A 56,805-nucleotide genomic window follows, 5' to 3' on the forward strand; every position below is an offset into this window, starting at 1 on the left:
GGCGAGACGCACGCCTATCCCGTGTTGCCGCTGCGCGATATCGTCGTCTTCCCGCACATGATCGTTCCGCTTTTCGTCGGTCGCGAGAAGTCGATCCGCGCGCTCGAAGAGGTGATGAAGAACGACGCGCTGATCATGCTGGCGACGCAGAAGAATGCGTCCGACGATGATCCGGCACCCGATGCCATTTACGAGACCGGTACGCTTGCCAGCGTGCTGCAGCTCCTGAAGCTTCCCGACGGCACCGTGAAGGTGCTGGTCGAGGGGCTCGAGCGCGCGCGCGTGGCGAAATACACCGATCGCGCCGACTACTATGAAGCAACCGCAATTGCGCTCGCCGACACCGATGCGAAGTCGGTCGAGGCTGAAGCACTTGCGCGCTCGGTCGTGTCCGACTTCGAGAGCTATGTGAAGCTCAACAAGAAGATCTCGGCCGAGGTCGTCGGCGTCGTGCAGGCAATCACCGATTTCGCCAAGCTCGCCGACACGGTTGCCTCGCATCTCGCCGTCAAGATCGCGGATCGGCAGGGAATCCTGGAGACGCTGTCCGTCACCACGCGCCTGGAGAAGGTGCTGGGTCTGATGGAGAGCGAGATCTCGGTGCTGCAGGTCGAGAAGCGCATCCGCTCGCGCGTCAAGCGCCAGATGGAGAAGACGCAGCGCGAGTATTATCTCAACGAGCAGATGAAGGCGATCCAGAAGGAACTCGGCGACGACGACGGTCGCGACGAGCTCGCCGATCTCGAAGAGAAGATCTCCAAGACCAAGCTCTCCAAGGAAGCGCGGGAGAAGGCGCAGCATGAATTGAAGAAGCTGCGCCAGATGTCGCCGATGTCCGCGGAAGCGACCGTCGTGCGCAACTACCTGGATTGGCTGCTGTCGATCCCGTGGAACAAGAAGTCCAAGGTGAAGAAGGATCTGGAAGCGGCCCAGGCCATTCTGGATTCCGATCACTACGGCCTTGAGAAGGTCAAGGAACGCATCGTCGAGTATCTTGCGGTGCAGTCGCGCGCCAACAAGCTGACGGGCCCGATCCTGTGCCTCGTCGGTCCTCCCGGCGTCGGCAAGACCTCGCTCGGCAAGTCGATCGCGAAGGCGACCGGCCGCGAGTTCGTGCGCGTGTCGCTCGGCGGCGTGCGCGACGAGGCCGAGATCCGCGGTCACCGCCGCACCTATATCGGCTCGATGCCCGGCAAGATCATCCAGTCGATGCGGAAGGCGAAGTCGTCCAATCCGCTGTTCCTGCTGGACGAGATCGACAAGATGGGCGCCGATTTCCGCGGCGATCCGTCCTCGGCCTTGCTCGAGGTTCTCGACCCCGAGCAGAACGGGACGTTTGCCGACCACTATCTGGAGGTCGACTACGATCTGTCGAACGTCATGTTCATCACGACCGCGAATACGCTCAATATTCCCGGGCCCCTGATGGACCGCATGGAGATCATCCGGATCGCCGGCTACACCGAGAACGAGAAGGTCGAGATCGCGCGCAAGCACCTGATCCCGAACGCGGTGTCCAAGCACGGCCTGGACTCCAAGGAGTTCTCGATCGACGACGACGCGCTGCTGCTTCTGATCCGCCGCTACACCCGCGAAGCGGGCGTGCGTAATCTGGAGCGTGAGCTCTCCACACTCGCCCGCAAGGCGGTGAAGGAGCTGATGATCTCCAAGAAGAAGTCGGTCAAGGTCACCGAGAAGACTCTGGAAGAGCTGCTCGGCGTGCCGAAGTACCGCTTCGGCGAGATCGAGAGCGAGCCGCAGGTCGGCATCGTCACGGGCCTCGCCTGGACCGATGTCGGCGGCGAGTTGCTGACGATCGAAGGCGTCATGATGCCTGGCAAGGGCAAGATGACGGTCACCGGAAACTTGCGCGACGTCATGAAGGAATCGATCTCGGCGGCGGCGTCCTATGTCCGCTCGCGGGCGATCAATTACGGCGTCGAGCCGCCGCTGTTCGACCGGCGCGACATCCACGTACACGTGCCGGAAGGCGCGACGCCGAAGGACGGTCCGTCGGCGGGCGTGGCAATGGCCACCGCGATCATCTCGGTCATGACCGGCATCCCGGTCCGCCACGATGTCGCGATGACCGGCGAGATCACGCTGCGCGGCCGCGTGCTGCCGATCGGCGGTCTGAAGGAGAAGCTGCTGGCCGCTGCCCGCGGCGGCATCAAGACGGTGCTGATCCCCGAGGACAACGCCAAGGATCTCACGGAGATTTCCGATGCGATCAAGGGCGGCATGGAGATCATCCCGGTCTCCCGCCTCGACGACGTCGTCGCCAAGGCGCTGGTGAAGAAGCCGGTGCCGATCGTCTGGGAAGAGGACACCAAGGTGACGGTGAAGCCCGACGGCGACGAAGCCGCCGGCGGCCTGACCGCTCACTGAGATCGCAATCCGAAAAGATGATAAAACGGCGCCTTCGGGCGCCGTTTTTGTTTTGGGGAAGGGGATGCAATGCAGGTCGACGGTCACTGCCATTGCGGAAAGATCACCTTCGAGGCCGAGATCGACCCCGAGGCGGTCTCGGTCTGCCACTGCACCGATTGCCAGGCCCTGACCGGCTCGCCGTTCCGTGTGACGGCCGTTTGTTCTGGGGCCGACGTCCGTCTCACCGGCGGCACGCCAAGGGTCTACGGCAAGCGTGGCGATAACGGCCGGATGCGCTTCCAGCATTTTTGCGCCGATTGCGGTTCCCCGCTGTTTACCAACGGCGAGGGCGATCAGGCCGACGATTGGGGCATCCGCTGGGGCGCGATCCGCCAGCGCGACGCCCTGCGTCCTGTCAGGCAGATCTGGTGCCAATCGGCCGCAGTCTGGATCGACGCCGTGCCGCTGCTGCCGGGGAGGCCGGGGGATTAGGTTGGCTTGCCTAGCCGAAGCTCGCGGCCCAAAGCCCGCCTTCGCCCGTTGGGCTTCGGCGAGGCAGCCTTCGCTTGCTTCGCATCAATGAGCACCTGGGCTGGCTTGCCAAGCCGTAGCCTGCGAAGCAGGCGAAGGCTGGTGGGCGGTCACGGATTCGAACCGCGGACCCTCTCGGTGTAAACGAGATGCTCTAACCAGCTGAGCTAACCGCCCCACGGCGCCTCTTTAGCCCTCCGGCGGGTGTTGGAGCAAGAGGCGGCCGCATGGCAAACCCCGCTCATTTGACCTCCGGATCGGTCTCCGACGTGGTATCACCCCGCCAAATTAGAAAATGACAGAGGCCCCCATGCAACCACTCAGCGGACACGAGCAAAACGCCGACCAGATCGCCTATTGGAACGGTCCGAGCGGCCAGCGCTGGGCCGATCGCCATGCGGCGCAGGAGAGCCTGCTCGGCCCCATCGCCGATGTGCTGATCGACCGCGGCAGGCCGAAGCCGGGTGAGCGCGTTCTCGATGTCGGCTGCGGATCGGGTGCGACGACCTTTGCATTTGCAAAGGCTGTGGCGCCCGATGGCTTGGCGCTCGGCCTCGACGTGTCCGAGCCGATGTTGTCGCAGGCGCGCGCATTTGCGCCGAAGGGGTTGCCGCTGGATTTCGTGCTGGCGGATGCGACGGTGCATCCGTTCGAGCCGGCGAGCTTCGATCTGCTGGCCTCGCGCTTCGGCGTGATGTTCTTCGCCGATCCCGTTGCGTCCTTCAGCAACCTCCGCCGGGCGCTCAAGCCCACCGGGAGGCTCGCTTTCGTCTGCTGGCGCGAGCCCAAGGAAAACCCGTGGATGATGGCGCCGCTGATGGCGGTCTACAAACACGTGCCGAAGATGCCGCCGGTCGGGCCGGAAGAGCCGGGCCCGTTCGCCTTCGCGTCCGAAGAGCGCGTGATGCGCATCCTGAAAGGCGCGGGCTTCGCGGACGTAGCGATGGAGCCGCATAATCTGCCGATGGACATCGCAATCGGCGGCGGGCTCGACGCCGCTGTCGACGGCTCGCTTCAGATCGGCCCTGCCAGCCGCGCGTTGCAGGGCCATCCGCCGGAGACGTATGCTGCGGCCAAGGCGTCGATCCGCGAGACGCTTGCGCCGTATCTCAAGGGGCAGAGCGTGGCGCTGCCGGGCGCGATCTGGATCGTGACGGCGAAGGCGTCGTAGGCGCAGCTCTCTCACACCACGTCATCCGGCGCCAGCGCGCAGCCATTGTCCGCATGCGTCTCGACCTGCAGCGTGGTGTGGCCGATGCGGAAGGTCGTTTTCAGCAACTGTGCGGTCTCCATCAGGAATGCGTCGGCCGTGCCGGCGGGCATGACGAGGTGGCAGGTCAGCGCCGTCTCGGTGGTCGAGATCGGCCAGACGTGGAGATCGTGAATCGCCGAGACGCCCGGGCGTGCCAGCAGGAACGCCTTGATCGCGGCGAGGTCCGTGCCCTTGGGGGCGGCGGCCATCGACATGTCGATGGAGCCGCGCAAAAGGCTGGTGGTGCTCCAGAGAATGGTGCCGCAAATGACGAGGCTCGTGACGGGGTCGAGCCAGAGCCAGCCGGTCCAGATGATCAGCGCCGCCGAGACCACGACGCCGAGCGAGACCGCGGCGTCGGCCGCCATGTGCAGATACGCGCCTTCGATATTGATGTCGTCCTTGCGGCCGCTCGCGAACAGCATGGCAGTAAAACCGTTGATGAGGATGCCGATGCCGGCGACCACCATCACCGTGACACCCGCGACCGGCTCCGGCTCGCGCAGGCGCAGGATCGCTTCCCAGCCGATCGCGCCGGTTGCGACCAGCAGGAACACGGCGTTGGCCAGCGCGGCCAGAATGGTGGAGGCGCGGAAGCCATAGGTGAAACGTCCACTCGGCGCGCGCCGCGCCGCGATCGAGGCGCCCCAGGCCACGACCAGGCCGAGCACGTCAGACAGATTATGGCCGGCGTCGGCGAGCAGGGCCGTGGAGTTGCCGATATAGCCGTAGATCCCCTCGGCCACGACCAGCGCGGTGTTGAGCGCGATGCCGATCGCGAACGCCTTGCCGAAATTGGCGGGCGCGTGGGCGTGTCCGGCACCATGAGCATGATCATGATGATGGCCGTGACCATGATCATGCCCGTGGTCGGCATGATCGTGGTGGTGACCGTGATGGTCGTGACTGCCCAAACCTAGCGCTCCCCGGACGTCGCCAAATCAGGCGCCATTGTAGGCGTTTCATTTGTCACGTCACGGCGGAACAGCACGTAGAGCGCCGGCAGCACCAGTAGCGTCAGGATGGTCGAGGAGATGATGCCGCCGATCACGACGGTCGCGAGTGGCCGTTGCACCTCGGCACCGGCACCGGTCGCAAGCGCCATCGGTACGAAGCCGAGCGAGGCGACGAGGGCCGTCATCAGCACCGGTCGGAGCCGCGTCAGCGCGCCCTCATACACGGCCTCGGCAACGGATCGCCCCTCGCTGCGCAGCCGCTCGATGAAGGCGATGATGACGAGGCCGTTGAGCACGGCCACTCCGGACAGCGCGATGAAGCCGACCCCGGCACTGATCGACAGCGGGATGCCGCGCAGCAGCAGCGCCGCGACGCCGCCGGTGAGGGCCAGTGGCACGCCGGAGAACACCAGCGCCGCGTCGGCCGCCGACCCCATGCCCATGAACAAAAGCAGGAACACCAGCAGCAGCGCCACCGGCACGACGATCGTCAGTCGCTTGGTGGCGGAGACCAGTTGCTCGAACTGGCCGCCCCAGCCGATCCAGTAGCCCGGCGGCAGCTTGACCTTCTCGGCCACCGCGTCCTGCGCCTCTGCCACGAAAGAACGCAGGTCGCGGCCCCTGACATTGGCCATCACCACCACGCGGCGCTTGCCGTTTTCGCGGCTGATCTGGTTGGGGCCGGGCGCGATCTCGATTGCGGCAACGGAGGACAGGGGCACATAGCGGAGCGCGGCGCCCGAAGTCCCGGACCAGGCGGTCTTGGTGACAGGCGTCGCATCCTCGGCCGGTGGCAAGGGGATCGGCAGCGACTTGATCGCGTCCGGATCGGCTCGCAGGCTCTCCGGCAGACGCACCACGATGTCGAAGCGGCGGTCGCCCTCGAACAGTTTTCCGGCCGGCTTGCCACCGATCGCGATCTCGACGAGGTTTTGCACCTCACTGAGGCTGAGGCCGTAGCGCGACAGCGCCTGGCGGTCGAGCTTGACGGTGAGGATCGGCAGGCCCGCGACCTGCTCGGTCTTGACGTCGGCTGCGCCCTCAATGCCGCGAACGACGCCGTTGACCTGCTGGGCGATGCCGGCGAGCACGTCGAGATCGTCGCCAAAGATCTTGACGCCGACGTCGCTGCGGATGCCGGCGATGAGCTCGTTGAAGCGCATCTGGATCGGCTGCGTCATGCCATAGGCGGTGCCGGGCAGGGTGTTGGCGGTGCGCTCGAGCTCGGCGACCACCTCGTCCTTCGGTTTGGCGGGATCCGGCCATTCGTTGCGCGGCTTGAGCGTGACATAGGTGTCGGCGACATTCGGCGGCATCGGATCGTTAGCGATCTCGGCGGTGCCGATCTTGGAGAAGATGGTCGCGACTTCGGGCACCTGCTTGACCGCCTGCTCCAGCCGAAGCTGCATGTCGACGCTCTGGGTGAGGCTGGTGCCGGGAATCCGGATGGTCTCGATGGTGATGTCGCCCTCATCCAGGCTCGGGATGAACTCGCCGCCCATGCGCGTTGCGGCAAGCAGGCTACCGGCGACGATCAGCACGGCACCGAGCGCAACGCTGCGGCGATAGCGGATGGCGCGGTCGAGCAGCGGCACGTAGAACCGCTTGGCCGCGCGCATGAAGATGTTCTCCTTCTCGGCAACTTTTCCGGTGACGAAGATCGCCACCGCGGCCGGGACGAAGGTGACCGACAGCAGCGCGGCGCCCGCAAGCGCCATCAGCACGGTCAGCGCCATCGGCGTGAACATCTTGCCCTCGGTCCCCGTCAGGGTGAGGACCGGCAGATAGACCACGGCGATGATGAGCGTGCCGAACAGGCTGGGCTTGATGACTTCACTGCTGCCCGCGCGGATGGTCTGGAGCCGCTCGTCCAGCGTCAGCAGCCGGCCACGCCGGTGCTGCTCGGCGGCGAGCAGCCGCAAGCAGTTCTCGACGATGATGACCGCACCGTCGACGATGATGCCGAAATCGATGGCCCCGAGACTCATCAGATTGGCGCTGACCTTGCTCTCGACCATGCCCGTGATCGTGAACAGCATGGACAGCGGAATGACGCAGGCCGTGATCAGGGCGGCCCGGATGTTGCCGAGAATCAGGAACAGCACAGCGATCACCAGCGCGGCGCCCTCGACGAGGTTTTTCTCGACGGTCTGGATGGTCGCTTCCACCAGATGCGTGCGGTCATAGACCGCACGCGCGATCACGCCGTCGGGCAGTGATTTCGCGATCTCGTTGAGCCTTGCCGCGACGCGTTGGGCCACGCTCCGGCTGTTCTCGCCGATCAGCAGCATGGCGGTGCCGAGCACCGTCTCGCTGCCGTTCGCTGTCGCAGCACCCGAGCGCAAATCCTGGCCCTCGCTGACTTCGGCGACATCGCGGATGCGGACCGGCACGCCGCCGCGGGAGCCGATCACGATGTCGCGGATGTCGGCGATATCTGCGACCTGGCCGGGGGCACGGACGAGATATTGCTCACCATTGCGTTCGATGTAGCCGGCGCCGACGTTGGCGTTGTTGGCGGCCAGCGCGGTCATGATGTCGCGGAAGCCGAGCTTGTAGGCCATCAGCCGGCCGGGGATCGGCAGCACATGGAATTGCCGCTCATAACCGCCGATCGAGTTGACCTCGACCACGCCGGGGATGGTGCGCAGCTGCGGCTTGATGATCCAGTCCTGGATGGTGCGCAGCTCCGTCGGCGTGAACTCGGTGCCATCAGGCGACTTCGCGCCGGCCTTGGCCTCGACGGAGTAGACATAGATCTCGCCGAGCCCGGTCGAGATCGGGCCCATCGCGACCTCGGTGCCGGCGGGCAGCTGATCCCTGGCCTGCTGGATGCGCTCGTTGACGAGCTGCCGGGCGAAATAGATGTCGGTGCCGTCCTCGAACACGACCGTGACCTGGCTCAGCCCATAGCGCGAGATGGAGCGCGTATAGTCGAGTTTTGGCAAACCGCCCATCGCGGTTTCGATCGGGAAGGTGATGCGCTGCTCGGCTTCGAGCGGCGACAGACCCGGCGCGCGCGTGTTGATCTGCACCTGCACGTTGGTGACGTCGGGCACGGCGTCGATCGGCAGGCGGGTGAAGTTCCAGACGCCGAAGGCGCCGGCCGCGAGTGCGAGCAGGACCACCAGCCAGCGCTGGCGGACCGAGAAGGAGAGGAGCGCGTCAATCATGATCGGCGTCTCCCTTGCCCATCTCCGCCTTCACGACGAAGCTGTTCTCGGCGACGTAGCGTTCGCCGGCGGAAAGACCGGCGCGGATCTCGACGAATTTCGGATCGGAATCGCCAAGCTCGACCGGGCGTGCCTCGATCTTGTCGTTGTCCTCGCGCACGAAGACGATCGTCTTGTTCTCCAGCGTCTGGATCGCGCTCCGGCGCACGGCGACCGCGACATTGCGGGCGGCGAGGACCAGCCGCGCCGTGACGAACAGGCCGGGACGCAGGCGTCCGTCGGGATTTGGCAGCACCACGCGGGCGAGCGCGGTCTGGGTCTCGCTCGACCCGATCGGGGCGACGTAGGAGATCGTACCCTTGATCTCGCCACGGCCGTCATCAGGATCGATCAGCACCTCGTCGCTGAGGCGGACGCGCTTGAGGTCCTGCCGGTAGATCGAGAGATCGACCCAGATGGTCGAAAGGTCCGCGACGACGAAGGCCGGCTTCTGCTCGGAGGCATATTCGCCGAGCGAGATCTGCCGCTCGATGACGGTGCCGGCGATCGGCGCCCTCAGCTCGTAGACCGTCAGGCTCTGGTTGCTCTCGATGGCGGCGAGCAGGTCGTCCTTGCCGACCTTGTCGCCGATGCGCTTCTGGATCGATTTGGCGAGGCCCGGGAAGCGCGGCGTCACCTGCACCACGGCTTCCTGATTGGCGCGCAGGATGCCGTTGAAGGAGAGCGTGTCGGTCAGCGTGACGCTCGCAGCTTCCGCCAGCGTCACGCCGGCGGCCGCGAGCTTGACGTCGGAGATGCGGATGCGGTCGGCGCCGTGCTCGTCCTGCTCGACATGGTCGTTGGGCTTCTCCGGCTTCTTCTCCGTGGCTTGTTCGCTGGGAGCGACCTTGGCGGGGGCAAGCTGGGAATAGCCGTAAGCGCCGAGTGCTGCGGCAACGATGGCGACAAGGATGGCGGAAGGGGTCTTCATCGTGCGCTCTCCCGGGCCAGTGCAAAGGGATTGCCGACGAGACCTTCGATGGTGGCAACGCCGGCGTGGAAGTTTTGCAGCGCTTCCTGCTCGCGCAGCCGCGCCTGGGTCACGCTCGCCTGGGCATCGAGCACTTCGAGCAGGGTGAAGCGGCCCTGGCCGTAGCCCTGCGAGATCGCATCGGCCGCCTCAGTTGCCTTGGGGATCGCGATCTCTCGCAGCACCGCAAGCTCGCGCAGCGAGCCCTGTAGCGAGTCGTAGGCGCGGCCGGCGACCACGATCAGCGTGTTGCGGTTGGCCTCGCGCTCGGCGCGGGTCTTGGCGAGGCTTTCCTGCGCCGAGAGGATGTTGCCCTGGTTCTGGTCGAACACCGGGATCGGCACCGACACGGTGAGGCGAACTGCGTCGTCATTGGTCTCGTTGAAATGGCGCCAGCCGGCGGCGATCCGCACGTCGGGATAAGGCTTGAGGCGTGCCATCAGCAGTTCGGCGTTCCGCTGCGCATACACCGCGGTCCAGCGCACCAGCTGCGGATTGGCATCGATGGCGGCGACCACCGACTGGAATGTCGGCGGCTTTCCCATGGTGTCGAGACGTCCGGAGACCTCGCCGAACCTTGCCACGGGATCGCCCATCAGCACGGCAAGCTCGCGCCGGGCGCTGGCCAGCGTCCCCTTGAAACGCTCGCGGTCGGCCTTCACCAGGGCGGAGGCGACCTCGGCGCGGCCGGTCTCGGCGGGTGAGGAGGCGCCGGCCTCGACGCGGCGGCGCAACAGCGGCGTCAGCTTGTCGATTGCGCTGATCTGCTCGTCGAGGATCTGGATGCGCCGCTGCGCACCGAGCACGCTGAGGAAGGCGATCGCGGTTTCCGACAGCACCTCCAGCCTGATCGCCTTGCGCTGGATCGAAGCGACTTCGATGCCGGCTGCCCCCGCCGCGATCCGCGCGTCGCGCTTGCCGAACAGCTCAAACGCTTGGCTGATCTGAAGCGTGGTCTCGGCCGATTTGGTGCCCCGATAGATGCCTGACCCGAGCGAATTGTCCTGTTCATAGGACAGTTCCGGATTGAGCAGGGCGCCCGCCTGGAGGCGCTGGCCGGTGGCGATGCCGACATCGCGTTCCGCGGCGGTCAGGCGTGGGCTCGCAGCCAGTGCGCGCGAGAGTGCAGCGCGCATCGTGAGCGTCTGGGCGTGAGTGTGCTGCGTCAGCCAGGGGCTGACCAAAATCGCCATCGCGCACGAGAAGCGCGCGGCCGTCCGTCTGCAAGACATGAAGGTGACCTGTGAACAATCGCATCGTGGGCGCACGCGGCGCCCGGCTGATCAGTTCAGGTCAATTGTTTGGGGGGCCGGGAGTCGGTATCGGGCGCAATGCCGATCAGTGCGGGCGCGCGCTGGGCGACCGGCGCGGCTACGATGGCAGCCGCGACGTCCGGCTGCGTCGACTGCGTGACGGCGATCGAGAAACAACCGTGGCAGTGATGGCCGCCGAGCGCCTTGTGATCGCCATGGCCGGAACCGTTGTCGAGGATCGAGGCGATCTCCGAGCCGCCTGAGGGGCTGGTGACATCAATGTCGTGCGCGCCGTGCAGGACGCCAGAGAGCAGGTACATGATTGCCACCAGCACAGCCACAAGCCCGCGCCAGTTGCGCGAGGACCAAAAGCTATGGAGGCGGCGGGTTGTAGTCACGAGGTCACTCAGTTCCCGATCCGCTTCGGTAGCATGGCGGCTGGAATGGTGTCGACCTGCAATAATGTTACGTGTGGGGAACTCGATGTCGCATAGTGGGCAAACACGAAAAGGCCCCAGCCCGGGGCTGACCGGCTGAGGCCTTTTGTGCTCACAATCTTCATCCGTTGGGACTTGCAGAGACAATTCGGGTCTCAGCAGTTCGTTCCCGCTGCCTGCCAAAATTAGGAACGTTCTCCGGTCCCCCTCATTAGCGCCCCGGAGCCTTTGAGGAGGATGGGACTATGGACGGACTGATTTATCTGATCGGCCTGATCGTCGTGATCATGGCCATCCTGTCGTTCTTCGGCCTGCGCTAGCGAGAACAGCGATGGCCATCGAAACTCTCATGCAGGACAACGTCATGGAAGGCGGCTTCATCGCCGCCGAAGAACGCCGGAGCATCCAGTGGAGCTCCGTCATCGCCGGCGCTTTTGCGTCCGGCGCAATGTCGTTCATTCTGGTCAGCTTTGGCGTGGCCATCGGCCTCGGTGTCAGCTCGGCCTCGCCGACCTGGCGCGATGCATCGGCGGCGCTCGCGCTGCTGTCGGGATTCTATCTGATCGTCCAGGCGATCATCAGCTTTGGAGTTGGCGGCTACATCGCCGGCCGGACGGCACGACCGGCGCCGGCGCTGGCGACGATCGAGGATGATGGCGAGCGGCGCGACGGGCTTCACGGACTGACGTCCTGGGCGTTGGCGGTGCTGATCGGCGCGACGCTGCTGGCGGTCATCGGCGCGGCGGCGATCGAACGCTCGCCGATGCGAAGCGCGAGTGGCAATGCGAGCTCCGCCGAGCCGCTGCTGAGCTATGAGCTCGACAAGCTGTTCCGTGCCCCGCGGCGGCCGCCCAACACGGATATGCGGGAAGCGCGTGCCGAAGCCGGCCGCATTCTGATGACTACATCGAGCCACAGCGGCATCAGCGTCGATGATCGCGCCTACCTCATTCAGCAGGTTGCTGCGCTGACGGGATTGGGTGCGCCCGACGCCGAGCGGCGTGTCGATGCCTCGATTGTCGACTCCCACGCCGCGATCAACCGCGCTAGGCGGAATTCGGTGATTGTCGCCTTCTCGGTTGCAGCGGCGGCCCTGATCGGCGCCGCCGTGGCTTGGGTTGCGGCCGTTGCCGGCGGGCGGCACCGCGATGGCGAGCCGATGCCGAACTGGATGGCGAGTTCGAACCGCTTCCATCGTGGTCGGCGCGCAATGCCGGTGCCGTAGGAGAAGGCTTACTTCAAGCCTTCTCCTCCCAGATCATCGCGAGATGCACGATGGTCTGCACCGCCTTCTCCATGTCCTGACGGCTGACCCATTCGAGCCGCGAGTGAAAAGCGTGCTCGCCGGCGAAGATGTTGGGGCAGGGCAGGCCCATGAACGAGAGCCGCGAGCCATCGGTGCCGCCGCGGATCGCGGTGCGCATCGGACGCAGTCCCGCGCGGCGGATCGCCTCGATGGCGTATTCAAGGATGTGCGGGTGACGGTCGATCACCTGCTTCATGTTGCGGTATTGCTCGCGGACCTCGACTTTGTAGGTCGAGCGCGGATACTCCTTCATCACGTCCTTGACGATCCCCTCGAGCAGGACCTCCTTCTCCTTCAGCCCTTCCTCGGTGAAGTCGCGCACGATGAAGGACAGGGTCGCCTGCTCCAGCGCGCCCTCGATGCCGACGGGGTGCAGGAAGCCCTGCTTGCCCGCGGTCGTCTCGGGCGAGCAGCCCTCCTTGGGCAGGCGCTCGACGATGGCCGCCGCGATCTTGATCGCGTGCTCCATCTTGCCCTTGGCATAGCCGGGATGGGCGCTGACGCCGGTGATGGTGATGGTGGCGCCGTCGGCCGAGAAGGTCTCGTCCTCGACCGAGCCCGCGGTCTCGCCGTCCATGGTGTAGCCGAAATCGGCCCCTAACTTCTTGATGTCGACATTGTCGACGCCGCGGCCGATCTCCTCGTCCGGCGTGAACAGGATCTTGATGGTGCCGTGCTTCACATCGGGATTGTTGATGAAGAAATGCGCGGCATCCATGATCTCGGCGACGCCGGCCTTGTTGTCGGCACCTAACAGTGTGGTGCCGTCAGTGGTGATGATGTCGTTGCCGATCTGGTGCTTCAGCGCGGGATGTTCAGCGAAGCGGATCACCTGGTTGGGATCGGCCGGCAGGGTGATGTCGCCGCCACGATAGTTCTTGACGACCTGCGGCTTGACGTCCTTGCCGGTGACGTCGGGCGAGGTGTCCATGTGCGAGCAGAAGCAGATGACCGGCACCTTCTTAGGTGTGTTGGCCGGGATCGTTCCATAGACATAACCGTAATCGTCGAGATGGGCATCCGCGACGCCCATGGCCTTCAGCTCGGTCACGAGGACGCGGCCGAGATCCTTCTGCTTCTCGGTCGATGGCGAGGCCGGGGAATTCGGATCGGACTGGGTGTCGATGGTGACGTAGCGCAGGAAGCGCTCGGTCACCGTATGCGCGAAGGTCAGGGACATTTCTGGTCAAACCGCCGGGTCTTTTGGGGGAAGATGGACAGTATATCAGAAAAGCAGGCCGGGTTGCGGCGCGACCGGCGCGGATTCAGGCTTAACGAAAGGTAGCGTCAGATCGCCTCTTTCAGTTCTTTGACCGGGCGGAAGGCGACCTTCTTGCTGGCCTTGATGTGGATTGCCTCGCCGGTGGCAGGATTGCGACCGGTGCGGGCGGCGCGCTTGCGGACCTGAAGAATGCCGAGCCCGACGATGCGGACGCGATCGCCTTTCTTGAGGTGCTTGGTGATCAGGTCGACCATGTCGGTCAGGACGGCCTCGGCGTGCTTCTTCGAAAGATCCTGGCTTTCCGCGATGTCGGCGGCGAGGTGCTTGAGCGTGATCGTGGCTGGAGCAGCAGCTTTCTTCGCCATGTCTGGCCTCCTCGGGTGTCGCGCGGAAGCCTGCCGGGGCTTCCCAAACTGCCAAGTTCCCGCAGGCCTAGACGATTCGGGATGGGACTGACTATGCCGGCCGTCCGGCGGCGGGATTTTCGCATGGTTTCTCAAGCAAATCCGGCCGTTTCCGCTGGCCCCACGCGAGCTCAGCCGTAATATCCGACGCAGGCGTCGTCGATCGGCCGGAGGATTCTACTGCTAAGTTTTTGAAGATATTGCCAAAAATGGCGCGAGAGACGGGGCTCGAACCCGCGACCTCCGGCGTGACAGGCCGGCGCTCTAACCAACTGAGCTACTCCCGCGTGACGCGTATGTGTCCGCGCGGAACGAGGGGGGACTTAAAGGGGGGACATGGTGAAGTCAAGGACGTTGCGCGCACGTGGCGCAAACGCCTGTTGGCGCAGGGCGGGACCGTATCGCTACGGCCCGGACGCCTGCCGCGGGGCGCCGAATCAATCAATGGTGTTACAAGCTCCACAGGCAATTTCCGGGGACAATTGGCTTGACCGTCGGCTCGCGCGCCTTCCAGAACGCAAGGCTCCAGAAGAAATTCAAGAAGGACGCAGATGCCGCGCTGGCGGTGGCCCATCAGGCCTTTGCCAATGGACGGCTCGCCGACGTCGAGACGCTGTGCCGGCGGATCCTCGAGGTGCTTCCCGACCATTTCGATACGCTGCATCTGCTCGGGGTCTGCCTCAGCAACGATCGGAAGCGGCTGGAGGAGGCCGAGCAGGTCCTGCGCGCCGCGATCGCGGTCAGCCCGCGTGCGGCCAACGTCTATTGCGACCTCGGCACGGTGCTGTTCGATCTCAAGCGCTATGAGGACGCGCGGGCCTGTCAGGAGAAGGGAATCGCGCTCAATCCGAACTTCCCGATGGCCCTCACCAATCTCGGCAATACGCTGATGCATCTGGCGCTGCCGCTGGAGGCGCTCGAACTGCATGAGCGTGCCATCCGCTTGAAGCCCGACTATGCCGACGCTTATTGCAATCGCGGCATGGTCGAGCTGCGGATCGGGAATTTCGAGCAGGCGGCGCAAAGCTTCGAGCGCGCGCTCGCGTTCCAGCCGAAGCACCAGGAGGCGATGGCCGGCCGCGGCATCGCGTTGTTGGAACTGAGGAACTACAGCGCTGCCGAAATGGCCTTGAACGCGGCCCTTGCGCTCAAGCCGGCCAATGCGAAGGTCCTCGCACATCGCGGGCGGCTTCATCTCCAGCTACGGCACCTCGATCAGGCCAATGCGGATGTTGACGCGGCGCTTGCGCTGATGCCGACGCTCGAACTGGCTTTGCGAACCAAGGCCGCCGTCAGCCTGATGCTGCACAACGCAACCCAGGCGATGGCGGCCAGCAAGAAGCTGCTCGAGCTCAATCCAAAGTCCATGATCGCCATCAACCTGATGGGGGCGTGTTTTGCGAGCCATGGCGACATCGAGACGGCCATCGAGCATTACGACCGGGCACTCGAGATCTATCCGGCTTACAGTGATGCGATCACCAACAAGATATTTGCCCTGGATTTCCTGCCGGGCGCGGACTTCGCAATGCTGCAGGATGCGCGCAAATCCTGGTGGGATGCGATCGGCTCGGTGCATGCGCGGCGAAGCCTCGCGCCACGGCAACGCGATCCGGAGAGGCGGCTGGTGGTGGGTTATGTCTCCGGCGACTTTCGGCGGCATTCGGCAGCCTTCATCTTCATGCCGGTGCTGCGCCACCGCGATCGCGCCGATTTCGAGATCGTCTGTTATTCCAACTCGCCGCTTCAGGATGAGATGACCGACGAGTTTCGCTCGTTCGCGGATCGCTGGGTGGACGCGGTGTCGTTGACGGACGACGAGTTGGCCGATCGCATCGAGGCCGATCGGGTCGATATTCTCGTCGACCTCTCCGGGCATTCGTCCGGCAATCGCCTGGGGGCTTTTGCACGCAAGCCCGCGCCGATCCAGGTGTCCGCCTGGGGCGCGCCGACCGGCACGGGTCTGAAGACCATGGACTATGTCTTTGCGGACCCGGTCGCGATTCCCGAGGCGGCGCGGCCCGAGTTCGCCGAAAAGATCCACGATTTGCCATGCATGCTGACGATGTCGGAGCCCGCGCCGGGCTTGTACCGGCCGGATTTGCCGATGCTGCGCAACGGCTATGTCACCTTCGGCAGCTTCAACCGGATCGACAAGATCTCCAAGGAGGTGCTGCCGGCGTGGTCGAGGCTGCTGCGTGAGCTGCCGGGATCGAAGCTCGTCATCAAGCACCGTGCGCTCGATGACACGGGCCTCCGCGACAGCCTGATCGCCCGCTTTGGCGAACATGGGGTCAGCCCGGAGAGCGTGGTCTGCCTGGGGGCGAGTGGGCGCGACGAGCACCTCGCCGAATATGCCCGGATCGACATCTCGCTCGATCCGTTCCCGCAGAACGGCGGCGCCGGCACCTGGGAATCCCTTCACATGGGCGTGCCCGTGATCGCCAAGCTCGGCCAGACGACTTCGGGGCGGGCTGCGGGCGGCATCCTCCGGGCGATCGGCCTCGACGACTGGGTGGCGGAGGATGACGAAACCTACATCGCCATCGCCAAGCGGTTTGCCGGGGACCCGGCTGCGCTGGCCACGCTGCGGCAGGAGCTGCCGGCCCGGATCGCGGCCTCCGCGGCGGGCAATGGTGCGACCTACACCCGCTACGTGGAGGCGGCCTACCGCCAGTTCTGGCGGGAGTATTGCGCGGCTCAAGCCCATTGATTCAATAGCTTGGCCTGAACTCTTGAGGCTCTACCAAATGCAAAAGGCCGCCCCGGGGCGGCCATTTCGTCTCAAACCGGATCGCTTTTCCGCAATTAGCGGATCTCAGAGGTGCCCGAGCTTGTGATCACCACCGGCTTGCCGGCCTTGATCACGTGGGTGGACTGGGCGGTCTGGCTGTAATCAGCGTTGGTGCGGGCTGCGATCCCGAAGGCGGCGACTGCGATGCCGGCCACCAGCGCCACCACCACGATCTTCAGGTGGGTACCCCGATCTGCAGAGTGAATTGAGTGGTTCATCGAAAGCCTCCCGACGGGCTTTGGCGCCGTCTGTAGGCTCGTGTCTTAAGGAGCATCTGTTTCCGGATCGTTTCGCGGGTTCCGCAAAATGGTTTCATCGGCCCATTTGACCGGTTTCGCGGCGAAAGTCGGGCACGGTCTTACCTGGCGCGTAATCGCGGGCGACCGATCCCGTCGTCATGATCGCTTCCATCGGCCGCGCACGATCCGGGGAGAAGCACCATGAACCGTCGAAAAATCCTCGAAGCCACGTTGCTGGGAACCGCCATGGCGGCGTCGTCGGGCGTGAGCGCGCCGGCGGCAGCGGCCGAGCCGGCTGCGCGAGCGCCCGATGTGACGGCCAGGGATGGCACAAAGCTGTTCGTGCAGGACTGGGGAAGCGGAAAGCCGGTGCTGCTGCTGTCGGCGTGGACCTTCGACGCCAGCACCTGGGGGAGCCAGATTGCGGCGCTTACCGCAAAAGGCTTCCGCTGTGTTGCGCCCGACAGGCGGGGGCACGGCCGGTCCGAAATGCCGTCGTCGGGCTATGATCTGGACACGCTGACCGATGACGTCGCCGCCGTGATCGAGGCGCGCGACCTGCGCGATGTGACGCTGGTCGGCTTCTCGATGGGGACGGTCGAGGCGGTGAACTATCTCGGCCGATACGGATCGGACCGGATCGCCAGGCTGGTGCTGGTCGCGCCGACGACACCGTTCCTGGTCAAGACCGAGGACAATCCGGATGCGGTGCCGAAGGCCATGATCGAGGCCGACAACGCAGCCGTCGCGCGCGACTTTGCGAAATGGATTGCGGCGAACGAGGCGCCGTTCTTTGCATCGGACACGCCCGAGATCACGCGGACCTGGATCCGCGAGATGATGCTGAGCGTGGCGCTGCCGGTGGCGCTGGCCTGCCGCAAGACCATCTCGTTCGCCGATCTGCGCGCCGCCGCCGCCAGGATTGATCGCCCGACGCTGATCCTTCACGGCGACAAGGATGCCAGCGCGCCGCTGCCATTGACGGGCGCCAAGACCGCAAAGCTGATCAAGGGCAGCAAGCTGATCGTCTACGAAGGCGCGCCGCATCCGCTGCCGCTGACCCACAGCGAACGGCTGATTGCGGACATGCTCGCCTTCATGAGCGCTTGAGCGGGCTCAGTTCGCCCGCTTGATGTCGGTGCGGATGGTCCTCGCCGCCCAGACGAACAGCAGGGCGCCGAGCGTGGTCGTGATCGCGGCCGAGAGCAGCGAATAGCGCACGGCGTCCGCGCCATAGCTGCCCTTCAGCGCGTCGTTGACCACGCCGACGGCGAGGGGGCCGACGCCCTGGCCGAAGCAGGTCGCGGTGAGCGCGATCAGGGCGGAGGCGAGTGCGCGCATGCTGGGCTTCGCCACCGTCTGCGCGATCGCGAAGATCGGCCCGAGGTGGAAGCCGACCAGGAACGAGGTCATAGCCAGCATCGCGACCATCATGGCAAAATCCTGCGTCAGCATGCACAGCGCGAAGACGGGGCCGGCCAGCCCCGATGTGATCGCCGGCGCCCAGAGCTTCCAGCGGTCATCGCGGCGGCTGATTTGCGCCACCACGAAACCGCCGAGCAGGGTGCCGGCCATGCCGGCGAGGCCCTTGAAGGTGCCGGCATAGGTGCCGATCTCGGCGCTCGACAGATGGTGCACGCGCGCGAGGAAGGGCGGGATCCAGGCTGCGGTGGCATAGTTGGTATAAGTGGTCAGGCAGAAGCCGATCAGCACGATGACAAAACTTTGCTGCGAGGCCAGGAAGCGCAGCGTCGGCCCGAGCGGCTCGGGTACGAAGTTTTCCTGCATCGCGCCGCGCTTCGGCTCGGAGATCGTCAGCCACAGGATCAGCGCGAGCAGGATGCCCGGCAGGCCCGCGACATAGAAGGCCATGCGCCAGCCATAGTGCTGGTTGACATAGCCGCCAACGAAATAGCCGAGAAAGACGCCGAGATAGGTGCCGATGGCATAGATGCCGAGCGCGCGCGGACGCTCGTTCTTGGCAAAGAGATCGGCGACGATCGACTGCGAGGCCGGAGAGCCCGCGGATTCGCCGATGCCGACGCCGATCCTGGCAAACGCCAGTGCGGTGACGCTCGCGGCCATGCCGCACAGTGCGGTCATCGCGCTCCAGAACGCGAACGCCAGGGCTACGATGTTGCGGCGGTTGAGCCTGTCGGCGACGCGCGCGATGGGAATGCCGAGCAGGGAGTAGAACAGCGCGAAGCCGAACCCCGCGAGCAGGCCCATCATGGTGTCGCTGAGCTGGAACTCCTTCTTGATCGGCTCGATCAGGACGTTGAAGATCGTGCGGTCGAGGAAGTTCAGCGCGTAGATGATGGTGAGCAGGCCCAGCACGTAATAGCGCCGCGCCGCGGGCTTTGCGGCAGCGGCCGCTTGCGCCGACATTTGTGACGTCACATCGACCATCGCTTCCCCCAAATTGTCTTTGTTATCGTTGTCGGTCCAGCCCGGAGCGAAGCCGGCAGCCCTAAAGCGTTTTCGAGCGAAGTGGATACCGGTTCGCGTAAGGAAAACGCGTTAAGACAAGGAGCTGGAGTCGCGTTCCGATTCTATCGGAATGGGGCTCTAGCCTTCGCGGATGTAATTCCCCGCTTCGAATGCGACCGGGGGCGCGCTTGTGTCGAACGAGACGCCGATCGGGTCGCGGCCGGCGGCGAGTGCCTCGAGCTGGTCGCTCAGCATGCGCCGGATCAACAGGATGCCGCGATCGCTCTGGCCGAAATGCTCCTCGGAGTGAACCGTCACCCCGCCCTGGCCGACCTGGGCCTCATAGTCGCCCGGAAATTTCTGGTGCTCCTCCTCGGTCATGTCCCACCAGAATTTGCCGTTGAACTTCGAGCGCATGCGGCTGATCTCGCCAGGCGTCTTGACGCGGCCGGCGACGTAGATGCGGAACGAGGTGTCGTCGATCGGAAGAACCCAGCCGAGCGACTCGACGCGCGCGAACTGGGCGACGCGCGGGTTCGGCACCACGCGCAGCGTCGGCAGCGCCGCCTCGCTGACGCGATAGAACACCTTGCCGTCGTCCTGCTTGCGCTCCGAACGCACGAGGACGCCGCGCGGCGACTTCTCGAACTTCACCTCCGGAATCGAGGCCATCATGTTGGTGAATTGCGGACCCGAGAACGAGCCGTGCAGCACCGGCACGTGGTAGGGATCGACCACGTTCTCGAAATGCTGGAGCCAGTTGCAGGGGATTATGGCGGGACCGCCGCCGCCGATCGAGGAATCGTCGGCTTCGACCAGCTCGCCGTCGTCCATATTTTCCAGGCATTCGTAGGCGGGCAGCACCGGGCGTTTCTCGGCCGGGCCCATATAGGCGAAGATCAGGCCGTAGCGTTCTTCGACGGGGTACCAGGGCTGGCGCACTTTGTCCTTGAACTGGCCGCCGTCGGGCTCGCAGGGCTGCTCCAGGCAATGGCCTTCAGCGTCGAATTTCCAGCCGTGATAGCAGCAGCGGATGCCGTCTTCCTCGACCTTGCCATAGTAGAGCGTGGTGCCGCGGTGACAGCAGCGGGCGTGCAACAGGCCGGCCCGGCCATGCTTGTCGCGGAACAGCACCAGATCCTCGCCCAGGGCGCGAACCTTCTTCGGTGTGTCGGTGGCGTCGCTGGTGAGCCCGACCGGATGCCAGTAGCGGCGGAGCAACTCGCCCATTGGCGTGCCGCGCGTCACCGAGGTCAGCTCGCTGCGGGTGTGCGCCGGCTTCATCGCATAGGCCGTGCCGAGATCGCGATCCCGCTGGGTGATGGTCATGCTGATCCTCCCGCTGTCGGCCGTGACGGCCGGGCTTTTGTTGTCTTGCCCTCAGTGAAAAATAATTCGATGACAATGTCAACGATCTTCTAAATGCCTCTTAGTCGCATTTGACCGGGACGGCGCAGCCGGGGCGCGGACTTGGCAGGCCCCGGCTTTCTTGGCAGAGGTGGATCATGAGCCAGACCGAGAGCAGGGGCGGGTCGACGTCGCCCGAAGCGGACGAGAGTGATCCGCCGGCGCCGATCACCGTGATGCTGTCGTCACGGCTGATGGTGCTGGCCAATTTGCTCAAGCGCGGTGCCATTCTGCGCTACAAGCGTCTCACCGGATTGTCCTCGGTCGAGTTCGGTCTCGTCGCATCGCTCGGCCGCCGGCCGCCGATGAGCGTGGCGCGGCTAGCCGAGGCGGTCGGTCAGGACAAGGGACAGATCAGCCGCGCGCTGGCCAATCTGTTGTCGCGCAAGCTGATCGCGAAATCGGCAAATCCGAAAGACAGCCGCGAGGTTCTGATCTCGCTGACCGCCGCGGGGCTGGCGGCGCATGATGCGATTGTCGAAGGCGCGCAGGAGCGCAATCAGCGCCTGCTTGCACATCTGAGCGAAGCCGAGTTCGAAATGTTGTTCCAGCATGTCGATCGCCTCACGGCGATCGCCGCCGAGATGCTCGAGATCGAGAAGAACACGCGCTGATCGCCCGGACATCTCCGAGCGCGCTGGAGCGCTTCTAAGAGTCTCTCTAAGAGTCCTTCTAAGAGCCTTTCAATTAGGGATATCGCGCGCGCTCCCCTAAGCGTCACCCCATCGCATGCCGTCCGGGGACAGGCGGCATGATGCATCGGATGCACATTGGGGTGGCGTGTTGAACAGTCTTGGAATGCTGCGGTCGGCCGTGTTGGCGACCGCGTCCGCTTGGGTCTTGATGCCGCAGGCATCGCTTGCACAATCGCCATCGCAAGGTGGCGCGCAGAGCCTGCCGCCGGTGAACGTGGCGGCACCTGAACCGCGCCGCCGCGCAGCCGCACCTGTGCGGCGCCGCGCGGAGAGCCAGCTACAGGCAGCGAACAGCCGCAAACCGCAGCCGCAACGCAATGTCGGCGTCGTCGAGAATCCGCGTGGTCCGGTGCGTGGCTATGTCGCTGGTCGCAGCTCGTCGGGCACCAAGATCAACACGCCGATCATGGAGACGCCGCAGGCGGTGTCGGTGATCGGCGCCGAGCAGATTCGCGATCAGAAGCCAGCCAAGTTTGACGAGATATTGCGTTATTCGGCTGGCGTCCGCGCTGGAACGTTTGGTGCAGATACGCGTAACGACTGGTTCCTGATCCGTGGCTTCAAATCGGACGATGTCGGCCTCTTCCTCGACGGCATGCAGCTGTTCTACACGTCCTACGCGAGCTGGAAGCTCCAGCCGTTCAATCTGGAGCGTGTGGACATCCTGCGCGGCCCGTCCGCGGTGTTGTACGGTGGGTCGAGCCAGGGCGGCATCGTCAATGCGATTTCAAAGATGCCGCCGTCCGAGCCGATCCGCTATGTCGAGACCGGCGTCAACAATTTCGGCAACGCCTACGTGGCGTTCGATTTCGGCGGGCCGGTGGCGACCTCGACCGAGCAGGGCAAGTTGCTCTACCGCATCGTCGGCCAGGTCCAGAACGGCGGCACCCAGGTCGACTTCACGCCCGACAACAACTACTTCATCGCGCCGTCCGTCACCTGGAAACCCGACGTGGACACGTCGTTCACGGTTCTCGCGTCGGCTTCCAAGCAGGATACACGCGGCATCGCCTTCTTGCCTTATGTCGGCACGGTGGTCGACGCGCCCTGGGGCAGGATACCGACCAGCCGTTTCATCGGCGATCCCAGCGTCGACAGCTTCAAGCGCCAGCAGGAGATGGTCGGCTATCAGTTCGAGCGCAATCTGTCCGACGACGTCACGTTCCGCCAGAACGCCCGCTTTGCGCATGTCGACGTGACCTATTCGACGCTGTTTGGGCTTGGCTATGCGACGACGGCGGCTGCCGCCACTCTCGCGCGCGGCAATTTCTTCACCAGCGGCGTCGCCAATCAGGCCAATCTCGATAATCAGCTCGAATATCGCTTTGCAACCGGTCCACTCCAGCACACCGCGTTGTTCGGCATCGACCTCAAGCACTACACGATCGACGACTACCAGGGATTTGGTGCCGCGACGTCGCTCAACCTGCTCAATCCCGTGTATGCGCCGACGGCGACCTTCAGCGGCGCGCCGTATCAGAATGCGACGCTGACGCAGAAACAGGCCGGGGTCTATGTGCAGGACCAGATCAAGCTCGATCGATTCACGCTCGTGTTGTCCGGCCGCAACGATTGGGTCAATACCTACAACGACAACCACATCGGCTCGAGCCTGGGTCGCGACGACAGCGCATTCTCCGGCCGTGCTGGCCTGATCTACAATTTCGACGTCGGCCTGGCGCCCTACGTTTCCTACGCGACAAGCTTCAATCCGATCATCGGAACCAATTTCACGCTGACCCCGCCCCAACTTTATCTGCCGGAAACCGCCAAGCAGGCGGAAGTGGGCGTGAAATATCAGCCGCTCGGCTTCGATGGTCACTTCGGAATCGCGCTGTTCGATCTGAAGCGGGAAAATGTGCTCACGACCAATCCAAGCAATGCGCTGCTGTCGGTGCAGACCGGCGAAGTGACTTCGCGCGGCATCGAGCTCGAGGCCGTGGCGAACGTCATGCCTGGTCTGAAGGTGATCGCGTCACATACCGTCTATGACATCTTCGTCAGCAAGGACCTGAATTCGGCACTGATTGGCAAGGTGCCGACCAATACGCCAAGCCAGCTCACATCGGGCTGGGCCGACTATACCATTCAGTCCGGCCCGTTGACCGGCCTCGGCTTTGGCGGTGGCATTCGCTATGTCGGCAAATCCTACGCCGATAACGTGAACACGTTGGTCGTGCCGTCTTATGTGTTGGGCGACGCGGCCATTCACTACGAGCGGCAGGGATGGCGATACGCGCTCAACGTCGCCAACATCACGGATAAGATCTACGTGGCAAGCTGTTCCTCTCCAACGGCCTGCTTCTACGGGGATCGCCGCCGGGTCACGGCCAGCGCGTCCTACAAGTGGTGATGGCGGGCAAGGGGAGGGGGCTGTGAGGGCGCGCACGGTCAGGCTCTGGTCCGTGGTCCACACCTGGACCAGCCTGGTCTCGACCTTGTTCCTGCTGTTGCTCTGCCTGACCGGCTTGCCGTTGATCTTCCATCACGAGATCGATGAGCTCCTGGGCTACGCCCCCCAGCCCGAAGCTCATGCGAGCGCGGCCCGCGCGACGCCCCAAGTCGTCGCCGACGCCGCGCTCGCCGCGGATCCCGGCAGGGTCCTGCAATATGTTTCCTGGGACAAGGACGAGCCCGGGATCGTGACAGCTTTCACCAACAGCGCCCCTGACGGTGCGGCCGACAACGCGACCGTCCGGGCCTTCGACGCCGTTTCCGCCAAGCTGCTCGGGCCGGTCGGCGTCGGGCCGATGCTGATCGTGCTCAAGCTGCACACCGACATGTTCGCGGGCCAGGCCGGAAAGCTGTTCCTCGGCGCGATGGGGTTGTTGTTTGCGACTGCCATCGTCTCCGGCGTGGTGCTGTACTGGCCGTTCACCCGCCGCCTGCGCTTTGCCACCATTCGTGACACCGCCTCGCGCCGCGTCCGCTGGCTCGACTGGCACAATCTGATCGGTGTGGTGACGGTGGCCTGGGCGCTGGTGGTGGGCTTGACCGGCGTCGTCAATACCTGGGCCGAGCTGATGCTGAACCAGTGGAAGGCGACCGAGCTCACCAGCATGGTCGCGCCCTATGCCGGCAAGCCGTCGCCTGTGCATCTCGCCTCGCTCGACGACGTGGTTGCTCGCGCCAGGCAGGCGGCTCCTGGCATGGACATCGCCTTCGTCGCGTTTCCGGGGACGCCGTTCACGTCCTCGCATCATTTTGCAGCTTTCATGCGCGGCGACACCGCGCTGACGGCGCGGCTGCTCAAACCGGTGCTGCTCGACGGCGCGACAGGGGAGGTTGCCGATACCAGGGCGCTGCCGCTCTATCTCCAGGCGCTCCTGATCTCGCAGCCGCTGCATTTCGGCGATTATGGCGGCATGCCGCTCAAGCTGATCTGGGCGGCGCTCGACGGGCTCACCATCGTCGTGATCGGCAGCGGCCTTTATCTCTGGCTGGCACGGCGGCGGAGGCGGGCGCCGGTCCGCACCGACGCATTCGCCAGACGAGCCCCGGTCCCGTCGTGATGCATGGCTCCTCCGACCGCGCGCGCCTGTGGATACGTGTCTTTGCTGCACCTATCCTGCTCGCGGCCGCGACGATGACCGGTCTGCTCGCCGCGTTGCTCTGGGGAACGGCCGGCCAGTATGTCGCCTGGGTGACAGTCGGGGCCCCGGTCGCGGTCGTAGCCCGGGCTTGGGTGCGGCGCCGCAGCCAAAAAATCGGGCCAATTTCGCCGACGATAAGCGGCAAATAGCGCCCGCGGCCTGGGCGCCGCAATCTCAGAGCTGCTGCCCCGTAAAACCGTGGCCACCCTTGTCGCGTCAGGCGATCTGCTTCATACCAGCCGCGGGGTGATTCCGGGATTTCCACCGGTCTGGAGGCAGCAAAGGGCCTGAAAAGAGCGTGTCTTGCGCCCATTGGTGCACTGCGCTAAGGCTCAGAATAATTCCAAATCGGACGAATCCGTGGCTGTCCCGAGGCTGCGGGAAAAAGGGCTCGTCAATGAGCGGCATTCTACAGAACTATCTTCCACTCGTCGTGTTCATAGGGGTAGCTGCGATCATCGGCCTGGTGCTGCTGATTGCGCCCTTCATCGTGGCGTTCCAGCAGCCCGATCCGGAAAAGCTGTCGGCGTATGAGTGCGGTTTCAACGCCTTCGACGACGCCCGCATGAAATTCGACGTCCGCTTCTACCTGGTCGCCATCCTCTTCATCATCTTCGACCTCGAGGTGGCGTTCCTGTTTCCCTGGGCGGTGGCGTTCGGCAAGCTCGGCGCGACCGGCTTCTGGTCCATGCTGGTGTTCCTTGCCGTGCTGACGGTGGGCTTCGCCTATGAATGGAAGAAAGGGGCACTCGAATGGGATTGAACCCTGCAACGTCCGCCGGTCCGGCCATCGCGCCGGCCCCCAAGGGCATCCTGGATCCGTCGACCGGCAAGCCGGTCGGGGCCAATGATCCGTTCTTCCTCGAGGTCAATCACGAACTGTCCGACAAGGGCTTCTTCGTGGCCGCGACCGACGACCTCATCACCTGGGCCCGTACCGGTTCCTTGATGTGGATGACGTTCGGTCTCGCCTGCTGCGCGGTCGAGATGATGCAAGTGTCGATGCCACGCTACGACGTCGAGCGCTTCGGCTTCGCGCCGCGCGCCTCGCCGCGCCAGTCCGACGTGATGATCGTCGCAGGCACGCTGACCAACAAGATGGCGCCCGCGCTGCGCAAGGTCTACGACCAGATGCCTGAGCCGCGCTACGTCATCTCCATGGGCTCCTGCGCCAATGGCGGCGGCTACTATCACTATTCCTACTCGGTCGTACGCGGTTGCGACCGCATCGTGCCGATCGACATCTACGTGCCGGGCTGCCCGCCCACGGCGGAAGCGCTGCTCTACGGCGTGCTGCTGCTGCAGAAGAAGATCCGCCGCACCGGCACCATCGAACGCTAAGGTTTTACGTCATGGACGACGCCAAGCTCGACGCCCTGGGGCAGACGATCGTGAGCGCGCTTCCGGGCGCTGCCATCGGTCATTCGGTGGCCTTCAACCAACTTACGGTTGATGTCGAAGCCAGCAAGATCGTCGAGGTGGTCAAGTACCTCCGCGATGATCCGAACTGCCGTTTCGTCAACTTCACCGACATTACGGCGGCCGACTATCCGTCGCGCGAAAAGCGCTTCGACGTGATCTATCACTTTCTGTCACCGACCCTGAACGCCCGCATCCGCCTCAAGGCCCAGGCCGATGAGACCACGCAGGTGCCGTCGCTGATCGAGGTGTTCCCCGGCGCCGACTGGTTCGAGCGCGAGGCCTACGACCTCTACGGCGTGTTCTTCGTCGGCCACCCCGACATGCGCCGCATCCTCACCGATTACGGTTTCGAGGGGCATCCGCTGCGCAAGGACTTTCCGACCACCGGCTTCCTCGAGGTCCGCTACGACGATCAGGAGAAGCGCGTGGTGTACGAGCCTGTCCGGCTCAACCAGGAATTCCGCAAGTTCGACTTTTTGTCTCCGTGGGAAGGGGCCGACTATCCGGTCCTTCCGGGTGATGAAAAAGCGGGACCGAAGGCCTGATCATGAACGAGCAACCCGAACAGCTTCGCAACTTTACGATCAACTTTGGACCGCAGCATCCCGCGGCGCACGGCGTGCTGCGCCTCGTGCTGGAGCTTGACGGCGAAGTCGTCGCCCGCGTCGATCCTCATATCGGCCTGCTTCACCGCGGCACCGAAAAGCTGATCGAGCAGAAGACCTACCTCCAGGCGATCCCGTATTTCGACCGGCTCGACTATGTCGCGCCGATGAACCAGGAGCACGCCTTCTGCCTCGCCGCCGAGAAGCTGCTCGGCATCGAGGTGCCGCGCCGCGGCCAGCTCATCCGCGTGCTCTATTGCGAGATCGGCCGCATTCTCTCTCACCTGCTCAATGTCACCACGCAGGCAATGGACGTCGGCGCGCTGACCCCGCCGCTGTGGGGCTTCGAAGAGCGCGAGAAGCTGATGGTGTTCTACGAGCGCGCCTCCGGCAGTCGTATGCATGCAGCCTTCTTCCGCGTCGGCGGCGTGCATCAGGACCTGCCGCAGAAGCTGGTCGACGACATCGATGCCTGGTGTGATCCGTTCCTGAAAGTCGTGGACGACCTTGACCGGCTGCTCACCGCCAACCGCATCTTCAAGCAGCGCAACGTCGACATCGGCGTGGTGCCGCTGAAGGAAGCCTGGGAGTGGGGCTTCTCGGGCGTGATGGTGCGCGGTTCGGGCGCCGCCTGGGACCTGCGCAAGTCGCAGCCCTATGAATGCTACGCCGAGATGGATTTCGACATTCCGATCGGCAAGAACGGCGACTGCTACGACCGCTATCTGATCCGCATGGAGGAGATGCGTCAGTCCGTCCGCATCATGAAGCAGTGCATCCAGAAGCTGAATGCAGCCGACGGGAAGGGGCCTGTCGTCGTCGAAGACAACAAGGTTGCGCCGCCGCGCCGTGGCGAGATGAAGCGCTCGATGGAAGCGCTGATCCACCACTTCAAGCTCTACACCGAAGGCGTTCACGTGCCGGAAGGCGAAGTCTACGCCGCGGTCGAAGCGCCCAAGGGTGAGTTCGGCGTCTATCTCATCTCCGACGGCAGCAACAAGCCCTACAAGTGCAAGATCCGCGCGCCGGGCTTTGCCCATCTTCAGGCGATGGACCACATCTGCCGCGGCCATCTGCTCGCCGACGTCTCGGCCATTCTCGGCTCGCTCGACATCGTGTTCGGAGAGGTCGATCGGTGATGGCGCAGGCGCCAATCCAGTTTGACCGTGCCTCGGGGGCCCTGGAAGGGGCCAACCTGTGGGAGCGGACGGCTGCCTTGGCGCTGGTGACGGGATCGAAGATCTCGTCGCACTTCTCGCATATGGGCTACATCGCCTGCGCGAACTTGCTGCGGAAAACGCTGCCCGAGCGCAACATCGCGATCAAGCTCAACCCGGATGCCGTGTTCGAATTCCCGTACGGCGACGGCTATTGGAGCAAGCTGCTCAACCGCTCCTATTGCTACGAGGACGAGCTGGAGCTGCTGTTCGCCGATAGCATCGACGTCGACTACACGTTGCTCGATTGCGGCGCCAATTACGGCTACTGGTCGGTGCTGGTGTCGAGCAAGCCGTTCGGCTCGCACAAGGCGATCGCGATCGAGCCGTCGGGCCAGAACTATCCGAAGCTCGCCAACAATGCGCGCGTCAACGGTGGCCGCTTCGAGACCATGAAATGCGCGATCGGCGCTGCCCGCGGCACCGCGCGTCTGTCAGGCACCAAGCATGAGGCCTTCAGCATCGCCGGCGCTCCGTCGGATGGCGGCGAGGAAGTGCCGGTGTTGGCGCTCGACAATCTGATCGACGACGGCAAGGTCGCAGGCACCGGCAAATACCTGATCAAGCTCGACGTCGAGGGCGTCGAGATCGAGGCGATCAAGGGCGGCGCCCGGCTGCTGCAGACCGACAGCGTCATCATGTGCGAGGAGCACGGCAGCGACCGCACGCACGCGGTGTCGCGCTACATCCTTGAACAGACCCCGTTGAAGCTGATCGTGCTCGATCCGCGCACCAACCGGCTGGAGACCGTGACCGAGCTGTCGATCCTCGACCGCATCAAGGTCTCGACCCATGTCGGCTACAACGTTTTCGGCACCGCAAGCGCATTCTGGCAGGACAGGATCAATGCCCTGAATGCCAAAACCGCGCGCCGTATGCAGTGAGAGATAACACATGTCCGTTCGCCGATTAGCCCCGAAGGAAGTCCAGCCCGCGAGCTTTGCGTTCACGGAGGAGAACCTCGCATTCGCGAAGCAGCAGATCGCGAAATATCCGGCCGGACGCCAGGCCTCGGCTGTCATCGCCATCCTCTGGCGCGCGCAGGAGCAGCACGAGGGTTGGGTATCGGAAGCCGCGATCCGCGTCATCGCCGACATGCTCGACATGCCCTACATCCGCGTGCTCGAGGTCGCGACCTTCTACACGATGTTCCAGCTCGCTCCCGTCGGCAAGAAGGCCCACGTCCAGGTCTGCGGCACCACGCCGTGCCGCCTGCGCGGCGCCGAAGATCTCATCCATGTCTGCGAGAGCCGGATCCATCACGATCCCTTCCATCTCTCCAAGGACGGCAATTTCAGCTGGGAAGAGGTGGAGTGCCTGGGCGCCTGCGTGAACGCGCCGATGGTGCTGATCGGCAAGGACACCTATGAGGATCTGACCAAGGAAACCTTCGGCAAGGTGCTCGACGGCTTTGCCTCGGGCAATCCGCCGAAGCCCGGTCCGCAGAACGGCCGCCAGTTCTCGGCGCCGGCGGGCGGGCCGACCACTCTGAAGGAGACCTCCTGATGAGGCTTCCGTCTCAGGCCAACCGGGGGAGCGAAGCCGTGAAGAAATGGGGCTTCGTCGCCATGCACACCGCGCTCGCGGCCACCTTCATGTTCTTGCTGCAGCGCTTCATGATGAACGCGACGCTGGAATCCAGTCTGCTCTGGGCGCTGACCTTCGCCGTCTGCGCCGCCGGGCTTGCCTACAAGCAGGCCAACCGTTGATCGGAAAGCACTGATATGCTCGAGGACAAGGACCGCATCTTCAAGAACCTTTACGGCCTCCATGATTGGGGTCTCGAGGGCGCGCGGCGCCGCGGCGCCTGGGATGGTACGAAGAATATCATCGACAAGGGCCGCGACTGGATCATCAACGAGATGAAGGCCTCAGGGCTCCGCGGCCGCGGCGGCGCCGGCTTCCCGACCGGCCTGAAATGGTCCTTCATGCCGAAGGAATCGACCGACGGCCGGCCGAGCTATCTCGTCGTCAACGCCGACGAGTCCGAGCCCGGCACCTGCAAGGATCGCGAGATCATGCGGCACGATCCGCACCTGCTGATCGAGGGCTGCCTGATCGCGAGCTGCGCGATGAACGCGCACACCTGCTACATCTATGTCCGCGGCGAGTTCATCCGCGAGCGCGAGCACCTGCAGGCTGCGATCGACCAGGCCTATGACGCCAAGCTGGTCGGCAAGGACAACGTCAACGGCTGGCCGTTCGACATCTACGTCGCCCACGGCGCCGGCGCCTACATCTGCGGCGAGGAAACCGCGCTGCTCGAAAGCCTCGAAGGCAAAAAGGGCCAGCCGCGTCTGAAGCCGCCGTTCCCGGCGAACGTCGGCCTGTTCGGCTGCCCGACCACCGTCAACAACGTCGAATCCATCGCGGTTGCGCCGGATATTCTGCGCCGCGGCGCCGCTTGGTTCGCCGGCATCGGCCGTCCGAACAATGTCGGCACCAAGCTGTTCTGCATCTCCGGCCATGTCGAGCGGCCCTGCAACGTCGAAGAGGCCATGGGCATTCCGTTCCGTGAGCTGATCGACAAGCATTGCGGCGGCATCCGCGGCGGCTGGGACAACCTCAAGGCCGTGATCCCCGGCGGCTCCTCGGTGCGCATGGTGCCGGCCGAGCAGATCATCGATACGCCGATGGATTTCGACAGCCTGAGCAAGCTGCGCTCGGGCCTCGGCACCGCGGCCGTGATCGTGATGGACAAGTCCACCGACCTGATCCGTTCGATCGCCCGCATCTCCTATTTCTACAAGCATGAGAGCTGCGGCCAGTGCACGCCGTGCCGCGAGGGCACGGGGTGGATGTGGCGCGTGCTGACCCGCATGGCCGAAGGCCGCGCCCACAAGCGCGAGATCGACATGCTGCTTGAAGTCACCAAGCAGGTCGAAGGCCACACCATCTGCGCGCTCGGCGACGCCGCTGCCTGGCCGATCCAGGGCCTGATCGCGCATTTCCGTCATGAGATCGAAGCGCGCATAGATGAATATTCGCATAAGGCCGACATTGACGATATCGGCGTCCGCGATCCCGTGAACATGGTCGCGGCGGAGTAAGAGACATGACCAAGCTCATCATCGACGGCAAAGAGATCGATGTCCCCGCCGAGTACACGCTGCTTCAGGCGTGCGAGGCGGCCGGCGCCGAGATTCCGCGCTTCTGCTATCACGAGCGGCTGTCGATCGCCGGCAATTGCCGGATGTGCCTCGTCGAGGTGAAGGGTGGCCCGAAGCCGGTCGCAAGCTGCGCCTGGGGCGTGCGCGATTGCCGTCCGGGCCCGAAGGGCGAGCCGCCGGAAATCTCGACCCGTTCGCCGATGGTGAAGAAGGCGCGCGAAGGCGTGATGGAATTCCTTCTGATCAACCATCCGCTGGATTGCCCGATCTGCGACCAGGGCGGCGAGTGCGACCTGCAGGACCAGGCGATGGGCTATGGTGTCGACACCAGCCGCTTCGCCGAGAACAAGCGTGCGGTCGAGGACAAATATCTCGGCGCGCTGGTCAAGACCTCGATGAACCGCTGCATCCAGTGCACGCGCTGCGTCCGCTTCTCGGCGGAAGTCGCCGGTGCTCCCGAGATGGGCGCGACGGGGCGCGGCGAAGACATGGAGATCACGACCTATCTCGAGCACGCGCTGACGTCGGAACTGCAAGGCAATCTCGTCGACATCTGCCCGGTCGGTGCGCTGACCTCGAAGCCCTATGCCTTCGCGGCGCGCCCGTGGGAGCTCGGCAAGACCCAGTCGATCGACGTGATGGACGGCGTCGGCTCTGCGATCCGCGTCGACACCCGCGGCCGTGAGGTGATGCGGGTGCTGCCGCGCATCAACGAGGCCGTGAACGAGGAGTGGATCTCCGACAAGACCCGCCACATCGTCGACGGCCTTCGCACCCAGCGCCTCGACCGGCCCTATATCCGCGAGGCCGGCAAGCTGCGTGCGGCCAGCTGGCCGGAAGCTTTTGCGGCTATCGCAGCCAAGGCAGCCCGGACCGACGGCAAGCGCATCGGCGCCATCGCCGGCGATCTTTCCGGCGTCGAAGAGATGTTCGCGCTGAAGGACCTGCTGGCCAAATTCGGCTCGGCCAATCTGGCAGTGCAGGGCGGCGACGCCTTCGATCCCGCGCTCGGCCGCGGCTCCTACATCTTCAACCCGACGCTCGCAGGCGTCGAGCAGGCCGATGCGCTGCTCATCGTCGGCGCCAATCCGCGGAAAGAGGCGGCCGTGTTCAACGCCCGCATCCGCAAGCGCTGGCGCGCCGGCGGCCTGAAGGTCGGCGTGATCGGCGCCAAGGCCGATCTGACCTACGATTATGACCATCTCGGCGCAGGCACCGAGACCCTCGGCGAGCTCGCTTCCGGCAAGCATTCCTTCATGGACGTGCTGAAGAACGCCAAGAATCCGATCATCCTGGTCGGCGCGGGCGCGGCCTCGCGTCACGATGGCGCCGCCATTCTGGCTGCCGCCGCCAAGCTCGCGCTCGACGTCGGCGCGGTGAAGGACGGCTGGAACGGCTTTGGCGTGCTGCACGAGACCGCTTCGCGCGTCGGTGCGCTCGACATCGGCTTTGTCGCCGGCCAAGGCGGCCTGAACGGGGCGCAGATGACCACGTTCGGGACGCTCGACCTGTTGTTCCTGCTCGGCGCCGACGAGATCAAGGCGCCGGACGGCACCTTCGTCGTCTACATCGGCACCCACGGTGACCGCGGCGCGCATCGCGCCGACGTGATCCTGCCGGCTGCCGCCTACACCGAGAAGTCCGCGATCTACGTCAACACCGAGGGCCGCGTGCAGATGACCGGTCGCGCTGCATTCCCGCCGGGCGAAGCCCGCGAGGACTGGGCGATCGTCCGTGCGCTCTCGGAAGCGCTCGGCAAGAAGCTCGGCTACGACTCGCTCGCCGCCCTGCGCCAGGTGATCTTCAAGGCGGTGCCGCATCTGATCCGTCTCGACCAGATCGAGGCGGGCGCAGCCGACCAGATCAAGAAGCTGGCCGGGAAGGGCGGCTCGCCCGAGAAGGCGCCGTTCAAGGCTGCCATCGAGGACTTCTATTTGACCAACCCAATCGCGCGTGCGTCCGCCGTGATGGCGGAATGTTCGCGGCTTGCCTCCGGGCAGATGCTGACCGCAGCGGAGTGAGCTAGATGGAATTCTTCGAAAGCGCATTCTGGACCGGCTTCCTCTGGCCGCTGATCATCATGATCGCGGAGAGCGTGCTGGTGCTCGTCGTCCTCCTGGTCGCGATCGCCTACATCCTGCTCGCCGACCGCAAGATCTGGGCGGCGGTGCAGATCCGTCGCGGCCCGAACGTGGTCGGTCCCTGGGGCCTGTTCCAGTCCTTCGCCGACCTGCTGAAGTTCGTGCTGAAGGAGCCGATCATTCCGGCCGGCGCCAACAAGGGCGTCTTCCTGCTGGCACCGCTGGTGTCCTGCGTGCTCGCGCTGGCGGCCTGGGCGGTGATCCCGACCAATCTCGGCTGGGTGATCTCCGACATCAATGTCGGCATCCTCTTCATCTTCGCGATCTCGTCGCTGTCGATCTACGGCATCATCATGGCCGGCTGGTCGTCGAACTCGAAGTACCCGTTCCTGGCCGCGCTGCGCTCGGCGGCGCAGATGGTGTCCTATGAGGTCTCGATCGGCTTCGTCATCATCACGGTGCTGCTCTGCGCCGGCACGCTGAACCTGTCGGCCGTGGTCGAGGCCCAGCATGTCCGCGGCCTTGCCAGCCTGATCGGGCTGCCGCAGCTGACCATCCTGAACTGGTACGTCTGGCCGCTGTTCCCGATGTTCGTGGTGTTCTACGTCTCGGCGCTGGCGGAGACCAACCGTCCGCCGTTCGACCTGGTCGAAGCGGAATCCGAGCTCGTCGCCGGCTTCATGGTCGAATACGGCTCGACGCCGTACCTGCTGTTCATGCTCGGCGAGTATGTCGCGATCGTCACGATGTGCGCGATGGCCACCATCCTGTTCCTCGGGGGCTGGCTGCCGCCGGTGGACCTGCCGCCCTTCAACTGGGTGCCGGGGATCATCTGGTTCTCGCTGAAACTGTTCTTCATGTTCTTCCTGTTCGCGATGGCAAAGGCGATCGTGCCGCGCTACCGCTACGACCAACTGATGCGCCTCGGCTGGAAGGTGTTCCTGCCGCTCTCGCTGGTGATGGTGGTCGTGGTGGCCGGCGTGCTGCAATTCGCCGGCATCGCGCCGAAGTGAGGGCCGTCATGGGTATCAACGTCAACGCCACTGCACGCTCGCTCCTGCTGTCGGAATTCGTTTCGGCGTTCTTCCTCGCCATGCGCTATTTCTTCCAGCCGAAGCCGACGCTGAACTATCCGTTCGAGAAGGGCCCGATCTCGCCGCGCTTCCGCGGTGAGCATGCGCTGCGCCGCTATCCGAACGGCGAAGAGCGCTGCATCGCCTGCAAGCTGTGCGAAGCGGTCTGCCCGGCGCAGGCCATCACCATCGAGGCCGGCCCGCGCCGCAACGACGGCACCCGCCGCACCGTGCGCTACGACATCGACATGGTGAAGTGCATCTATTGCGGCCTCTGCCAGGAGGCCTGTCCGGTCGACGCCATCGTCGAAGGTCCGAACTTCGAGTTCGCGACCGAGACCCGCGAGGAACTGTTCTATGACAAGGCCAAGCTGCTCGCCAATGGCGATCGCTGGGAACGCGAGATCGCGAAAGCGATCGAGCTTGACGCGCCGTACCGGTGAGGTGAGGGCATGATCCTTCCCGCGCTCTTCTTTTATCTCTTCGCCGCCGTCTGCGTCGCCTCGGCCGTGATGGTGATTGTCTCGCGCAATCCCGTCCACTCGGTGCTGTACCTGATCCTGGCCTTCGTCAACGCCTCCGGCCTGTTCGTGCTGATGGGCGCCGAATTCCTGGCGATGATCCTGATCGTCGTCTATGTCGGCGCCGTCGCGGTGCTGTTCCTGTTCGTCATCATGATGCTCGACGTCGACTTCCTCGAGCTGCGCGAAGGTTTCATCCAGTATCTGCCGGTTGGTGTCGTGATCGGCGGCATCTTCCTGTTCGAGCTGCTCTTGACCGTCGGCGCCTGGGTCATCAATCCGACCGTGAGCAAGACGATCACGGCGCCGATCCCGACCAACGTCTCGAACACCGAGGCGCTGGGTCTCGTGCTCTATACGAAGTACGTCCACTACTTCCAGCTCGCGGGCATGGTGCTCTTGGTCGCCATGATCGGCGCCATCGTGCTGACGCTGCGCCACAAGGCGAGCGTGAAGCGGCAGGACATCAACGTTCAGAACGCACGCACGCCCGACATGGCGATGGCGATGCGCAAGGTAGCGCCGGGGCAGGGGCTCTCGGACGCGGATGCTGCGGAGTGGGTGAAATGACGATCGGGCTCGGACATTATCTGGCGGTCGGCGCGATCCTGTTCACGCTCGGCATCCTCGGCATCTTCCTGAACCGCAAGAACATCATCGTCATCCTGATGTCGATCGAGCTGATCCTGCTCTCGGTCAACATCAACCTGGTGGCATTCTCGACCTTCCTTGGCGACATCGTCGGCCAGGTCTTCGCGCTGCTGGTCTTGACCGTTGCGGCCGCCGAAGCCGCGATCGGTCTCGCCATCCTGGTGGTCTATTTCCGCAACCGTGGCTCGATCGCGGTTGAGGACGTCAATCTGATGAAGGGCTAACGCATGATCCGGAAAAGTGGGTACCGGTTTTCCGGTCAGATCATGCGGAAAGAGAAATAAGTCATGGTTCAGGCAATTGTTTTCCTGCCGCTGCTGGGCGCCATTTTGGCCGGCCTGATCGCGCTCGTCGGCGCGCATGGCCGCAACCCCTCGGGCGACGAGGTCGAGCATCACGGCGATCACGGCCACGGCGACGCGCACGCGTCGGCGGCCCATGACGACCACGGTCACGATGATCACGCTCACGACGACCACGGCCACGGTCCGGTCGAGCCGGCGGCCGCCGGTTCACGCGGCGCCGAGCTGATCACGACCGCCCTGCTGTTCGTCTCGGCCGCGCTGTCCTGGATGACGCTGGTCGATGTCGGCTTCAATGGCCATGACGCTCGGTTCCAGCTCTTGCCTTGGATCTTCTCAGGCGAGCTCGAGGTCTGGTGGACGCTGCGCGTCGACACGCTCACCGCCGTGATGCTGGTGGTGGTGACGACCGTGTCCTCGCTCGTGCACCTCTATTCCATCGGCTACATGGACGAGGATCCGAACCGGCCGCGTTTCTTCGGCTATCTCAGCCTGTTCACCTTCGCCATGCTGATGCTGGTGACGGCCGACAACCTGGTGCAGCTGTTCTTCGGCTGGGAGGGCGTGGGCCTGGCGAGCTACCTGCTGATCGGCTTCTGGTATCAGAAGCCGTCCGCGAACGCCGCCGCCATCAAGGCCTTCGTGGTCAACCGCGTCGGCGATTTCGGCTTCGCGCTCGGCATCTTCGCGATCTTCATGCTGACGAGCTCGACCGATTTCGAGACCATCTTTCATGCCGCTCCCGGCCTGACCGGCAAGACCATCAACTTCCTTGGCTGGCATGCCGATGCGCTGACGCTGACCTGCCTGCTGCTGTTCATGGGCGCGATGGGCAAATCGGCGCAGTTCCTGCTGCACACCTGGTTGCCGGACGCGATGGAAGGCCCGACCCCGGTGTCGGCGCTGATCCACGCCGCGACCATGGTCACCGCCGGCGTGTTCATGGTGGCGCGCCTGTCGCCGTTGTTCGAGCTCGCCCCGAACGCCCAGGCCGTCGTGATGTTCTTCGGCGCGACCACGGCGTTCTTCGCCGCGACCATCGGTCTCGTCCAGAACGACATCAAGCGCATCGTCGCCTACTCGACCTGTTCGCAGCTCGGCTACATGTTCGTGGCGATGGGAGCAGGGGCCTATTCGGTCGGCATGTTCCACCTGTTCACGCACGCCTTCTTCAAGGCGCTGCTGTTCTTGGGCTCCGGCTCGGTGATCTACGCGATGCACCACGAGCAGGACATCCGCAACATGGGTGGCCTCTGGAAGAAGATCCCGTACACGTTTGCGGTGATGACCGTCGGCACCTTGGCGCTGACCGGCTTCCCGCTGTTCGCCGGCTATTTCTCCAAGGACGCGATCATCGAGGCGGCCTATGCCTCGCACAATCCGTTCTCGACCTACGCCTATCTGCTGACGATCGTGGCCGCCGGCCTGACATCGTTCTATTCCTGGCGCCTGGTGTTCAAGACCTTCTTCGGCGAGCCGCACGACCAGGAGCACTACGAGGCCGCGCATGAGAGCCCGATCTGGATGCTGATCCCGATCGGCGTGCTGGCGGTGGGCTCGGTCCTGGCCGGCTTCCCGTTCAAGGAGCTGTTCACCGGACCGCACGGCGTGGAGGAGTTCTTCCGCGAGTCCGTGAAGATGAACCCGCATGTCCTCGAGGATATGGAGCACATGCCGCATCTCTTGGGCTGGCTGCCCTTCGTGATGATGGTTGGCGGCTTCCTGGTGTCCTACACCTTCTATATCCGCAAGCCCTACCTGCCGGTCGAGCTCGCGAACACGCAGCCGATGCTGTACCAATTCCTGCTCAACAAGTGGTACTTCGACGAGCTCTACGAGATCATCTTCGTCCGTCCGGCGAAGTGGATCGGCTATCAGCTCTGGAAGAAGGGCGACGGCTTCATCATCGACGGCTTCGGACCCGACGGCATTTCGGCCCGTGTGCTGGACGTCACCCGCAACGTCGTGAAGATCCAGACTGGCTATCTCTATCACTATGCATTCGCCATGCTGATCGGCGCCGCCGGCCTGATCACCTGGTTCATGTTCGGCTTTGGAGGCCAGTAAATGACAACCTGGCCCATCCTTTCGGTCACGACGTTCCTGCCGCTGGTCGGCGCGCTGATCGTGTATCTGAGCCGCGGTGATGACGAGGCGGCCAAGCGCAATTCGCGCTGGATCGCGCTCTGGACCACGCTGATCACCTTCGCGGTGTCGGTGATCCTGGTCATGCGCTTCGACCCGGCCAATGCCGATTTCCAGTTCGTCGAGAAGGCGGCCTGGCTCGCCACCGGCATCACCTATCACATGGGCGTCGACGGCATTTCGCTGCCGCTGGTGATCCTCACCACCGCCGTGATGCCGTTCTGCATCATCGCGAGCTGGAAGGCGATCACCAACCGCGTCCGCGAATACATGATGGCGTTCCTGATCCTGGAAACGCTGATGATCGGCACCTTCTCGGCGCTCGATCTCGTGCTGTTCTACCTGTTCTTCGAGGGCGGCCTGATCCCGATGTTCCTGATCATCGGCGTCTGGGGCGGTCCGCGCCGGGTTTATGCGTCGTTCAAGTTCTTCCTCTACACGCTGCTCGGCTCGGTCCTGATGCTGCTCGCCATCATGGCGCTGTACTGGAACGGCGGCACCACCGACATCCCGACCCTGATGCACACCGCCGTGCCGCGGTCGTTGCAGACCTGGGCGTGGCTCGCCTTCTTCGCCTCGTTCGCGGTGAAGATGCCGATGTGGCCGGTGCACACCTGGCTTCCCGACGCACACGTCGAGGCGCCGACAGCGGGCTCCGTGGTTCTCGCCGCGATCCTCTTGAAGATGGGCGGCTACGGCTTCCTGCGCTTCTCGCTGCCAATGTTCCCGTTGGCTTCGCATGACTTCGCGCCGCTGGTGTTCACCATGTCCGCGATTGCGATCATCTACACCTCGCTGGTGGCGCTGATGCAGGAGGACATGAAGAAGCTGATCGCATACTCGTCGGTGGCGCATATGGGCTTCGTCACCATGGGCATCTTCGCCGGCACCATGCAGGGCGTCGCCGGCGGCGTGTTTCAGATGATCTCGCACGGCATCGTCTCCGGCGCGCTGTTCCTCTGCGTCGGCGTCGTCTACGACCGCCTGCATACCCGCGAGATCGCGGCCTATGGCGGCCTCGTCAACCGGATGCCGCTCTACGCGCTGACCTTCATGATCTTCACCATGGCCAATGTCGGTTTGCCCGGCACCTCCGGTTTCGTCGGCGAGTTCATGACGCTGCTCGGCACCTTCAAGGTTTCGATCCCGACCGCGTTCTTCGCCACCTTTGGCGTGATCCTGTCGGCCGGTTACGCGCTGTGGCTCTACCGCAAGGTCGTGTTCGGAGCGCTGGTCAAGCCGTCGCTGGCGAGCATGAAGGATCTCACCTTGCGCGAATGCGTGACGCTGTTTCCGATGATCGCGCTGACGATCCTGTTCGGCATCTATCCGAAGCCGGTGCTCGACATGTCGGCCGCCTCGGTTCAGCAACTCGTCAACAACTACAACACCGCTGTGACGGCCGTGAAGGCCGCCGCACTGCTCCATTGATCGGGCAGGTCAGGATATCGCCATGAGCTTTACGACTGCAGGTTATCAACTGGCGCCGGTGCTGCCCGAGCTCGTGCTCGCGATCGGTGCCATGGCGCTTCTGATGCTTGGCGCCTATCGCGGGCAGGGGACCACCAGCACGGTCACCACGATCGCGGTGCTGCTGCTGATCGTGGTCGGCGTGCTCGAATACACGCTCCCGGCTGGCAAGCAGGTGACCTTCGGCGGCAGCTTCATCGTCGACGATTTTGCGCGCTTCATGAAGATCCTCGCGCTGATCGGTTCGGCGGTGACGCTGATCCTGTCGACCGAGTTCCTCGCCGACGCGTCGCGCCGCATCTTCGAATATGCGATCCTGGTGCTGCTCTCGACGCTCGGCATGATGGTGCTGATCTCGGCCGGCGATTTGATCTCGCTCTATCTCGGCCTCGAGCTGATGTCGCTCGCGCTCTATGTCGTGGCGGCCTCGAACCGCGACAACGCCAAGTCGACCGAAGCCGGCCTGAAGTACTTTGTGCTCGGCGCGCTATCCTCGGGTATGCTGCTGTATGGCTCCTCGCTGGTTTACGGATTCACCGGCACCGTGAGCTTTACCGGCATCGCCACGGCCGCGACGATCTCGAATACCGGCCTCGTCTTCGGCCTGGTGTTCCTGCTCGCCGGTCTTTGCTTCAAGGTCTCGGCCGTGCCGTTCCACATGTGGACGCCGGACGTGTATGAGGGCGCACCGACGCCCGTCACCGCCTTCTTCGCCTCCGCGCCGAAGGTCGCCGCGCTCGCCGTGTTCACCCGCGTCACGCTGACCGCATTCCCGGGCATCGTCTCGCAGTGGCAGCAGATCCTGGTGTTCGTCGCGATCGCCTCGATGGCGCTGGGCTCGTTCGCCGCGATCGGCCAGAGCAACATCAAGCGCCTGATGGCGTATTCCTCGATCGGCCACATGGGCTTTGCGCTGGTCGGCCTTGCCTCCGGCACCGTCGAGGGCGCGCAGGGCGTGCTGATGTACATCGTGATCTATGTGGCGATGACGCTCGGCTCGTTCTCGATCATCCTCGCGATGAAGCGCAACGGCCAGGCCGTCGAGCAGATCAGCGATTTCGCGGGTCTGTCGCGCACCAATCCGCTGCTCGCCTTCATGTTCGCGATGTTGCTGTTCTCGCTCGCGGGCGTCCCGCCGCTCGCCGGCTTCTTCGCGAAGTGGTACGTCTTCGTCGCCGCCATCAAGGCGAACCTGTTCACGCTCGCCGTGATCGGCGTGCTCTCCAGCGTCGTGGGCGCCTACTACTATCTCGCCATCGTCAAGACGATGTATTTCGACGAGCCGGCCGGTCAGGTCGATCCGGTCAGGGTCGAGGTCAAGACGGTGCTGGCGGTCTTTGGCCTGTTCAACATCCTGTTCGCGTTGTTCGCGGGTCCGGTGGTGAGCGTCGCTTCCGCCGCCGCCAAGTCGCTGTTTTAGGATGGGGTTCGCGCTCGGTCCTCGCGCATTGGCCGCGGGCTACAAGCTCGCAGCGTTGGAGCGGACCGGCTCGACCAACACTGATGCGATCGAAGCGGCCCGCGCCGGAGAGCGCGGCCCGATCTGGTTCGTGACAGACGAGCAGACGGCAGGCCGCGGCCGTCGCCAGCGGCCCTGGATCGCGCCGAAGGGCAATCTCGCAGCTAGCGTCCTCGAAGTCCTGGACATCGCGCCCTCAGTGGCCGCGACGATCGGCTTTGCCGCAGGGCTGGCGGAGGAGGCGGCGCTGGAGAAGGTCAGCTTGGAGGCTGCGCTGCGGCTTGGCCCCGACCGGCCGCGATACGCGCTGAAATGGCCGAATGACGTCCTCGCCAACGGCAAGAAGCTGGTTGGCATCGGCCTGGAGGCCGAAGCGGTCGGCGACCAGCTGGCTATCGTCGTCGGCATCGGCACCAACATCGTGGCAGCCCCGGAGGGCACGCCGACGCCGGCCGTGTCGCTCGCGGCCCTCGGCGTCCAGATCAGCGCGGCGGAGCTGTTCTCGGCGCTGTCGGACTCCTGGGTCGAGTTCCGCGGTATCTGGGACAATGGCCGCGGCTTTGCCGATATCCGTAAGCTGTGGCTGGAGCGCGCCGCCCGGCTTGGCGAGCCGGTCGCGATCCACACGGGAACCAAGGTGCTGGAAGGTATTTTTGACACGATCGACGACGCCGGCTGCCTGATCGTCCGCACCGCGGAAGGCCGGCTGGTGCCGGTGGCTGCGGGCGAGGTGTTCTTCGGCCCTGCGCGGTCGGTGGGAGCTGCGTGATGGCGAGGCCCGACGAACTGGTATTTGCGCCGCTGGGCGGCGTCGGCGAGATCGGCATGAACCTGTCGGTCTACGGCCTCGGCAACCGTCACCAGCGCGCCTGGTTGGCGATCGATCTTGGCGTCTCCTTCGGCGACGAGGAGCATTTGCCCGGCATCGATCTGATCATGCCGGACATCAGCTTCCTGGAGAAGGAACGCAAGAACCTGATGGGCCTGGTGCTGACGCACGCCCATGAGGATCATTTCGGCGCGATCATCGACCTCTGGCCGAAGCTGAAATGCCCGATCTATGCGACGCAGTTCAGCGCGGCGCTGTTCGAGGCCAAATGCGCCGCGGAGCGCAATGCGCCCAAGATCCCCGTCACCGTGGTTCCGTCAGGCGGCCGTATCGATGTCGGCCCGTTCAACGTCGAGTTCATCCCCGTCGCGCATTCAATTCCGGAAGCGCATGCGCTGGCGATCCACACCTCAGCCGGCACGGTGCTGCACACCGGCGACTGGAAGATTGATCCGACCCCGACGCTGGGACGTCCGACCGACGAGAAGCGGCTGCGCGAGCTCGGCGAGGAGGGCGTGCTCGCTCTGATCGGCGATTCCACCAATGCGGTGCGCGACGGCCGTTCGCCGTCCGAAGCTGAGGTCGCCCGCACCATCATCGACCTGGTGAAGGCCGCCAAAGGCCGCGTTGCGGTCACGACCTTCGCCTCCAACGTGGCCCGCATCAAGGCCGTCGCCGATGCCGCGAAGGCCGCCGACCGCGAGGTCGTCGTGGTCGGCCGCGCCATGGAGCGCGTGGTGCAGGTGGCGCGCGAGACCGGCTTTCTCGACGGCGTGCAGAATTTCCGCTCGCCCGAGGTCTATGGGCATCTGCCGCAGGACAAGGTGCTGGCGCTCTGCACCGGCAGCCAGGGCGAGCCCCGCGCCGCGCTGGCCCGCATCGCCAATGACGACCACCCTGAAATCACGCTCAACCGCGGCGACAGCGTGATCTTCTCCTCGCGCACCATCCCGGGCAACGAGAAGGCGGTCGGCTCGATCATCAACAATCTGGTGCTGCAGGGCGTCGAGGTCCTCACCGATCGCGACCACCTGGTTCATGTCTCCGGCCATCCCCGCCGCGACGAGCTGCGCGACCTGATCTCCTGGGTGAAGCCGCAGCTCCTGATCCCCGTGCATGGCGAAGCCCTGCACCTGAACGAGCACGCAAAACTCGCGCGCGCTGCCGGCGTGCCGCGTGTCCTGGTCATTCGCAACGGCGACCTGGTCAAGCTCGGCCCCGGCGATCCCGGCGTGGTCGGCGAGGTGCCGTCGGGCCGGCTCTACAAGGACGGCGCGATCCTGGAGGATTCGAAGTCCCGTGCGGTGGTCGAGCGTCGCCGCATGGCGTTCTCCGGCTGTGCCTTCGTCGCCATCGCCATGACCGCGCAGGGCGAGCTTGTCGACGAGCCCGAGGTCGATCTCGTCGGCATCCCCGAGAAGAACCGGGCCGGCGAGCCGTTCGACGACATCGTGTTCGACGCCGTGATGTCCACGATCGAGGGGCTGCCGAAGGCACGGCGCCGGGATCCTGACGCGCTGGCTGAATCGGTGCGACGCGCTGTCCGGGCCGTCATCAACGAACATTGGGGCAAAAAGCCCCCCTGTCTGGTACACGTCCTGACGGTGTAATCGTGTCGGCACGGTCTCGGTTGTCCGGATCGTGCGCTGAGGGAGAAGAAACATGCTGGGTCGCCTCAACCACGTCGCGATCGCGACCAGGGACGCCGTCAAGGCCGCCAAGATCTACGGCGCGGCGTTCGGGGCGCAGATTTCGGAAGCCGTTCCGCTGCCCGAGCACGGCGTCACCACGGTGTTCGCGACGCTGCCCAACACCAAGATCGAGTTCATCGAGCCGCTCGGCGAGGCCTCGCCGATCGCGAAGTTCCTCGAGCGCAATGCCGATGGCGGCATCCATCACGTCTGCTACGAGGTCGTCGACATCATCACCTCGCGCGACACGCTGGTGAAGGAGGGCGCGCGGGTGCTCGGCGACGGCGTGCCGAAGATCGGTGCCCACGGCAAGCCGGTGCTGTTCCTGCACCCGAAGGACTTTTCCGGCGCACTGGTCGAAATCGAGCAGGCGTAAGGCCCGATCATGGCCATCCAGATATCGACCGCGCTCGCGATCTACTTCGTGATCTGGTGGATCGCGCTGTTCTTGACGCTGCCGTTCGGCGTGCGCAGCCAGCACGAGGACGGCGTCGGCGCGCCGGGCACGGACCCGGGCGCACCTGTTCTGACCGGCATGAAGCGCAAGCTGGTCTGGACCACGATCATCTCGGCGATCATCTATGGCCTCGGCGTTGCCGCCTATCACGCCGGCTATCTCTCGCTCGAACGTCTGTCGAAATTGATGGGAATGCCGTTTTAGGCTTTCCCGCCGGCGTGCTGGATTTTCCGCGTTGCGTCGTTACGGGGGGACATGAATGACTTTTCAGAGGATCGCCGTTGCGCTTCTGGTGCTGATCGTCGCCGGTCTCGGCGGCATCGGCTATTTCGAGTGGAAGATGGCCGTGCAGGTGCGCACGCTGAAGGCGTTCGTCGAAGGCTACGTCTTCAACGAGGCGGTGATGGCCTGCGAGCAGGCCAAGAGCTCGACGCCGTTCAAATGGAACGGCGGAAAAAGCACCTCGGTGATCGGGCTGAACTCGGTCAAAACAGACAAATACACCGTCAGCGCCAGCTATACGCTGGTGGCGGACAGCGTCTATTGTGATTACGATCCAATCAAAAGAAAGGCCGAGATCGGCTCGAGCTTCCTCGAGCGGGAGTAACGATCCGGCCATCAAGCATGGGATGGGATCGTCATGACGCAGGGGCAGGGGGACTATCGGATTCTGCAGGAAGCGGCGTTGCGGGATTATCTCGCGAGCCTGCCTGACATCACAGCGCTGCTCGGCGGAGCGCCGGCGGCCTGGGTCATCACCGAGGTCGGCGACGGCAACCTCAATCTCGTCTTCATCGTGAAGGGCGCGCGCGGCGGCATTGCCGTGAAGCAGGCGCTGCCTTACGTCCGCCTCGTCGGCGAGAGCTGGCCGCTGCCGCTGTCGCGGGCCCATTACGAATATCTCGCTCTGTCCCGGCAAGCCCGGCTCGCGCCCGGCCTCGTGCCGGCGCTGCTGCATCACAACGAGACGCTGGCGCTGACCGTGATGGAGCTGCTCGAGCCCCACATCATCATGCGCAAGGGGCTGGTCGCGGGTGCCTGCTATCCGCGCTTCGTCGACGACATCACCACCTTCATGGCGCGGACGCTGTTCTTCACCTCGGATCTCGCGCTTCCTGCTGCCGAGAAGAAGGAGGCCATCGCGGCCTTCGCCGGCAATCACGCGCTCTGCAAGATCACCGAGGATCTGATCTTCACCGATCCCTACCGCATCGCCGAGCAGAACCGCTGGACCACGCCGCATCTCGATGCGCTCGCCGCATCCTTGCGCGACGACATGGAGCTGCATGTCGCGATCTCCCGCTTGAAGCTCAAATTCATGGCGAGCCCGGAAGCACTGCTGCATGGCGATCTCCACACCGGCTCGATCATGGTGACGGAGGGCGAGACGCGGGTGATCGATCCCGAATTCGCCTTCTACGGCCCGATGGGCTTTGATGTCGGCGCCGTGCTCGCCAATCTTCTGATGGCCTATTTCGCCTCCGCCGGGCACGAGCGCGCACCGGGTGAGCGGCGCGACTTCGAGACCTGGGTGCTGGAGACGGTCGAGCAGGCTTGGGGCGGGTTCGCTCAGAAGTTTCTCGATCTCTGGCGGTCGGGGGCCAATGGCGATGCCTATCCCGTCTCGCTCTTCGCCGGCGAGAAGGGCGCGGCGCGGTTGGAGGCCGAGCGGCAGGCCTATATGCAGCGGCTGTTTACCGACACGGTCGGCTTTGCCGCCGCCAAAACCATCCGCCGCATCTTCGGCCTCGCCCACAATATCGACTTCGAGCTGATCGAGGACCCCAGGAAGCGGGCGATCAGCGAGGCCCGCGCCGTGCGGCTCGCGCGAGGGATGATGGTGGAGGCGGTGGCGTTTCGGACGATCCTCGACGTGACGGGCGCTGCGCGAAAATTGCGGGATTGGCAGCCGGAATTGTCAGGCTGACAGTCGCAATGACGGGCGGAGATCGTCGTGCGTCAATACAGCCGCATGGGCAGCGGCGCGCCGTCCGGGCCGGCCAGCAGCCCCCAGGTCTCGTTGGCGGCGACATCGAACTCGCGGCTCTGTGGCACCCGGAGCAGCGCCGGCCCATCGGACGTCGTCCCGGGCCGGATCCGGCGTCACCGGGATCGCCATCGCGGCCGTGGCGGCGAGCAGACTGCCGGCGAGCAAGGCCCCTAGCGTTCGACGATTCATTTTTTCCGCGATCCTTCGCGCCCGGATGATGATCCTGAGCTTGGTCGCGTCGGTCAGGAAATATGTTCACTGACCTGGCTCGCTCGATGACGCGCCGCGTCAATCGGCGTCCTTCGGGAACCGCTCACCCTCAAAAACGAAGCTTGCGCTCGACCGGCCGCGGATGGTCAACTCGCGGACCGGAAGACACCTGCGTTGTTTGGGGGACACATGATGTTCAGGAAGATCGCAATCGTCACGGGCTTGGGGCTGGCGCTTGCCGGGGCAGCTGAGGCCCAGACACCGCGCAAGGGCGGTACCATCCGCATGACCGCGCCCTATGGCTCGAGCTTCACCAGCCTCGACATTCACACCACCCAGCGCGCCCAGGACGAGATCTACGCCAAGGCCCTGCATCGCTCGCTCTACACCTGGGACTCCGCGGAAGGAAAGCCGGTTCCGGAACTTGCGAAGGAGGTCACCGTCTCGGGCGGTGGTCTCGTTTACACCTTCAAGCTCCGCGACGACGCCTATTTCCACAACGGCCGCAAGATGACGGCCGACGATATCATCTGGTCCTACAACCGCATCATGGACGGCACCAAGGCCTATCCTGGCGCGCGTTTTGTCCGCGTGATCGAGGGTGCGGCCGCGGTCGAAAAGGGGCAGGCCAAGGAGATCTCCGGCCTGAAGAAGATCGATGACTTCACCCTCGAGATGAAGCTGACCGAGAAGGTCGATCCCGGCTTCTATTTCTTCACCGCACTGACCTCGATCTATCCCGCCGACGAGGGGGCCAAGGAAAGCTTCATCCAGCATCCGATCGGTCTCGGACCGTTCAAGTTCGTCGAGCACGTGCCGGGCTCGCGCATCGTCCTTGAGCGGTGGGAGAAGTTCTACAAGCCCGGCAAGCCCTATGCCGACAAGGTGATCGTGTCGATCATGGGCGAGGCGGCGGCGCGCGATGTCGCCTTCCGCAACAAGGAAATCGATACCTCGGTGCTCGGACCGGCGCAGTATGTCGCCTATCAGGCCGACCCCAATCTCAAGGGCACCATCGTCGAGGTTGCCGAGGTCTTCACGCGTTACATGGGGATGAATCCCGCGTTCAAGCCATTCTCCGACAAGCGCGTCCGGCAGGCGATCAACTACGCGATCGATACCGATTTGATCATCAGCAAGCTGGTCAAGGGCAAGGCCTATCGCGCCACCAGCTGGCTGCCGCTGACCTCGCCCGCCTACGACAAGGCGATGAAGCCGTACGCTTACGATCCCGCCAAGGCCAAGCAGCTGCTCACGGAGGCCGGCTATCCCCAAGGCTTCGAGTTCGAATGGACCACCAGCCAGAATGAAAGCTGGGGCCTGCCGATCGTCTCGGCCGTGATCCCGATGCTGGACAAGGTCGGTATCAAGGCGAAGGTCAAGCAGGTCGAGACCGCGGTGCTGGCCGAGGTGGTTCGCACCGGTGACTACCAGGCCTTCATTTATTCCCAGCAGAGCGGTCCGGACCCGCTGGCTGCCCTCAAATGCTTCCACTCGTCGACGCCGCAGCCGGCCTGCAACTACATGAATTTCAAGAATGCCGACTTCGACAAGATCCTCGACGAGGCGGGACAGGCCGACGACGCTGCCAAGCGCACGCAGCTGCTGCAGAAGGCCAATGCGCTGCTCTACGAGGAGGCGCCGGTCTGGTTCTTCAACTACAACAAGGCGGTCATGGCCGTGCAGCCCTGGCTCCACGGAATTCAGCAGAACCCGACCGAGCTGACCCACCAGAACACCGAGGAGCTCTGGGTCGACGAGACCTCGCCCGCAAAGTGACACGCGTTCTCGTGCTCCCTCCATCGTCATGAGCGATGGGGGGAGGGAAGAAAGTGCCGATGCTCTCCTTCCTGATCCGCCGCCTGCTGCAATCCATTCCGACCGTGCTCGCCGTCGTGCTGCTGGTGTTCGTGCTGTTCAGCGTCGTTCCCGGCAGCATCGTCTCGAGCATGAGCGATGACGCCGATCCCCAGGTCGAGCTGCGCCTGAAGCAACAGCTCGGCCTCAACGATCCGGTCTATGTGCGCTTCGGCACCTACATCGCCAAGCTCGCCACCGGTGATTTCGGGACGTCGTTCCGGACGCGCGAACCTGTGACGGCCATGATCGCCAAGCGGGCCTGGCCGACGCTGCAGCTCATCTTTGCGGCCATGGCGTTTTCCGTCGTGCTCGGCGTGCCGCTCGGCTTCATCGCCGCACTGCGGCCCGGCGGACTTGTCGACAGTGCAGCAATGGTTCTGGCCGTGTCTGGCCTTTCCATCGCAAAGTTCTGGCTCGGGCTGGTGCTGATGTATCTGTTCGCCCTGAAGCTCGGCTGGCTGCCGAGTTTCGGCTACGGCGATGGCGGCCTGAAATATCTGCTGCTGCCGGCGGTGACGCTCGGCGTCTCGCCGATGGCGCTGTTCGCCCGGACGACGCGCGCTGCGGTCCTTGAGATCATGACCGCCGATTTCGTCCGCACCGCGCGTTCGAAGGGCATGAGCGAGACCCGCGTCGTGAAATGGCACGTGATGCGCAACGCCCTCGTCATCATTCTCACCACCGTCGGCCTGCAGTTCGGCGGGCTGATGGGGCAGGCGGTCGTGGTCGAGAAGCTGTTTTCCTGGCCGGGCATCGGCTCGCTGCTCGTGGACAGCGTCCTGCAGCGCGACATTCCGGCCGTCCAGGGCTCCATCCTGGTGGTGGTGCTGGCCTTTCTCGCGATCAATCTGCTGATCGACGTGCTCTACGGCGTGATCGATCCCAGGATCAGATACGCATGAAGCTCCGCGCCAATCTCATCATCGGTGGCGCCTTGTTCGCGCTTGCGATCATCGTCGGCGTGCTCGCGCCCTGGCTGGCGCACACCGATCCCGTGCTCGACGCCAATTTGCTGAACGCGGAGGAGCCGCCGAGCTGGACCTGGTGGTTCGGGACCGACGACCAGGGCCGCGATATCTATTCCCGCGTCGTCTACGGCGCCCGCGTCTCGCTGACGGTCGGCATCATCTCGCAGCTCATCAACAGCGTGATCGGCGTGGCCCTGGGGCTCAGCGCGGGCTATTGGGGCGGCTGGTGGGACGATTTCGTCAACGCCCTGACTAATGTCATGCTCGCGATCCCTTCGCTGATCTTCGCGCTCGCCATCATGGCGGTGCTTGGACCCGGCCTGACCAGCCTGCTGATCGCACTCGGGCTGACCAACTGGTCCTTCACGTGCCGGATCGCACGGGCGTCCGCGCTGTCGCTCAGAAACCAGGGCTATGTGCAGGCGGCCACCGTGCTCGGTTACAGCGATTTGCGCATCATGATCACGCAGCTCTTGCCGAACATGCTGGGGCCGATCGTCGTCATCGGCACGCTTGGCATGGGCAGCGCGGTCCTGTCCGAGGCCGCCTTGTCGTTTCTCGGCCTCGGCGTTCGGCCGCCATTCCCAAGCTGGGGCAGCATGCTGTCGGATGCCCGCGACCAGATCACGACGGCGCCGTGGCTCTCGGTGTTTCCGGGGCTAGCCATTTTCCTGACCGTGCTCGGCCTCAATCTGCTCGGCGATGGCCTGCGCGACATTCTCGATCCTCAGTCGCGGAGCCGGCGGGCATGACGGGCACGCCGCTGATCGAAGTCGAGGATTTGCGCATCGATCTCGACGATGGATTGAAGCGCGTTGCGGCGGCCGAGGGTGTCTCATTCCGCATCGATCGCGGCGAGACGTTCGGCCTCGTCGGCGAATCCGGCTGCGGCAAGAGCATCACGGCGCTCGCCTTGATCGGCCTGCTGCGGCCGCCGCTGTCGATCGGCAGCGGTGTCATCCGGTTTGACGGGCGCGAGATCCAGCACCTGTCCGCCGCCGCGCAGCGCGATCTGCGCGGCAACCGCATCGCCATGATCTTCCAGGAGCCGATGACGGCGCTCAATCCGGTCTCGCCGGTGGGACGGCAGATCGCCGAGATGTTCGTGCTGCACAAGGGCAAGAGCTGGCGGGAGGCCAATAAGCTGGCTGTCGAGGCGCTGGCGAGCGTCCGCGTTCCCGCACCGGAGCGGCGCGTCAACGACTACCCGCACCAGCTCTCCGGCGGGATGCGCCAGCGCGTGATGATCGCCATCGCGCTCGCCTGCGGTCCGGATCTCTTGATCGCCGACGAGCCGACCACCGCGCTCGACGTCACCGTGCAGGCCGAGATCATCGAGCTGATGCGAAATCTCTGCGCCGAGCGCGGCACGGCGATCCTGATGATCAGCCACGATCTTGGCCTTGTCGCAAATGTCTGCCGCCGCGTCGCCGTCATGTATGCCGGCCGCATCGTCGAGGAGCGCGGCTCGGCCGATATTTTTCGCACCCCCTCGCATCCCTATACGCAAGGCCTGGTCGCCTCGCTGCCGCGGCTCGGCAGCCGTGCTGCGCTTGGCCGGAGCAGGCTCAAGGAGATCGCAGGCGTCGTTCCCGCCATCACGAATTTCCCGGAAGGCTGCCGGTTCAATCCGCGTTGTACGCAGGCGACCGATATCTGCAGGACCGTTGCGCCGCCGGCGGATTTGCTGGAGGCGGGCGGCTTGGTGAGGTGTCACCACCATGCATGAGCCCAAGGGAAAATCGTGTGAGAGAAAATCGGGTGAGGGCAGGGCGGACGACGATCTCATTCTCAGCGTCGAGGATCTCGCGGTTCATTTTCCTGTTGGCGGCGGTCTCATGGGCCGCGGCCAGCGGCTGCTGCGCGCGGTCGACGGTGTCGATCTCAAGCTGAAGCGCGGCGAGTGCCTCGGCCTCGTCGGCGAGTCCGGCTCGGGCAAGTCGACGGTCGCCTTGTCGATCCTTGGCCTGCTGACGCCGACGCGCGGCCGCATCGTGCTGGACGGGCAGGTGGTGACAGGCCGGCCATCTGGCGACCGGAAGTCGCTGGCCCGTATCGTGCAGATGGTGTTTCAGGATCCCTACGCCTCGCTCAATCCGCGCCAGACCGTGCGGCGCACGCTGGAAGATCCCCTGCGCGTGCACGGCGTGACCACAAAAAGCGAGATCGAGGATCGCGTCGCAACCATGCTGAAGCATGTCGGCCTGCGGCCCGAACAGGCCGACCGCTACCCGCACGAGTTCTCGGGTGGCCAGCGCCAGCGTATCGGCATCGCGCGCGCCCTGATCCTCAATCCCAAGATCGTCATCTGCGACGAACCGGTCTCGGCGCTCGACGTCTCGATCCGCGCCCAGATCATCAACCTGCTGCTCGAATTGAAGGACACGCTCGGTCTGTCCTACATCATGATCAGCCACGACCTCGGCGTCGTCGAGCATATGAGCGACCGTGTCGCCGTGATGTATCTCGGCCGCATCGTCGAGAACGGCGACTGGCGCGAAATTTTTGAGCGGCCGGCGCACCCCTATACGCAGGCCCTGATTGCCGCCATTCCCGATCCCCTGCACCATGCGCCGCTCGCGACGACAGGCGGCGATCTTCCCAATCCGCTCAACCCGCCGAACGGATGCGCTTTCAGCCCACGGTGCCGCTACGCGGAAGATTTGTGCCGCCACGAACCGGGGCCGGTGCTGGAGACGCGGCCTGATGGGCATGCCGTGAGGTGCTGGCGGAGCGAGGAGATCCGTGCAACGGGCCTCGCTCTATCACCGTCACCCTGAGGTAAAGCGCAGCACCGAGCACGCCGACCACCGCTGCGTTGACGCCGCGCATGGCCTGTGCACTGGCGCGCTTCCAGGAAGGAGTTCCAATTGGAATTGGAACGACACCACGCGTCGTCCGTTGATGCGCCGTCGCGCCGGACGCTTCCTAGTCTGGCGGAGCCATAGTAGCAGCGAGGAGACCGACCATGGCAAGTGCGGCAGACCGCGATCCCCGACACCATACCCAGAAGATGCAGAAGGCGCTCCACGATATCCGGAACCACCTGCGTGAGGACATTTCGAAGGTCGACGAGCCCCAGCTGAAGGCGATGTTCGAAACCTCCGCCGAGGTTCTGGGGGGGCTCGAGAAGGCCTTCAAGGACTACGAGCAGAAGAACGAAAAGGCTTGGCGCTGAGGGAGCCCGGCGGCACGGATTATAGTGCGCTGCGCGATCGGCCCAATTAAAGGTCAGTCATTTGAAAAAAATCGAAAAAAGGGTCACGGAGGTCGTGAATCAAAATGGTGCGACCCGTTGCAAGTTGTAAGCTGTCCACTCGCTCTTGATAGTAGGCAGCCAACCGCGTCGTGCGAAAACTACGGGGTTGGCGGCCGGTATGCGAACGGCTAGGCCGTGTACTTTTGGAGCGATCAGCGGCTACCCGATTGCCCGCGGATATCCTCCAAGATACCACGCATCACGCCGATCTCTTTGCCGAAGCCTGCCCAATCGCCGGACTTCAACCGCTCCATGGCCTGATTATAGTGATCGAGCGCCTGTTGCGCGCGCCTTGCCGCGGACCCATCACTGGGCGATTCCGCGGTCGCAGCCGGCGCCGGTGCGGGTCCGTCGTCCACGAAGAGTGCCGACAGGGCCTCAGCAAGTGTCTCCTTCATAACGACATGCTCGCCATAGGCGGCAATCACCCGCTTCAGCTCCGGCAAATGTCCTTGCTCGGCCCGCAAATACAGCGGCGACACGTAGAGAATCGAATTCTCGATCGGGATCACGAGTAGATTTCCTCGGATCACCCGCGACCCCATCTGGTTCCACAGCGATATCTGTTGGGAGATCTCCGTGTTCTGATGAATTCGCGCCTCGATCTGGAACGGTCCGTAGACCAGCTTCTCCTTGGGAAATTCGTACACGACCAGCTTGCCGTAGCCGGGCTCGTCGCAGCGCGCGGCGAGCCATGCGATCATGTTGTCGCGACGGCTCGGCACCATCGGGATCATGATGAAGAACTCGGCTTGCGCCTCTCCGGGAAGCCGCATGATGATGTAGTAGGGGGCCATCGCGGTAAGGCCGTCTATTGAAGAGACGCCGTCACCGGCCGGCTGACGTGGAAATTGCCAGAGGTCCTCGCGGTTATAGAAAACATCGGCCGCTTCCATATGATAGGTCTGAAAAAGCCGCGCCTGGACCAGGAAGAGGTCTTCGGGATAGCGAATATGTTTCTGAAGATCGGACGGCATGGCCGCGAACGGCTTGAACAGGTCTGGGAAGATTCGTTGATAGGTTGCGGCGATCGGGTCCGCCGGGTCCATCAGGTAAAAGTCGACGGTGCCGTTGTAGGCGTCGATCACGGCCTTCACCGAATTTCTGATATAGTTGAGGTTCAGGCCGGGCGCAGGCTGCGCGTAGGGAAAATATTCGCTCGTCGTGTAGGCGTCCTGAATCCAGAACATCCGGCCCTCGCTGACGACCAGATAGGGATCGCGATCTAGAGCGAGGAACGGGGCGATCATGCCGACCCGCTTCTGGATGTTGCGCCGGATCATGATCCGGCTGTCGTCGCCGATGTAGTCCGACAGCAGCAGGTTCACATCATTGAAGTGGTGGGCGAAGATCAGTCTGCGCACCATGCCCGACAGCGGCACGCCGCCGGAGCCGCCATAGGAGGCGTAGACGTTGTCCTTTCCCTTGGGATAATCGAATTCCGGCACCGTTCCCTTGACGATGACGTAGTCCTCCGTCTGCTGTCCGTAATAGATGCGCGGCTCGCGAATGGCGGGACCTCCGTGCGCAACCGGAGGAATGTCGCGCAGATAGAGAAGCGGAAGTCCTTCACCGCTCTTCTGGGTGACCGGACTCATCACCACACCATTGCCGTGGGTGAACAGGACGTGGCGGTTGACCCAGGTTTGCGCGTTGGACGGCAGCAGCGCGGAATTCAGCTCGCGGCCTGAGATCATCACGCTTTGATAGGTATCGCCAAACCAGTAGCGATCGACATCGAGGTCGCGCAGTTTGTAGTAGGTGCGAATCTCCTGCAGTTGCGCGTAGGTGTCGGCCAATGGTTGCCAATCCCACAGCCTTATATTTTCAACGGTGGCCTTGTTGGCCTCGAGTGTCGTGAAGGTCAGATTCTGTTCCGCCGGGAAAGGCTTTGGCGCGATCCGATTGAGATTGTAGGCCTCGCGGGTCAGGGCAATGTTACGTTCGATGTAGGGCCGCTCCCACGCCAGCTCGTTCGGCCCGACGTAGAAGCGCTGAAATACCGCGGGGATGATGCCCGACAGCAGCAACGCGCCTCCGAACAGCAGCACAATCGCGGCGCCGGGAAGGTGGTAGGTACGCACCCACAGGTTCGCGCATGCCGCCGAAGCGGCGGCGATCGAAAGTGCGATCAGCAGCCACAGGACCGGCAGTTCCACATTGACGTCGGTGAAGCCTGCGCCGACCACCACGCCGTTGTCGCCGTACAGCAGGAGATAGCGGTCGAGACCGTAGGACCATGCCTTCACGCCAAAGAAGAGGCCGAGAAGCGCCGAACCGTGCGAGATCGCTGCTGGCGATATTCGGTGGGCTCGGTCTTCGATGTCGCCATACACCCAGTAGATCGATCCGGCGAACAGTGCGCCCATGACGAGAATCAGCAATGCCCAATTCTTCATGGCCACAAAGGCGGGCAGGGAAAAGAGGTAGAAGCCGATATCCTTGTCGTACAAGGGGTCGTTGGTGCCGTAGGGCACCTGATAGATGAAGCGCAGGAGAGTGCTCCAACTGCCGACTTCGCCCCAGGCGACGAGCAGAGCGCAGAGGCCGCTACTCGCGGCGATGACAATGCGCCACGGCAGCCGCTCGCGCAGGAATTCCAACGGATCCGGCGGCGCCGTAGCGGCCACTAGCGCGGGGTCGAACGCCGCAGGCAACCGGCTTCGGCGCCCGGCGAGGCCAAGTGCAAGGCGCGCGTTTGTCCATAAGACGGCGGCGGTCGCCATGAAGACAACGAGGAAGACGGCGGCTTTCGTCCCGATCGTGGTCCAGAAGACCTGCCTGTAGCCGATCGAGGAGAACCACATCCAGTCGACCAGGAAGTCGCCGGCGAGAGCGAGCAGGATCAGGCCGATTGCGGCGATGATGGCCGCGATGATGAGCCCCACCATGGCGCTTCGCCCTGGTGCCTTCCGTTCGGGTCCGGAAATCCCGATCGTCATAGTGACATTATAGCAGAACGATAGACGTGGCGCGCCTGTCGCGGGGGCGCCCGCACCTGTTTTTTGCTCCTACAATAGGTTGATGCCCGCACCAGGTTGCAGGTCGAACTCTGGAGGAGGCGCGAGTTCTTGGGGGGGGGCGTCGTCCGCTTTGTCGTCGAGCCGGGACTCAAGCTCCTGACGCGACGAGTGCGGCTCGCGCGACGGGGGCACTTGGACGCGGAGCAGACTTTTGTGCTTAGCAGCGAATGCCGGCTTTTGACCGACAGCGGTATCCGCTGCCGGGCTCGCCGACAGTCCGGCTTCTGACTCGTGACGGCGGGGAGGCCGACTTCGATGCTGGTAAGCGTGGAGTTAGAGAACAGCTGGCGATTGACCCTTCGCTATCTGGCCCGGTTCTTGAGGGCGAGGATAAGCCAGGGGGCAACGAGTGAGATGGCGTAGGCGGGCTGGATAAGGTCGCTATATCCGCCGAGCCCCTCAAAGGACCGATAGCCACCGCTCGCGGTGATCCATCCCAATATCCCGGAGATCGAGGCGGCAACAAGCGAAGACTGCTTGGCGAGCGCTGCAGCGCCCGCGGCAATTGCGTAGATAATAGCCGTGGTGATCGTCGAGAATACGATGAGCATCGGAAATACAACGATCATTCGGACGAGGATCTCGCCACCGTCGACGCCGCGGCTGACGGCAAGAAGGAAGGCGGCGCTGCTAAAGAGAGCCAACGCCAGGAGTGCGCATTTCATCGTTTGTCGCAACATGGACTACCCGATCTACCGTTGACGCGGCTTGAATGCCGGCTCCCGGCCGATGAACCGGCCTCGGACGATCAAGCTCCCGACGCCAGCTTGTGACCCGTAGCGGACGCTCTTGGGTCATCGCTTCCTGCGCCCCATGCTGCGGACGTAAGCCGAAACTGCGGCTATTCCAAAAGGGATGACGATTGCCGTTACACAAACAATGAGAAAAGTTGCCGATAAGACCAAAGCAGATTGGCCTATGCCAAATATCCCATAGAGTGCGCTGAAAATCAGCGTTGCTAGTAATGTCAGAAAGACAATGACGTAAGGATGGACGGGGCGAGCGGGGCGAAGGAAGAAAACTGCGAACAAAAAAAGCGCGAGCGCAGGGAAGTAAAGCGTTCGAGGGTCCTCATATCCACCGAATAGCAAGGCGTAGCCAATAGCCGCGACCACGATCAAGCCGAGCGCTTTGGTGACCCACATCGTCCCAGCTTCTAATCTCGCATTCGACTTCTGATGGTCGACCTTAGCGCGAATTAATTGCCGAGTTCACCTAAGCATCAAGTCGTCTTCGCTGTAAGTTGTTTACCATTGGGCATCCATTGGGGACCTTGGCGGAAGTTCTGCTTCTGGTCCGCAGCTGACCTTCTGCGGCGCTCGGGCCAGCGGCCGCATGTGACCTAAAGTTAACCTCCGGGTCACAATGGCCGTCATGCCTCGACTTGCGTT

Annotated in this window: 50 protein-coding genes and 2 tRNA genes (1 of these 52 cut by a window edge); 37 read left to right on the plus strand and 15 right to left on the minus strand. The window is 64.1% G+C overall.

Annotated features, from left to right (window positions below; all coding sequences use genetic code 11):
• A protein-coding gene (gene lon / locus JQ587_RS04480) for an endopeptidase La (RefSeq protein ID WP_212300970.1) crosses the window boundary here: on the plus strand, nt 1-2,388 show its 3' portion. 36 nt of this gene lie to the left of the window's left edge; the window shows 2,388 of its 2,424 coding nt (coding positions 37-2,424); its start codon lies beyond the left edge, outside the window; it ends in the stop codon at nt 2,386-2,388.
• A gap of 69 nt (nt 2,389-2,457) precedes the next feature.
• Nucleotides 2,458-2,862, plus strand: a complete 405-nt coding sequence (locus tag JQ587_RS04485; protein ID WP_212424518.1) for a GFA family protein — start codon at nt 2,458-2,460, stop codon at nt 2,860-2,862.
• Between the two features lie 139 nt (nt 2,863-3,001).
• Here the strand turns inward: JQ587_RS04485 and JQ587_RS04490 are convergent.
• Nucleotides 3,002-3,078 (minus strand) — tRNA-Val (locus JQ587_RS04490).
• 133 nt (nt 3,079-3,211) lie between these two features.
• Between JQ587_RS04490 and JQ587_RS04495 the strand changes: the two genes are divergently transcribed.
• On the plus strand, nt 3,212-4,072 hold the full coding sequence (locus JQ587_RS04495) for a class I SAM-dependent methyltransferase (RefSeq protein WP_212424519.1): 861 nt from the start codon (nt 3,212-3,214) through the stop codon (nt 4,070-4,072).
• An 11-nt stretch (nt 4,073-4,083) separates the two neighbouring features.
• Here JQ587_RS04495 and JQ587_RS04500 read toward each other — a convergent pair whose 3' ends face one another.
• The 5 genes from JQ587_RS04500 to JQ587_RS04520 are packed head-to-tail and all read right to left on the minus strand — an operon-like array spanning nt 4,084 to nt 10,864.
• Nucleotides 4,084-5,067 carry a cation diffusion facilitator family transporter gene (locus JQ587_RS04500; protein ID WP_212424520.1) on the minus strand — a complete coding sequence of 328 codons (984 nt, stop codon included), beginning with the start codon at nt 5,065-5,067 and terminating at the stop codon, nt 4,084-4,086.
• Nucleotides 5,068-5,069: 2 nt separating this feature from the next.
• Complete coding sequence (locus tag JQ587_RS04505) at nt 5,070-8,282, minus strand: efflux RND transporter permease subunit (RefSeq protein WP_212424521.1); 3,213 nt, start codon at nt 8,280-8,282, stop codon at nt 5,070-5,072.
• Complete coding sequence (gene ihpB, locus JQ587_RS04510; protein ID WP_212424522.1) at nt 8,275-9,252, minus strand: divalent metal ion exporter adaptor subunit IhpB; 978 nt, start codon at nt 9,250-9,252, stop codon at nt 8,275-8,277. Before ihpB ends, JQ587_RS04505 begins: the two co-directional genes overlap by 8 nt.
• On the minus strand, nt 9,249-10,523 hold the full coding sequence (gene ihpA, locus JQ587_RS04515) for a divalent metal ion exporter subunit IhpA (RefSeq protein ID WP_212424523.1): 1,275 nt from the start codon (nt 10,521-10,523) through the stop codon (nt 9,249-9,251). The genes ihpB and ihpA overlap by 4 nt, the downstream gene beginning before the upstream one ends.
• A gap of 56 nt (nt 10,524-10,579) precedes the next feature.
• Nucleotides 10,580-10,864: a hypothetical protein gene (locus JQ587_RS04520; RefSeq protein ID WP_249154172.1), complete on the minus strand. Its 285-nt coding sequence runs from the start codon at nt 10,862-10,864 to the stop codon at nt 10,580-10,582.
• Between the two features lie 448 nt (nt 10,865-11,312).
• Between JQ587_RS04520 and JQ587_RS04525 the strand changes: the two genes are divergently transcribed.
• Nucleotides 11,313-12,206, plus strand: a complete 894-nt coding sequence (locus tag JQ587_RS04525) for a hypothetical protein (protein ID WP_212300963.1) — start codon at nt 11,313-11,315, stop codon at nt 12,204-12,206.
• A gap of 13 nt (nt 12,207-12,219) precedes the next feature.
• Here the strand turns inward: JQ587_RS04525 and pepT are convergent, their stop codons facing one another.
• The 3 genes from pepT to JQ587_RS04540 form a co-directional block, all read right to left on the minus strand.
• Complete coding sequence (gene pepT, locus JQ587_RS04530) at nt 12,220-13,467, minus strand: peptidase T (RefSeq protein WP_212424524.1); 1,248 nt, start codon at nt 13,465-13,467, stop codon at nt 12,220-12,222.
• Between the two features lie 107 nt (nt 13,468-13,574).
• Entirely contained in the window at nt 13,575-13,874 is a 300-nt protein-coding gene (locus JQ587_RS04535) for an HU family DNA-binding protein (RefSeq protein ID WP_211411587.1), read from the minus strand.
• A gap of 249 nt (nt 13,875-14,123) precedes the next feature.
• A tRNA-Asp gene (locus JQ587_RS04540) sits at nt 14,124-14,200 on the minus strand.
• Between the two features lie 200 nt (nt 14,201-14,400).
• Between JQ587_RS04540 and JQ587_RS04545 the strand changes: the two genes are divergently transcribed.
• Nucleotides 14,401-16,626 carry an O-linked N-acetylglucosamine transferase family protein gene (locus JQ587_RS04545; protein ID WP_249154173.1) on the plus strand — a complete coding sequence of 742 codons (2,226 nt, stop codon included), beginning with the start codon at nt 14,401-14,403 and terminating at the stop codon, nt 16,624-16,626.
• A 95-nt stretch (nt 16,627-16,721) separates the two neighbouring features.
• Here JQ587_RS04545 and JQ587_RS04550 read toward each other — a convergent pair whose 3' ends face one another.
• On the minus strand, nt 16,722-16,925 hold the full coding sequence (locus JQ587_RS04550; RefSeq protein WP_212300939.1) for a hypothetical protein: 204 nt from the start codon (nt 16,923-16,925) through the stop codon (nt 16,722-16,724).
• A 222-nt stretch (nt 16,926-17,147) separates the two neighbouring features.
• On the opposite strand from JQ587_RS04550, the gene JQ587_RS04555 reads away from it, so the two are divergent.
• Complete coding sequence (locus JQ587_RS04555; RefSeq protein ID WP_249154174.1) at nt 17,148-18,056, plus strand: alpha/beta fold hydrolase; 909 nt, start codon at nt 17,148-17,150, stop codon at nt 18,054-18,056.
• Between the two features lie 6 nt (nt 18,057-18,062).
• Here JQ587_RS04555 and JQ587_RS04560 read toward each other — a convergent pair whose 3' ends face one another.
• Both JQ587_RS04560 and JQ587_RS04565 read right to left on the minus strand, forming a co-directional pair.
• The gene (locus JQ587_RS04560) at nt 18,063-19,355 is read right to left on the minus strand and encodes a spinster family MFS transporter (protein WP_212424525.1); all 1,293 of its coding nucleotides are present in this window, start codon (nt 19,353-19,355) and stop codon (nt 18,063-18,065) included.
• 159 nt (nt 19,356-19,514) lie between these two features.
• A complete protein-coding gene (locus tag JQ587_RS04565) occupies nt 19,515-20,705 on the minus strand; it encodes an aromatic ring-hydroxylating dioxygenase subunit alpha (RefSeq protein ID WP_212424526.1) in 1,191 nt (396 codons plus the stop codon).
• A gap of 176 nt (nt 20,706-20,881) precedes the next feature.
• On the opposite strand from JQ587_RS04565, the gene JQ587_RS04570 reads away from it, so the two are divergent.
• The 31 genes from JQ587_RS04570 to JQ587_RS04720 all read left to right on the plus strand — a co-directional run bounded on the left by JQ587_RS04570 (nt 20,882) and on the right by JQ587_RS04720 (nt 52,310).
• The gene (locus tag JQ587_RS04570; protein WP_212424527.1) at nt 20,882-21,397 is read left to right on the plus strand and encodes a MarR family winged helix-turn-helix transcriptional regulator; all 516 of its coding nucleotides are present in this window, start codon (nt 20,882-20,884) and stop codon (nt 21,395-21,397) included.
• Nucleotides 21,398-21,581: 184 nt separating this feature from the next.
• Nucleotides 21,582-23,831: a TonB-dependent siderophore receptor gene (locus tag JQ587_RS04575; RefSeq protein ID WP_212424528.1), complete on the plus strand. Its 2,250-nt coding sequence runs from the start codon at nt 21,582-21,584 to the stop codon at nt 23,829-23,831.
• Between the two features lie 22 nt (nt 23,832-23,853).
• Nucleotides 23,854-24,990 (plus strand): PepSY-associated TM helix domain-containing protein, encoded by a 1,137-nt coding sequence (locus JQ587_RS04580; RefSeq protein WP_212424529.1) that lies wholly within the window; start codon nt 23,854-23,856, stop codon nt 24,988-24,990.
• Nucleotides 24,991-25,468: 478 nt separating this feature from the next.
• The gene (locus JQ587_RS04585) at nt 25,469-25,834 is read left to right on the plus strand and encodes an NADH-quinone oxidoreductase subunit A (RefSeq protein WP_092290902.1); all 366 of its coding nucleotides are present in this window, start codon (nt 25,469-25,471) and stop codon (nt 25,832-25,834) included.
• A complete protein-coding gene (locus JQ587_RS04590) occupies nt 25,825-26,412 on the plus strand; it encodes a NuoB/complex I 20 kDa subunit family protein (RefSeq protein ID WP_194475600.1) in 588 nt (195 codons plus the stop codon). The genes JQ587_RS04585 and JQ587_RS04590 overlap by 10 nt, the downstream gene beginning before the upstream one ends.
• Nucleotides 26,413-26,423: 11 nt before the next feature.
• The gene (locus JQ587_RS04595) at nt 26,424-27,038 is read left to right on the plus strand and encodes an NADH-quinone oxidoreductase subunit C (RefSeq protein WP_212424530.1); all 615 of its coding nucleotides are present in this window, start codon (nt 26,424-26,426) and stop codon (nt 27,036-27,038) included.
• Nucleotides 27,039-27,040: 2 nt separating this feature from the next.
• Nucleotides 27,041-28,237: an NADH-quinone oxidoreductase subunit D gene (locus JQ587_RS04600; RefSeq protein WP_212300932.1), complete on the plus strand. Its 1,197-nt coding sequence runs from the start codon at nt 27,041-27,043 to the stop codon at nt 28,235-28,237.
• Nucleotides 28,237-29,199 (plus strand): FkbM family methyltransferase, encoded by a 963-nt coding sequence (locus JQ587_RS04605; RefSeq protein WP_212424531.1) that lies wholly within the window; start codon nt 28,237-28,239, stop codon nt 29,197-29,199. Before JQ587_RS04600 ends, JQ587_RS04605 begins: the two co-directional genes overlap by 1 nt.
• Nucleotides 29,200-29,209: 10 nt before the next feature.
• Complete coding sequence (gene nuoE / locus JQ587_RS04610; RefSeq protein WP_212300930.1) at nt 29,210-29,821, plus strand: NADH-quinone oxidoreductase subunit NuoE; 612 nt, start codon at nt 29,210-29,212, stop codon at nt 29,819-29,821.
• Nucleotides 29,821-30,024, plus strand: a complete 204-nt coding sequence (locus tag JQ587_RS04615) for a hypothetical protein (protein WP_212300929.1) — start codon at nt 29,821-29,823, stop codon at nt 30,022-30,024. Before nuoE ends, JQ587_RS04615 begins: the two co-directional genes overlap by 1 nt.
• Nucleotides 30,025-30,039: 15 nt before the next feature.
• On the plus strand, nt 30,040-31,365 hold the full coding sequence (gene nuoF / locus JQ587_RS04620; RefSeq protein ID WP_128951516.1) for an NADH-quinone oxidoreductase subunit NuoF: 1,326 nt from the start codon (nt 30,040-30,042) through the stop codon (nt 31,363-31,365).
• Between the two features lie 5 nt (nt 31,366-31,370).
• Nucleotides 31,371-33,446, plus strand: coding sequence for an NADH-quinone oxidoreductase subunit NuoG (gene nuoG / locus JQ587_RS04625; protein ID WP_212424532.1), 2,076 nt, complete (start codon nt 31,371-31,373; stop codon nt 33,444-33,446).
• 5 nt (nt 33,447-33,451) lie between these two features.
• Nucleotides 33,452-34,519, plus strand: a complete 1,068-nt coding sequence (gene nuoH / locus JQ587_RS04630) for an NADH-quinone oxidoreductase subunit NuoH (RefSeq protein WP_212300926.1) — start codon at nt 33,452-33,454, stop codon at nt 34,517-34,519.
• Nucleotides 34,520-34,527: 8 nt separating this feature from the next.
• Nucleotides 34,528-35,022, plus strand: coding sequence for an NADH-quinone oxidoreductase subunit NuoI (nuoI, locus tag JQ587_RS04635; protein WP_191093171.1), 495 nt, complete (start codon nt 34,528-34,530; stop codon nt 35,020-35,022).
• A gap of 9 nt (nt 35,023-35,031) precedes the next feature.
• Complete coding sequence (locus JQ587_RS04640; RefSeq protein ID WP_212300925.1) at nt 35,032-35,670, plus strand: NADH-quinone oxidoreductase subunit J; 639 nt, start codon at nt 35,032-35,034, stop codon at nt 35,668-35,670.
• A complete protein-coding gene (gene nuoK / locus JQ587_RS04645) occupies nt 35,667-35,975 on the plus strand; it encodes an NADH-quinone oxidoreductase subunit NuoK (RefSeq protein ID WP_008547737.1) in 309 nt (102 codons plus the stop codon). The genes JQ587_RS04640 and nuoK overlap by 4 nt, the downstream gene beginning before the upstream one ends.
• Nucleotides 35,976-36,038: 63 nt before the next feature.
• Entirely contained in the window at nt 36,039-38,120 is a 2,082-nt protein-coding gene (nuoL, locus tag JQ587_RS04650; RefSeq protein ID WP_212424533.1) for an NADH-quinone oxidoreductase subunit L, read from the plus strand.
• Nucleotides 38,121-39,629, plus strand: a complete 1,509-nt coding sequence (locus JQ587_RS04655; protein ID WP_212300923.1) for an NADH-quinone oxidoreductase subunit M — start codon at nt 38,121-38,123, stop codon at nt 39,627-39,629. It begins immediately after the preceding gene.
• A 22-nt stretch (nt 39,630-39,651) separates the two neighbouring features.
• Nucleotides 39,652-41,088: an NADH-quinone oxidoreductase subunit NuoN gene (gene nuoN, locus JQ587_RS04660; protein WP_212300922.1), complete on the plus strand. Its 1,437-nt coding sequence runs from the start codon at nt 39,652-39,654 to the stop codon at nt 41,086-41,088.
• A 1-nt stretch (nt 41,089) separates the two neighbouring features.
• Complete coding sequence (locus JQ587_RS04665; protein ID WP_212300921.1) at nt 41,090-41,896, plus strand: biotin--[acetyl-CoA-carboxylase] ligase; 807 nt, start codon at nt 41,090-41,092, stop codon at nt 41,894-41,896.
• Complete coding sequence (locus tag JQ587_RS04670; RefSeq protein ID WP_212300920.1) at nt 41,896-43,566, plus strand: ribonuclease J; 1,671 nt, start codon at nt 41,896-41,898, stop codon at nt 43,564-43,566. The genes JQ587_RS04665 and JQ587_RS04670 overlap by 1 nt, the downstream gene beginning before the upstream one ends.
• A 52-nt stretch (nt 43,567-43,618) precedes the next feature.
• Nucleotides 43,619-44,023, plus strand: coding sequence for a methylmalonyl-CoA epimerase (gene mce, locus JQ587_RS04675; protein ID WP_212424534.1), 405 nt, complete (start codon nt 43,619-43,621; stop codon nt 44,021-44,023).
• 9 nt (nt 44,024-44,032) lie between these two features.
• The gene (locus tag JQ587_RS04680; RefSeq protein WP_212300918.1) at nt 44,033-44,308 is read left to right on the plus strand and encodes a DUF1467 family protein; all 276 of its coding nucleotides are present in this window, start codon (nt 44,033-44,035) and stop codon (nt 44,306-44,308) included.
• A gap of 55 nt (nt 44,309-44,363) precedes the next feature.
• Nucleotides 44,364-44,711, plus strand: a complete 348-nt coding sequence (locus JQ587_RS04685; protein ID WP_212300917.1) for a hypothetical protein — start codon at nt 44,364-44,366, stop codon at nt 44,709-44,711.
• Between the two features lie 33 nt (nt 44,712-44,744).
• Nucleotides 44,745-46,031 carry an S-methyl-5-thioribose kinase gene (gene mtnK, locus JQ587_RS04690; protein ID WP_212424535.1) on the plus strand — a complete coding sequence of 429 codons (1,287 nt, stop codon included), beginning with the start codon at nt 44,745-44,747 and terminating at the stop codon, nt 46,029-46,031.
• A 462-nt stretch (nt 46,032-46,493) separates the two neighbouring features.
• Entirely contained in the window at nt 46,494-48,083 is a 1,590-nt protein-coding gene (locus tag JQ587_RS04695) for an ABC transporter substrate-binding protein (protein WP_212424536.1), read from the plus strand.
• 59 nt (nt 48,084-48,142) lie between these two features.
• The gene (locus JQ587_RS04700) at nt 48,143-49,066 is read left to right on the plus strand and encodes an ABC transporter permease (RefSeq protein WP_212301118.1); all 924 of its coding nucleotides are present in this window, start codon (nt 48,143-48,145) and stop codon (nt 49,064-49,066) included.
• Complete coding sequence (locus JQ587_RS04705) at nt 49,063-49,884, plus strand: ABC transporter permease (RefSeq protein ID WP_212300914.1); 822 nt, start codon at nt 49,063-49,065, stop codon at nt 49,882-49,884. Before JQ587_RS04700 ends, JQ587_RS04705 begins: the two co-directional genes overlap by 4 nt.
• Complete coding sequence (locus tag JQ587_RS04710; RefSeq protein ID WP_212424537.1) at nt 49,881-50,861, plus strand: ABC transporter ATP-binding protein; 981 nt, start codon at nt 49,881-49,883, stop codon at nt 50,859-50,861. The genes JQ587_RS04705 and JQ587_RS04710 overlap by 4 nt, the downstream gene beginning before the upstream one ends.
• On the plus strand, nt 50,854-51,912 hold the full coding sequence (locus JQ587_RS04715; protein ID WP_212424538.1) for an ABC transporter ATP-binding protein: 1,059 nt from the start codon (nt 50,854-50,856) through the stop codon (nt 51,910-51,912). Before JQ587_RS04710 ends, JQ587_RS04715 begins: the two co-directional genes overlap by 8 nt.
• 188 nt (nt 51,913-52,100) lie before the next feature.
• The gene (locus JQ587_RS04720) at nt 52,101-52,310 is read left to right on the plus strand and encodes a hypothetical protein (RefSeq protein ID WP_212300911.1); all 210 of its coding nucleotides are present in this window, start codon (nt 52,101-52,103) and stop codon (nt 52,308-52,310) included.
• A gap of 233 nt (nt 52,311-52,543) precedes the next feature.
• On the opposite strand, the gene JQ587_RS04725 is transcribed toward JQ587_RS04720, so the two are convergent.
• The 3 genes from JQ587_RS04725 to JQ587_RS04735 all read right to left on the minus strand — a co-directional run bounded on the left by JQ587_RS04725 (nt 52,544) and on the right by JQ587_RS04735 (nt 56,559).
• Nucleotides 52,544-55,333, minus strand: coding sequence for a UPF0182 family membrane protein (locus tag JQ587_RS04725; RefSeq protein ID WP_212424539.1), 2,790 nt, complete (start codon nt 55,331-55,333; stop codon nt 52,544-52,546).
• Between the two features lie 383 nt (nt 55,334-55,716).
• Nucleotides 55,717-56,094: a hypothetical protein gene (locus tag JQ587_RS04730; protein ID WP_212300909.1), complete on the minus strand. Its 378-nt coding sequence runs from the start codon at nt 56,092-56,094 to the stop codon at nt 55,717-55,719.
• A gap of 114 nt (nt 56,095-56,208) precedes the next feature.
• Nucleotides 56,209-56,559 carry a hypothetical protein gene (locus JQ587_RS04735; protein WP_212424540.1) on the minus strand — a complete coding sequence of 117 codons (351 nt, stop codon included), beginning with the start codon at nt 56,557-56,559 and terminating at the stop codon, nt 56,209-56,211.
• Nucleotides 56,560-56,805 lie beyond the last annotated feature (246 nt).

Source organism: Bradyrhizobium manausense, from assembly GCF_018130615.1.
Lineage (GTDB): Bacteria > Pseudomonadota > Alphaproteobacteria > Rhizobiales > Xanthobacteraceae > Bradyrhizobium > Bradyrhizobium manausense_A.

What these genes read in the sequence shown, in the direction of transcription:
- JQ587_RS04485 (WP_212424518.1), top strand. Translation starts at nt 2,458, where the DNA reads ATGCAGGTCGACGGTCACTGCCATTGCGGAAAGATCACCTTCGAGGCC.
- JQ587_RS04495 (WP_212424519.1), top strand. Translation starts at nt 3,212, where the DNA reads ATGCAACCACTCAGCGGACACGAGCAAAACGCCGACCAGATCGCCTAT.
- JQ587_RS04505 (WP_212424521.1), bottom strand. Translation starts at nt 8,282, where the DNA reads ATGATTGACGCGCTCCTCTCCTTCTCGGTCCGCCAGCGCTGGCTGGTG.
- ihpB (WP_212424522.1), bottom strand. Translation starts at nt 9,252, where the DNA reads ATGAAGACCCCTTCCGCCATCCTTGTCGCCATCGTTGCCGCAGCACTC.
- ihpA (WP_212424523.1), bottom strand. Translation starts at nt 10,523, where the DNA reads ATGTCTTGCAGACGGACGGCCGCGCGCTTCTCGTGCGCGATGGCGATT.
- JQ587_RS04520 (WP_249154172.1), bottom strand. Translation starts at nt 10,864, where the DNA reads ATGTACCTGCTCTCTGGCGTCCTGCACGGCGCGCACGACATTGATGTC.
- JQ587_RS04525 (WP_212300963.1), top strand. Translation starts at nt 11,313, where the DNA reads ATGGCCATCGAAACTCTCATGCAGGACAACGTCATGGAAGGCGGCTTC.
- pepT (WP_212424524.1), bottom strand. Translation starts at nt 13,467, where the DNA reads ATGTCCCTGACCTTCGCGCATACGGTGACCGAGCGCTTCCTGCGCTAC.
- JQ587_RS04535 (WP_211411587.1), bottom strand. Translation starts at nt 13,874, where the DNA reads ATGGCGAAGAAAGCTGCTGCTCCAGCCACGATCACGCTCAAGCACCTC.
- JQ587_RS04550 (WP_212300939.1), bottom strand. Translation starts at nt 16,925, where the DNA reads ATGAACCACTCAATTCACTCTGCAGATCGGGGTACCCACCTGAAGATC.
- JQ587_RS04555 (WP_249154174.1), top strand. Translation starts at nt 17,148, where the DNA reads ATGAACCGTCGAAAAATCCTCGAAGCCACGTTGCTGGGAACCGCCATG.
- JQ587_RS04560 (WP_212424525.1), bottom strand. Translation starts at nt 19,355, where the DNA reads ATGGTCGATGTGACGTCACAAATGTCGGCGCAAGCGGCCGCTGCCGCA.
- JQ587_RS04565 (WP_212424526.1), bottom strand. Translation starts at nt 20,705, where the DNA reads ATGACCATCACCCAGCGGGATCGCGATCTCGGCACGGCCTATGCGATG.
- JQ587_RS04570 (WP_212424527.1), top strand. Translation starts at nt 20,882, where the DNA reads ATGAGCCAGACCGAGAGCAGGGGCGGGTCGACGTCGCCCGAAGCGGAC.
- JQ587_RS04575 (WP_212424528.1), top strand. Translation starts at nt 21,582, where the DNA reads ATGCTGCGGTCGGCCGTGTTGGCGACCGCGTCCGCTTGGGTCTTGATG.
- JQ587_RS04585 (WP_092290902.1), top strand. Translation starts at nt 25,469, where the DNA reads ATGAGCGGCATTCTACAGAACTATCTTCCACTCGTCGTGTTCATAGGG.
- JQ587_RS04590 (WP_194475600.1), top strand. Translation starts at nt 25,825, where the DNA reads ATGGGATTGAACCCTGCAACGTCCGCCGGTCCGGCCATCGCGCCGGCC.
- JQ587_RS04595 (WP_212424530.1), top strand. Translation starts at nt 26,424, where the DNA reads ATGGACGACGCCAAGCTCGACGCCCTGGGGCAGACGATCGTGAGCGCG.
- JQ587_RS04600 (WP_212300932.1), top strand. Translation starts at nt 27,041, where the DNA reads ATGAACGAGCAACCCGAACAGCTTCGCAACTTTACGATCAACTTTGGA.
- JQ587_RS04605 (WP_212424531.1), top strand. Translation starts at nt 28,237, where the DNA reads ATGGCGCAGGCGCCAATCCAGTTTGACCGTGCCTCGGGGGCCCTGGAA.
- nuoE (WP_212300930.1), top strand. Translation starts at nt 29,210, where the DNA reads ATGTCCGTTCGCCGATTAGCCCCGAAGGAAGTCCAGCCCGCGAGCTTT.
- JQ587_RS04615 (WP_212300929.1), top strand. Translation starts at nt 29,821, where the DNA reads ATGAGGCTTCCGTCTCAGGCCAACCGGGGGAGCGAAGCCGTGAAGAAA.
- nuoF (WP_128951516.1), top strand. Translation starts at nt 30,040, where the DNA reads ATGCTCGAGGACAAGGACCGCATCTTCAAGAACCTTTACGGCCTCCAT.
- nuoG (WP_212424532.1), top strand. Translation starts at nt 31,371, where the DNA reads ATGACCAAGCTCATCATCGACGGCAAAGAGATCGATGTCCCCGCCGAG.
- nuoH (WP_212300926.1), top strand. Translation starts at nt 33,452, where the DNA reads ATGGAATTCTTCGAAAGCGCATTCTGGACCGGCTTCCTCTGGCCGCTG.
- nuoI (WP_191093171.1), top strand. Translation starts at nt 34,528, where the DNA reads ATGGGTATCAACGTCAACGCCACTGCACGCTCGCTCCTGCTGTCGGAA.
- JQ587_RS04640 (WP_212300925.1), top strand. Translation starts at nt 35,032, where the DNA reads ATGATCCTTCCCGCGCTCTTCTTTTATCTCTTCGCCGCCGTCTGCGTC.
- nuoK (WP_008547737.1), top strand. Translation starts at nt 35,667, where the DNA reads ATGACGATCGGGCTCGGACATTATCTGGCGGTCGGCGCGATCCTGTTC.
- nuoL (WP_212424533.1), top strand. Translation starts at nt 36,039, where the DNA reads ATGGTTCAGGCAATTGTTTTCCTGCCGCTGCTGGGCGCCATTTTGGCC.
- JQ587_RS04655 (WP_212300923.1), top strand. Translation starts at nt 38,121, where the DNA reads ATGACAACCTGGCCCATCCTTTCGGTCACGACGTTCCTGCCGCTGGTC.
- nuoN (WP_212300922.1), top strand. Translation starts at nt 39,652, where the DNA reads ATGAGCTTTACGACTGCAGGTTATCAACTGGCGCCGGTGCTGCCCGAG.
- JQ587_RS04665 (WP_212300921.1), top strand. Translation starts at nt 41,090, where the DNA reads ATGGGGTTCGCGCTCGGTCCTCGCGCATTGGCCGCGGGCTACAAGCTC.
- JQ587_RS04670 (WP_212300920.1), top strand. Translation starts at nt 41,896, where the DNA reads ATGGCGAGGCCCGACGAACTGGTATTTGCGCCGCTGGGCGGCGTCGGC.
- mce (WP_212424534.1), top strand. Translation starts at nt 43,619, where the DNA reads ATGCTGGGTCGCCTCAACCACGTCGCGATCGCGACCAGGGACGCCGTC.
- JQ587_RS04680 (WP_212300918.1), top strand. Translation starts at nt 44,033, where the DNA reads ATGGCCATCCAGATATCGACCGCGCTCGCGATCTACTTCGTGATCTGG.
- JQ587_RS04685 (WP_212300917.1), top strand. Translation starts at nt 44,364, where the DNA reads ATGACTTTTCAGAGGATCGCCGTTGCGCTTCTGGTGCTGATCGTCGCC.
- mtnK (WP_212424535.1), top strand. Translation starts at nt 44,745, where the DNA reads ATGACGCAGGGGCAGGGGGACTATCGGATTCTGCAGGAAGCGGCGTTG.
- JQ587_RS04695 (WP_212424536.1), top strand. Translation starts at nt 46,494, where the DNA reads ATGATGTTCAGGAAGATCGCAATCGTCACGGGCTTGGGGCTGGCGCTT.
- JQ587_RS04700 (WP_212301118.1), top strand. Translation starts at nt 48,143, where the DNA reads ATGCTCTCCTTCCTGATCCGCCGCCTGCTGCAATCCATTCCGACCGTG.
- JQ587_RS04705 (WP_212300914.1), top strand. Translation starts at nt 49,063, where the DNA reads ATGAAGCTCCGCGCCAATCTCATCATCGGTGGCGCCTTGTTCGCGCTT.
- JQ587_RS04710 (WP_212424537.1), top strand. Translation starts at nt 49,881, where the DNA reads ATGACGGGCACGCCGCTGATCGAAGTCGAGGATTTGCGCATCGATCTC.
- JQ587_RS04715 (WP_212424538.1), top strand. Translation starts at nt 50,854, where the DNA reads ATGCATGAGCCCAAGGGAAAATCGTGTGAGAGAAAATCGGGTGAGGGC.
- JQ587_RS04720 (WP_212300911.1), top strand. Translation starts at nt 52,101, where the DNA reads ATGGCAAGTGCGGCAGACCGCGATCCCCGACACCATACCCAGAAGATG.
- JQ587_RS04725 (WP_212424539.1), bottom strand. Translation starts at nt 55,333, where the DNA reads ATGACGATCGGGATTTCCGGACCCGAACGGAAGGCACCAGGGCGAAGC.
- JQ587_RS04730 (WP_212300909.1), bottom strand. Translation starts at nt 56,094, where the DNA reads ATGTTGCGACAAACGATGAAATGCGCACTCCTGGCGTTGGCTCTCTTT.
- JQ587_RS04735 (WP_212424540.1), bottom strand. Translation starts at nt 56,559, where the DNA reads ATGTGGGTCACCAAAGCGCTCGGCTTGATCGTGGTCGCGGCTATTGGC.